Genomic DNA, 56,454 nt, shown 5'->3' with positions numbered 1-56,454 from the left:
CCTCCCGTCTCTCGTAGAATTAGCCGCGGATCCATCGCGGGTTCCTTGCCGGTTCATTGCGGATCTTTTATTGGTTCTAGTTCCATGTTTATGAATTGCTTATTCCTTGTTGATTCATTGCTGGTTCCTTGCATACTCATTGCCGATTCATTGTTTTGTCACCGCGGATTCATGGCTAAATGCTACCTGTTCTCCACGAAATCGCTGCTGATTTTCCTAAATAATCGCTGCCGATTCTCCTAATCATCACAGCCGATCAACCACTGAATCGCACCCGGCCATCCCGCCGTCCGCCCGCTCCGCAAGCATGCAAAAAAACCGGGTTTCCCCGGCTTTTCGGCGTTTCGAACCGAGGCTTACCCCGATTCTACTGGTTTATTCCGCCAATGGCAAATAGATATTGAACTCCGTTCCTTCGCCGGTATTGCTGCTCACGCGGATCTTGCCGCCATGGTTCCTCACGATCCGGTAGCTGACCGACAGCCCGAGTCCGGTGCCCGACGCCTTCGTCGTGTAGAACGGGTCGAACAGCCGCGATTTCGTGACGGGATCCATCCCTTTGCCGTTGTCGCGGATCGTGATTTCGGCGTCGCGCCCTTCCCGCTTGGTGATGATGTCGATGCGGCCGCTGCGCTCTTCCTCCAGGTCGCCGATCGCGTCCATCGCGTTGCGCACGATATTCAGCACGACCTGCTTCACCTGCTTCACGTCGATCGAGACCGCCAGCTCCTCGTCGTACGTCTCGAACTGAATCTGGCAGCCTTTCATCAACGCCTCGCTGTCGGACAGCAGAATGACTTCCTTCAGCAGCGAATTGATGCCGACCTTCTGCTTCATCGGCGCGGACGGCTTGGACGAATTCAGGAATTCGTAAATGATGTCGTTCGCGCGGTCGATCTCCGTCAGGATGATCCGGGAATATTCCTCCTTGCCGAGCTGCGTCAGATGCGGCTTCAGCAGCTGAATGAACCCGCGGATCGACGTCAGCGGATTGCGGATCTCGTGCGCGATCGACGCGGCGATCTTCCCGAGCATCGCCAGCTTGTCGTTCTGGTACGCCGTCTGCTCGATCTGCTTGTATTCCGTGACGTCCTTCACGCTGAAAAGATAATCGCCGTCGAGCTGGTCTCCGTAGGTGACCGTCACGAGGAGCACGCGCCCGTTCGTATCGACGAATTCGAGATAGCGGCTGCGCCGGAGAACCGTCTCCTTGTACAGCCGCAAAATGACCCGCTTCGTGCCCTTGCGCAGACGGCTGTGCGTTAAAATATCGAGCAAATTGCAGCCGATGAGCGTCGTGCGCGGGATGTCGAGCAGCTTGGCCATCTGCAGGTTGATGAACGAGAGCATGCCGTCCGCGTCGAAGATCGCGATGCCGCTGTCCATATGCTGCAGCACGTTCTCGTATTTGTTCTTCACCATGCGGAACGAGCGGTGCGAACGCAGCAGCATGTCCCGCATTTCGCTGAAGCGCTGATCCGACGTCTGCTCCGGCTGGACCCGGAACCGGAACGCCACCATCAGCTCGATCAAAAAAATAAAGGAACGGCTGTACAGCCGCAGCGCTTCTTCCGAGTCCACATTGGCGACAAGCATCTGCATGGATTCCTCATGCACCGCAATGATGTCTTCCGGATGGAGATCTTGAAGCTGCTTGCCGATTTCCGTTGCCTCGAACAGGGAAGCTTCGCTTCCGCTGCGAATATATTCCGCCAAGGCGGGGAAGTAGCGCATACGTATTGCCTGCATTATTTACTCCTCTCCTGCCGCACAAATCGGTGGATCGAGGCGCAGTGGAGCGTGAACCCACTTATGAAACGTGATCATGGTTCCCCGGGTGTGATCGTGGCTAAGTTCCATATTGTCAGTCATCTTCTCCATCCACTGCAAATGAATTCGGCTTGGACCTTTGAAATGATCGAATAATCGGACTTCTATTCCGCTTGCGGGTTCGCCTTTGCTGAGACTGAGGGGACGGATCATCATGTGGCCTTTTTCCGAGTAAGAGAAAAGCTTGAGCGCCAATTCCGAAATGGTATAAGCGATTACCGTCTGATCAACAAGACTGAAGCCGATCTGCTGCGCGATTTCCCTGCCTCTTTGACGTGCCAGGATCGCATCCGCCTTATCACGTATATGGAACATCTCCACGTGCATGCCTCGCCTCCGCCCAAAAAAAGTATCCGTGCAGATTCAGAGTTGAGATCGCTTACAGTAATCATAGAGAGAATTCCTAATTTCTGTCAACGGGAAATACTGTCGAAATCCCGCGAGATTGGACGACTCCGAAAATACGGAAAGGGCGTAACGAATGTTAGCGCCCTTTTCGGTCGTCGGAGCCCGGCTTTGACTTTCCGTCGTTGCCGCGATCGTTCCGGTTCGTATTCTTGTTATCTCCGCTCTTGCTTGCTTCGTCGCGGCTGCCGCCGTCCTGATTTTGGTTCTTGCCCCCGCCGTTCTGGCCCGGTTGGCTTCGGTCGCCGCCGTTCCGGTCGTCGTTTCCTTGACCGCCGGACTTGACGGATCCGCCGTTGCCGCGATTGCCGGGCTTGTCCCGTTCGGCATTCGTCCGATCCGCGCCCGATCCCGGCTTGCCGCCGGCGCTTGCCGTAGTAACGCGGCTAGGGCGGCCGTCGGAAGCGTTTTTCGCCTCGTCCTTGCCGCCTTTGCCTTTAGAATTTCCTTTAGAATCGCCGCCGTCTTTCGGCTTCGAAGCGTTCAACGCCGCTTGTGCCGGCTTGCCGCCTCCGCCGCCGGGATTATTGCCCGGGGAATGCTGCGGCGCGCCGATGTTGACGACGCCGCCCTGCAAGCCGCTCGGCTTGTCGGAATCGGAGTTCTTTTTGCCGCCGTTTCCTTGACCGCCGTGCTTGCCGCCTTTATTCGAATCGCCGTCCTTTTGCCCGTTCCGCTCGCGGCGTTCCTTGCGTTTCTCCTGATCCTTCTCGAGCAGGGCGTGCAGCTGCTCCTTCTGCTTCTGCCGGAGCGCCTCCTTCTCGGCTTCCTTCGAGGGAGCCGGCGCGGACGGCTTCGGCCGTTCCGTCTGCTGCTTGGTCGCGGACGGATCCGGCTTCTTGGCGTCGTCGTTCTTTTTGGCGTCCTTGCCGGCGCCCATGACCGCCGCCACGCCGCCCATCGGCTTCGCCGCCTGATGGAGCGACTCCTGCTTGAGCTCCTTGATGGTCACGCGGTACCCTTGGTTTTTGGCCATCAGGTAGAACGCCATTTTGCCGGAGGAAAGCCCGATCTTCGTCGCTTCGTCCCGCACGTCCTGCGGCGCGGACAGCGTCGTGACCTCGATCTTGAGCTGGCGCCCTTTCTCCGTCTTCGCCAGCGACTTGCGCACGGCTTCATCCATATGGGAGGTCAGGCCGATTTCCTCGGCGGGCTTGACGGCGCCGCCGACCGCGACGCTCGTGATGACGACGTCGCCTTCGCCGCTGTTCAAATACGGTCCGGCGCTGATCCGATCCATGATGGCTTCGGTGACCTCAGGCAGCGGCCGGCCTTTGTAGGCGAGCCCTTTGGTCACGTCCGCGCCGTCGGCGTTGATCGCCCGCAGCGATTCCACCCGTTCGTCTTTATTGATGCCGAGCTCGATGCTCGGGTTGACGTCCATCGTCAAATACGCGACTACGTCCGGCTGCTTCGAGACATGCTGGACGAACAGCGGAATGAACAACATGAGCATGATCGCGGCGGCGCCGACGCTGAAGCTGTATAGCTTGCGCGGCCGCCGCAGCCGCCGCTGCTCGGCGAACGTGATTTCATCGCCGACCTGAGGCTTGAGGGCGGTTCGCACTTTACGGAATTGACCGTCCGGCATTAATACGATGACATGCGTGCTGCCGGTCTCCATGACGATTCCACGGCTCATGCTCTCACTCCTTCCGCTGCGGCCAGTTCCCTTCCTGTCGGTTCCGCGGGCTTGATGTACTGCTGTAAATAAGGAAAATCCCCGTTATGTAAAATCGTCAGCGCGATGATGTACTTCCGGTTGCGCTCGATCGTCTTGCGGGATACGCCCGTCAGCTCGCACAGCTCCTTGATGGGCAGCTTCTGCTTCGTCTCGAGCTGGTCGTAAAGCGCGGGATCGCTCGCCAGTCGCCTGCTGATGGCGATGAGCATCTCGCGGGAATCGGCATGCTTCGGCGAAATATCCGGCAGCTCCGCGAACGAAAGGGCGTATTCCTTGAGCCGTTCGTCGTATTCGCCGATTTCCAGCCTGCGGGCGTCCGCTTCCTGCGTCAGCGCGTAGCGGTTCATCGCTTCGTTCGTCTCGATCGGATTGACCGTCGTCGCATCCTCTTCGTCGTCCTGGTCGAACGCGCTGTAAGGCACCGTGCCGAGATGACGGCTCTCTTTGCGGACATAGTCAATAAGCCTGCGCCGGATCACCGTTTCGGCAAAGCCGAGAAACGATTTTCCTGCTTGGCTCGAAAATTGCCCGATCGCTTCGTCGAACGCGGCCAGCGCGACGCTGAATTCGTCCGAGCGCTCCGGGTCGATGTATCGCTTGCAAAAACGGCTCGTCACCTTGGCGATAAAAGGCTGGTACGCCTCGATGAACGCATCGCGCGACGCTTCTCCGCCGCGGATTCGCTCCACCATCTCTTCCGGCGTTACGCGGATGTCTGGGGTGTCTGCGGACGTATCGTGCTTGCCGCCGAAAATGCGTTTGAACAGTACAAGTAACAACCGCTCCACCTCACATGTACAGTTTTCGTTGAATCGTGTTCGCTTGAGGGGGTCGACATTAAGGATTTCTCATAAAATTTCGCATAGAAAAAGCCTCCTTCGACAGGAGGCTGGAATGCTTAACAATATCCTTCGGAGGTTCTTCGCTGCCTTAGCTTGTTGCGGCGTTGGTTGAGCGCGCCGAGGCGCTTCTTCAGCTCGCCCTGCCAGCCTTCGTCGCCGATTTGCTTGGCGAAGCAGAGCAGGTCCAGCGCCATGTCGATTTGATTGCTGACGACGTCCATGGGGTCCTCGTTCTCGTTGTTGACGCAATTCTCGAAGAGCTCCTCGTCCTCTTGCTCCACGTAGTCGACGAAGTCGACCTCGGAGGCGCCGTCGCCATGCGCGTACTCCGCCAGGATTTCGTATTCGTTCTCGATCAGGTAATGAATCTCGACGCGATGACACACCGGGCAGAACAGAATGGGGACATTGTGAATATGCGTGCGAAAATGCTTCAGCGTACCATTCGTGCCGATCATGCTGGCACCGCAGCAAAAGCTCATGCCGGACTCCCTCCTTAACTGCTTAACCTTGTACCGCGCATCTTGAAACCTGATTTAACTTATTCGTCTCCAAAACGCATAATTCCTGCTTGCGCAGTCCGGTTCGGTCCCTGTCAAGTTCCGCCATCCCGCCTCTTACTTGCCAGTATAGCGAAAAACGTCGCATTCGTACATCCGGGACGATAGGCGCAGGCATTGGGACGGATGCCGAAGCATGCAAAAACCCGGGGTCTCGGAAGACCCCGGGTTCTGCGCGTCGCGAGCGATGCTTATTTGGCAACCAGGTGCTTGTCGCCCGGTTTCCAGTTGATCGGGCACAGACCGCCGGATTGCAGAGCTTGCAATACGCGGAGCGTCTCTTCAACGGAACGGCCAACGTCGTTGTGGTTGACGACTTGATATTTGATTTCGCCTTCCGGATCGATGATGAACAGGCCGCGGAGCGCGATGCCTTCTTCTTCGATCAGGACGCCGTAGTCGCGCGCGACGTTCTTCGTGATGTCGGCCGCGAGCGGGAAGTTCAACTGGCCGAGGCCGTTGTCGTTCACAGGCGTGTTGATCCAAGCGCGGTGGCTGTGCTTGCTGTCCACGCTGACGCCGAGGATTTCGGTGTTGAGTTTCGTGAACTCCTCAGCCGCTTGGCTGAGCGCCGTGATTTCGGTCGGGCAAACAAACGTAAAATCGAGCGGGTAGAAGAACAGGACAAGCCATTTGCCTTTGTAATCGGAAAGAGCTGCCGTGCTGAAATCTTGACCGTTGCCGGTTGCGGTCTCCATCTTGAAGTCAGGAGCCGGACGACCAACCAAACGTTCTGCCATGGATAAAACCCTCCTAAAAGATTGAGATGGTATTGAGAATGATACTCATTTGGTGACTACGTCTAGAATCATACCAACTCTTTGGAACGAAGTCAATATTACATTGATTACTTATTTGTAATCATTCTAAATTATTTCGTCATGGCGGCAACGATCAAATCGCCCATCGCCGTCGTGCCGATCGCCTTGCTCTTGTCGACGGCGATGTCTCCCGTGCGGTGGCCGGCGTCCAGGACGGATTTGACCGCGTCCTCGATGGCCTGCGCCGCTTCCGCATAGCCGAACGTCAGGCGGAACATGAGCGCCACGGACAGGATCGTCGCGATCGGGTTGGAGATGCCTTGGCCGGCAATGTCGGGCGCGGACCCGTGCACCGGCTCGTAGAGGCCGAAGCTGCCTTCGCCGAGGGACGCGGAGGACAGCATGCCGATGGAGCCCGTCAGCATCGCCGCTTCGTCGCTGATGATGTCGCCGAACATGTTCTCGGTCACGATGACGTCGAAGCTTGCCGGGCGGCGCAGCAGCTGCATCGCGCAGTTGTCGACGAGCACGTGCTCGAGCTCGACGTCCGGATACTCGGCCGCGATCCGGTTCACGACTTCGCGCCACAGGCGGGACGTCTCGAGCACGTTCGCCTTGTCGACCGAAGCCAGCTTCTTGCGGCGGGTGCGCGCGATTTCGAAGCCTTGGCGGGCGATGCGCTCGACTTCCTTGACGTTGTATACGCACGTGTCGACGGCTTCCTCGCCGTGTTCGCCTTCGCGGCGGAACTTCTCGCCGAAGTAGATGCCCCCGGTCAGCTCGCGCACGACGATGAGGTCCGTGCCTTCAAGCACTTCCGGCTTCAGCGTGGACGCTTCCTTCAGGCAGTCGAACACGTTGGCCGGGCGGATGTTCGAGAACAGGCCGAGCGCTTTGCGGATGCCGAGCAGGCCCGTCTCCGGACGAAGCTCCTTCGGGTTGTTGTCCCATTTCGGGCCGCCGACGGCGCCGAGGAGGACGGCATCGGCGTTTTTGCAGATATCCAGCGTTTCCTGCGGAAGCGGCGAGCCTTTCTCGTCGATCGCAATGCCGCCGAACAGGCCGTGCTCGATCTCGAATTGGTAGCCGAACAGCTCCTCGGTTTTCTTCAGCACTTTCAGCGCTTCGCCGACGACTTCCGGTCCGATGCCGTCACCGGCGATTACTGCGATTTTTTTCACGTCTGCCATGGGGTACGTCTCCTTTATTCAGGACTTCTCAGGCGTCCTCTTGATTATGATTCTCAGTCTTAAACTTAGTTGTACCATAAGAACGCCATGAAGACAAAGATATGAAAGCTATGACTTTTATAGGCTGCGCATATAAGCAGGCGGTCTCGGCGCTTGGATTCCCACGTCGCCCGGCAACATTCAGCTCGGCGCATGGGATTCGTTCATGGACGACGACGGTACGATATTCATCGTCGACCACATGCCGACCAATTCTTACGTTCTTTCTTGACGCACGACGAACGGCGTCACGGTCAACGTTCGTCCGTAATCCGGCCGGAAGCAGGCAAACAGGCAAGAAACCAGCATTGGGGACCGGGACTTATTACGACTACTCCTTTTATTCGACTACTAACCAAGCAAAAGGCGGCCTGTCGCAGGCCGCCTTTGTTGCGTCTATCGCGCGAAAGCCAGGTTATTGCGCAGACGGCCGCACGGCGTCGTCGGCCCGTTCCGGATCCGGCGTCCCCTCCTGCTCCGAATGCCCGGCATCCTGCACCTGCTCCGGATCCGGCGCTGCCTCCCGCTCCTTCGCCGCTTCGTCCAGCTGCTCGCGGTCCCGCCACCGCTGGTTCACGACGGTGATGCCGAAGCAGATGACGCCGAGTACGGCGAACGTCAAGATTTTGTAGAGCGTATCCTCGCCCTTCAGGTCGAGCAGCACCGCTTTCGCCGCCACGGCGACGAGCACGCCGGAACCGAACCAGCGGAACAGGCGTCCGCGGCTGTAGGCGCCCCACAGGAAGAGCAGCAGGGCATAGACCGCCCAGACGACGGACAGGAGCAAGCCGGTCGCGACATGCCAATCGTATTCGTCGGCCGCGTTCGTGATCTGCACGGTCAGCAGGCCGCCGACGACCAGATGCGACAGCAGCGCGTACGCATGGGCCAAGACGTCATTGTCGCTTTCGCGAAGCAGGTTCGCGTAGCGCACGTTCCTCGCGCAGTAGAACCCGATGGCCGCGAGCAGCATCCAATCCGCCGCTCCGCCGTTCAGGAACGGCACGTAGACGCCGAACCAGTCCAACCTTGGCGCGTCCCACGTGACGACGAACCAGTACAGGCCGATCGAGAGCCAGACGAGCGAACCGATCGCCTTCAGCGCGTCGGAGCGCCGTTTCCGTCCGGTGACGATCGCGATCGCCGCGATGCCCGACCAGACGGCGACGCCGATCAGCGGCCGGTATTCGGAGCCGCCGCCCAGCTCGGCCAGCCCGATCAGGAAAGCAAGACCGCCGAACAGCACGTGAGCGTACAACGCGGCTTTTCCCTGCTTGCCGAACTTGGCGACGAGCACGCTCATGCCCATGTAGAGCAGGCCGATGGCCAGCAGAAGCAGCGTCACCGACGAGCTGCTGCCGAGCAGCGCCGGCGCCCAGAGGCAGAAGACGACCGTATTCGCGAAGCTGGCGTACAGGTTCCAGCCCGCGAAGCCGCATTTTTCCCGCCATGCCGCGACGTAGAATGCGATCGCGTAGAAGACGAAGGCCGCGGAGGCGTAGAGCATCGGCCGGGTAAGCCAGCCGTGATCCGCATACGTAAAGTTCATATAATAGACGGCGTACAGCAGCCACGTCGCCGCGAACGCGCCGATTCTCGCTTCGAGCCACGACTTGGCGACGCTGATGGCGAAGTAGGCGGCATTCACCACGAGCAAGTAGAGGAACAGCGCGAATACGTGATCCGCATCCGGCCGCAGCGCGAGCGGCGCGAGCAGCGCGCCCGCCAGGCCGAGACCGAGCAGCAGGCGGAGTCCGAAACGGTAGGCGTACGCCGTGACGCCGACCGTGACGGCCGTCATCGCGATGAATACGGTCAGCGGCTCCCAGACCGCTTCGTAAACGCCGGCGTACGAGCAGGTCATGTACCAGACCGCCGCTCCCAGGCCGGTCAGAATTTCGCCGAAGCGCCTGCCGTCGCCGCGCTTCGCGAGCGCGATGCCGGCCGCGCCGGCCGCGGCGCCGAGCAGCAGGCCCGCGCCGAGCTTCATGCCGACCGTGATCCAGCCTTGGTCCGCGGAGTACTTGAACAGCGTCGCCAGCGCCGCAAGGAGAAACGCGACGCCGACCAGCGTCGTCCAATGCCTTTTCCACAATTCGTTCATACCGGGCAGCCCCCAATGAAGATGAAGTATTAGGACGTGGTCCTTACTTCACATTGTAGAGGCGCCGCTCCCGGCTCATAAGTACCAACTTTCCCTGGTACCCCCTCGGATGCCCGCCCCGGGGCCGCGACCGTCCGTCAGAACAGCTCGTGGTCCTTCGCCTTTTGGGCCGCGTCCTTGCTGCTTTTGCCGCCGATCTTCCGCAAAATGTTGCCCACGTGGTTCTTCACGGTGCGCAGCGACAGGAACGACTTCTCCGCGATCTGCGTCTGGCTGTAGCCCTCGTGGATCATCGCCAGCAGCTGAACCTCGGAAGGCGTCAGCAGCCGCTTGAACTTATCGGTCTCGTATTCCCGCTCCAGCCGCTTCAGCCGGCGGAATTCCTCCAGCATATGCCTTGCGGCCGCCGCGTCGATGGCGGACCGGTCCGCCGCCGCCTGCCGGATCGCCTCGGGAATGGCGGCGAACTCCGACTTCACGAGATAATTGACCGCGCCCGCCCGGAACGCCTCCGCGACGAACGCCCGATCCTCCATCGAGGTCAGCATGACGATGCGCGCCCGCGACGCCGCGGCCAGCTCGCCCGCCAGCCGCAGGCCGTCCGGACTGTCCGCCAGCATGATGTCGAGCAGGATCACGTCGGGCGCCGTTTCGGCGGCCAACGCGAGCGCGGCGCCCGGTTCGTCCGTCTCGCCGGCGATCTCCATATCCGGCTGCGCGTTCACGTAGGCGGCCAGCCCCCTCCGCCAATCCGGGTCGTCCTCGACGAGCATGACGCGTATCGTTGTCCCGTTCATCGCCGGCCTCCTCTCGTTCGCGCGCGTCTCGACGCGCGGAAATGAAACCGCACGGTCGTTCCCTTGCCGGGCTCGCTGCTGATCCGCAGCTCTCCGCCTTGGCGGCTCATCAGCTGGGCGCAATAGGCCAAGCCGAGCCCGAAATTCATGGCTCCGCCGTTCTTCGTCGTATAGAACGGCTCCGTCACCTTGCGCAGCCGCGCCTTCTCGATGCCCGCGCCCGTATCGCGCACTTCGACCGTGCTCCCGCGCTTGCCGCCGAAGACCGCGACGTGCAGCTCGCCGCCGCGCGGCATGGCGTCGATCGCGTTTTGCAGCACGTTATGGATCGCTTCCTTCGTCTGCTCGGGATCCGCTTCGGCGTAGGCGTCGTCGCCGAGCCGCGCATGGACGGCGATCTCCCGCTCGCGCGCCTGCTCGGCGACCGCCGCCAGCTCGCCCTGCGCCAGCTCCGCGAGCGACACCCGCTGCGCCTGCAGACGCAGCTCCTGCGTCCGTTCGTGAACGCTGCGGATCATCTCCTCGATATGCGCCGCCGCGGCGCTCACGACGCCGAGGTCCGCGCGCAGCTCGCCGCGCTCCCCCGCCTCGCGGGCGATCTTGTCGGCGAACAGCTTGATCTTGCCGATGTCGTTCTTGATCGCGTGGTTCAGCATGGCGGTCCCGCTCGTGATCGCGCGGAGCGAGTAGTCGAGCTGGCGCTTCTCGATCAGCTGCTGGACGCCGAGGAAGCCGAAGTTGAACAGCGAGATCAGGAAAATGACGAACGCGAAGCCGATCGGCCAGACGTTGTAGACCCACAGGCGGTAGAAGCCGAAGAGCGGCAGCACGTAATTCATCGTGAGCGCGATCAGCACCGCCGGCATGACGGCCAGCAGCAGCAGCGCGTGCGCGCGTCTCTCCGCGGGATGCACGTGGCGCTTGGCGAGCAGCAGCGCGGTTCCGAGCGCGGCGTACGGCAGCGACCAGACCGCGAGCAGCCCGTAGCGGACGGGATAATCGGCCGCGGGCGGCACCAGCAGCATCGCGAGCGGCGGCACGGCGGCCGCGGACGGCAGCCAGCGGTAGGCCGCGGCCGGAAGCAGGTCCCGGCTATAGGCGGCGCCGAAGCACAGGTAGCCGAACGGCATGCCGTAGTAGCTGGTCCACGAGCAGCCCCGCTGCAGGGCGCGCAGCGCTTGCTCGCCCGAGACGTCGATGGCTCCGCTCGCGAGCCCCGCCGCGATCCAGCCTTCCAGCTGCGAAGCAAGCGCGCCCATCCCGCCGCAAAACGCGACCACGCTCAGCCAGCGCCCCGCCGCGTTCCTTCTGTTGGCGATCAGCAGCAGCCCCGCCGCAAACCATAACGCGATCAAAACGAACAACATCCCCGAAACTCCCCTGCCGACGTTCTGGTCGGAATTTTCTTCATTATAGCATGCAAAACCGGGACCCGGGCACGAATCGCGAGACGAATCGCCGGACGGCAGGCCTACGCGAGGCCGCCCGCCGGCAAACCGCCCGCCCGTACGAAGCCCGCATACAAACAAAAACGCCCCAGCATGCCCGCCCGGGCCGCTGAAGCGTAATCTTTGGTTCTTTAGGATTTAAAGGTTCTATGAACAAGCGCGCCCGGAGGGCGGTATGGGCTCGGAGAAGCGAAGCGTTCGCCTTTCTAGCCGGATTCCTACCTCTACTGTTTCATTCAATCGAAGAAATCCGAACTACTACGGCGATCGCAGCCCCATACCGCCTGCAGGGCATCCCCTTGTTCCATGCGCCTTTAAATCAGGCTCATTTTGTCGCGCCGTCCCGGCGTCTTGCGCTTCTCGACCAGGCGGTTCAGCGCGTCCACGTAGGCGCGGGCGCTCGCTTCGAGAATGTCCGTGCTGACGCCGCGGCCCTGCGCGGATACCTCGTCCTGCTTCAGGACGACGTGGACTTCGCCGAGCGCGTCCTTGCCGTGCGTGACGGACTTGATGGAGTAGTCCTCCAGCTCGACCGTCTCCGCCGTCAGCGCGTCGATCGCGTTATAGATCGCGTCGACGGAGCCGTTGCCTTCCGCGCGCGTCTCCTTCACGCCTTGATCCGCCACGCGGATGCGCAGCGTCGCGCTCGGCGTCGACTTGTTGCCGTAGCTGACTTCGATCTGCTCGAGCGCGTACACCTCGGGCGTATCGACGAGCTTCTCTTCGAGCAGCGCGCGGATATCCTCGTCGCTGACGTTCTTCTTCCGGTCGGCGAGGTCCTTGAACTTCGCGAACGCCGCGTTCACCGCTTCGTCGTCCAGTTCGTAGCCGAGGTCGATCAGCTTCTCACGGAACGCCGCGCGGCCGGAATGCTTGCCGAGCACGAGCTTGGAGTCGACCAGGCCGATCGTCTCCGGGGAGATGATCTCGTACGTCGTCTTCTCCTTGAGCATGCCGTCCTGGTGAATGCCGGATTCGTGCGCGAACGCGTTCGCGCCGACGATCGCCTTGTTGCCCGGCACGACCATGCCCGTCAGCTTGCTGACGAGGCGGCTCGTCTTGGCGATTTCCTTCAGGTTCAGCCCCGTGGTCGCCCCGAAATAATCCGCGCGCGTCGCGAGCGCCATCGCGACTTCTTCGATCGCGGTGTTGCCCGCGCGCTCGCCGATGCCGTTGATCGTGCCTTCGATTTGATCGGCGCCGTTCAGGATCGCGGCCAGCGCGTTCGCCGTCGCCATGCCGAGATCGTCATGGCAGTGCGCGCTCAGCTGGATCTTCTCGATGCCCGGCACCCGGTTCTTCAGCGTCTTGAAGATATTGCCGAACTCCGACGGGTTCATGTACCCGACCGTATCCGGAATGTTGACGACCGTCGCGCCCGCGCGGATCGCCATCTCCGTGACTTGGCACAGGAAGTCCAGTTCCGTGCGGCCGGCGTCCTCGGGGGAGAACTCGATTTTGCTAAAATACTGCTTCGCATACCGGATCGCGCGCTCCGCCGTCTCCAGCACCTGCTCCTTCTCCATGCGCAGCTTATGCTTGCGGTGGATCGGAGACGTGGCCAGGAACAGATGGAGGCATGGGTCTTGGGCGTCCTTCAACGCTTCGCGCGCCGCGTCGATGTCCTGCTCGCGGGAACGGGACAGGCCGATGACCGTCGCGTTCTTCACGGCGCGGGCGACGGCATTGACGGCCGCGAGGTCGCCCGGAGAGGCCGCGGGAAAGCCCGCTTCGATGCGGTCCACGCCCAGCTTCTCCAACTGGTAGGCGATTTCAAGCTTTTCCTTCGTGTTCAGGTTCACGCCCGGAGATTGCTCGCCGTCACGAAGCGTCGTATCGAAAACATAAATTTTGCGCATGAGTTACACCTCGGGCTTTAAGAATAATCCCGGATAGCGAAACGGCCCTGACGTCCATCGCTTCACGCAAGAGACGCAGGGGCCGGTCCGCATATCCGGGCAACATGCATACTATCAGGTTATGACCGGACCGCCCGGTTTAGGAGTTTTACTTCTTGATCCAGTGCATCAGTTCGCGAAGCTGGCCGCCGACCACTTCGATCGGGTGCTGCGCTTCGTTGCGGCGGGTAGCCGTCATGAACGCGTTGTTGGATTGGTTCTCCAGGATGAAGTCGCGCGCGAACTTGCCTTGTTGGATATCGGAAAGAACGGCTTTCATCGCTTTCTTCGTTTCGTCCGTCACGATGCGAGGGCCCGTTACATAGTCGCCGTACTCCGCCGTATTGGAGATGGAGTCGCGCATCGTGGAGAGGCCGCCTTCGTACATCAGATCGACGATCAGCTTCAGCTCGTGCAAGCACTCGAAGTACGCCATCTCCGGCGCGTAGCCGGCTTCGACCAGCGTTTCGAATCCTGCTTTGACGAGCGCGGTTGCGCCGCCGCAGAGGACCGCTTGCTCGCCGAACAGGTCGGTTTCGGTTTCTTCGCGGAACGACGTTTCGATAACGCCCGCGCGCGTGCAGCCGATGCCTTTGGCATAAGCGAGGCCGATCGCTTGGGCGTTGCCCGTCGCGTCTTGCTCGATCGCGATCAGGCCGGGAACGCCGAAGCCTTCCACGTACGTACGGCGAACCATGTGACCCGGCGATTTAGGCGCTACGAGCAGCACGTCGTTGTCTTTGCGGGCCTTGATTTGGCCGAAGTGCACGTTGAAGCCGTGGGAGAACATCAGGGCCGCGCCTTGCTTCAGGTTCGGCTCGATTTCTTCTTTGTATACGCGCGCTTGCGTTTCGTCCGGCATCAGAATTTGTACGACGTCGGCCAGTTTGACCGCTTCGCCGACGGACAGCACTTCGAAGCCGTCGTTTTTCGCCTTATCGGCGGATTTGCCGGCGCGAAGACCGATGATGACCTTGAAGCCGCTGTCGCGCAGGTTTTGGGCTTGGGCGTGACCTTGGGAACCGTAACCGATGACTGCGATTGTTTTGCTTTGGAGTACGCTTTGGTCTGCATCTTTTTCGTAGTACAATTTGACTGCCATGTAAGAAATGCCTCCTTTTATTTGACCCTTTTGAGCGGGTGTTACAGCCGCGGCGCCCGAACAAGCCTTCCGTGCCCGAATCGTCCGCCGCTCTAACCCCCGCTCAAACGAGCGCTGGTTCCTTGCATGAGTGCGTTGCGCGTTGAATGTCCCGTCCCGGGTTACTTCGCGTTGCCGCGGACCATCGCGGTGACGCCCGTGCGGCTCAGCTCGCGGATGCCGTACGGCTTCATGAGCTCGATCATCGCGTCGATCTTCTCCGTGTCGCCGACGACCTGCACCATCATGGAGCCGGTGCCGATATCGACGACCGCCGCGCGGAACGTCTCGACGACGCCCATGATTTCGGGACGCGCCGACGGCTCGGCGCTGACTTTAATGAGGGCCAGCTCCCGCCCGACCATCGGGTTGGCGCTGAGATCCACGACTTTGATGACATCGATGAGCTTGTACAATTGCTTGATGATTTGTTCCAGCGTGTTGTCGTCGCCGGTGGTGACGACCACCATCCGGGACAAGCCGGCTTCCTCGCTCGTCCCGACGGTGATGCTTTCGATATTGAAGCCGCGGCGTCCGAACAAGCCGGATACGCGCTGGAGGACGCCGGGCTGGTCGTTGACCAGAACGGCTATCGTATGTCGTTTCATTCTTCATCCCCCATTAACATTTGATCGATTGTGGAGCCTTGCGTCACCATCGGATAGACGTTCTCGTGCTTGCGGACGACGAACTCCACGACGGCCGGTCCCGGATGGTTCATCGCTTCGGTCCAAGCGGCGCGCGCCTCTTCCTTATTCGAAGCCCGGAAGCCCCGTACGCCGTACGCTTCCGCCAATTTCACGAAATCCGGGCTGCCGGACAGGTCGATGTGGCTGTAGCGGTTGTCGTAAATGAGCTCCTGCCATTGGCGCACCATGCCGAGCACCTGGTTGTTGATGATGACGACTTTGACCGGAATGTTGTTGATGGCGCAGATCGCGAGCTCCTGCGCGCACATCTGCATGCCGCCGTCGCCGTTGATCGAGATGACCAGCCGGTCCGGGTTCGCCATCTGCGCGCCGATCGCCGACGGGAAACCGAAGCCCATCGTGCCGAGGCCGCCGGAGGTGACCCAGGAGCGCGGCTTGTTGAACTTATAAAACTGCGCCGCCCACATTTGATGCTGTCCGACGTCCGTCGTGACGATCGCGTCGCCGTTCGTTTCCTCGTACAGCATCTCGATGACCCATTGCGGCTTCAGCTCGTCTTCGCTGTCCGTGTAACGGAACGGCTTCTCCAGCTTGGATGCGAGCAGCTGCGCGCGCCACGCGTCCGCTTTGGCCGCGTATTGGACGTCTTTGTTCGCCAGCTGCAGCACCGTCTTCACGTCGCCCACGATCGGAATGTCCGTCGGCACGTTCTTGCCGATCTCCGCCGGATCGATGTCGATGTGGACGATCTTCGCGTGCGGCGCGAAGCCGGACAGCTTGCCGGTGACGCGGTCGTCGAAGCGCGCGCCGATGTTGATGAGCAGGTCCGACGATTGGATCGCCGTGTTCGCCGTGTACGTCCCGTGCATGCCCGGCATGCCGAGCCACAGGTCCTCGCCGCTCGGGAACGCCCCGAGACCGAGCAGCGTCGTCGTGATCGGAATGCCCGATTTCTTGATGAACTCGTGCAGCTCTTCGTGGCCGCCGGAGTAGACGACGCCTCCGCCCGCGAGCACGAGCGGACGCTCCGCTTCCTGGATCGCTTTGAGCATTTTGTCGACCTGCAGCTTGTTCGGATTCACCGTCGGGTTATAGCCGCGGATGTTCACTTCCGTGACCGGCTCGAACATCGTGAGCTCCGCCGAGACGTCCTTCGGAATGTCGATGAGGACGGGACCCTTGCGCCCCGTGCCCGCGATGTGGAACGCCTCGTGGATGATGCGCGGCAGATCGGCCGCCTTGCGCACCAGGTAACTGTGCTTCGTGATCGGCATCGTGATGCCGGTGATGTCCGCTTCCTGGAACGCGTCCGTTCCGATCAGCGACGTCGCCACGTTGCCGGTGATGACGACCAGCGGCACCGAATCCATATACGCGGTCGCGATGCCCGTGACGAGGTTCGTCGCCCCCGGTCCCGATGTCGCGATGCAAACGCCGACCTTCCCGCTTGCCCGCGCATAGCCGTCCGCCGCATGAATGGCCCCTTGCTCGTGACGGGTCAGCAGATGCTGGAAGTCCGAGAACCCGTGCATGGCGTCGTAGATGTACAATACCGCGCCGCCCGGATACCCGAAGACGCAATCGACGTCCTCAAGCACCAAGCTGCGAAGCAAAATTTCTGAGCCCGAGATGACCTCCGGTTTTCTCAGTCTTTCCTTGATTTCCTCTTTTGACCTTAACGTTGCTTGTTGAGCGACCATTAAGTCGTCCTCCCTTCTTTAAAAAACAAAAAACCTTCCGTTCCCGAACGCTTATCGCGTCCAGGGACGAAAGGTTGATCTTCCGTGGTACCACCCAGTTTGCCATGCGCCTCGCGACGCATAACCTCATAAGGTAAGCGCGGATATCCTGTCCGTGCATACCTTGGCATCTTAACGTGTGCCCGACGATTCTCCCTAATGCGCTGCGCCCGGAAGGCGGAACTTTTCAGGAAAACAGCTCCGAGGTGAGCTCGTTGGAAAGGGATTTTGGCGCCGGTTTCAGCAGGTCCGCGCGCTCTCTGGAACAAAAGAGCCCTTAACACTTCGTCCTCTTCATAGCCGATTACTTTATGACGGTAAAGCGTCTTCTTGTTAGCTTAGAGCTTATTATATGCTTTGCCGTTTCAAACGTCAAGCCAAAGGATAAGCATTCCCAGAAAAACTTATGTAAGCTTTGGCCAGGGATGCGCGCGGCCCGGACTCCCGACATAGTATATACCACCTTACGCCAAAGAAAGCGGGATGCCTTATGATTCGCGCACGCCATGCGCGCACGGACGACCAGGAAATCATCCGCCTGATCAAGCAGGAGCTGATCCCTCTCTCCTATACAGCATCGCCCAGGGACGCCCAAACGATTCGCGAGCTGCCGAAACGGATGAACGGCGGCGTCTCGCTCGTCTACTCCCGGACCAGGCGCAGCCAGCCGCTCGGCTACATCCATTATTACATCCGCGACGGGCTGCTCCTCTACGACATGCTGGTCGTCCATCCGCAACACCGGGGCAAAAAAATCGGCACGACGCTGATGACGCAAGCGGAGACGCAGGCAAAGGAGCAAGGCGTCACGGTCGCCCGGCTGTTCGTCGACCACGGCAATCCGAGAGCCCAGCGGCTGTATGCCAAGCTGGGCTTTCAGACCGTCCGCTATTATTCGGACCTGCGCTGCTACGAAATGCTCAAGCCGCTCGCGTGACGGCTCAATAGAACGGCCCGTTGGCGAAACCGGGGCCGACCGGCCCCGGGCCGAAGCCCGGACCGAAGCCGGGGCCGGGACCGCAGCACGGACCGCCGAAGCCGCCGTCGAAGCCGGGGCCGAACCCCGGGCCGAAGCCGGGACCGAAACCGCCGAAACCGCCGAAGCCGAACGGACCGGCGAACAGCCCGATGGCGAGCAGATCGAACAGCACGAGCGGAATGATCGCGCGCGTCTGGACTTCTTTGCCGTTCGCGACCGGAACCAGCTGCAGCTGGTTGTGATGCATGCGAACGAGCTTGCCCGTGACGACCGACCCGTCCTTGCGCACCGCATAGATGGTCTTCCCGACCAGCTTCTGCGCTTGTTCTTTTGAAACGCGTGGCATAGGATTTCCTCCTCATGATTGGTTATTCCCATTGCTTGTGTTGTCCCTAAACGGCAAACGCGCTTGCCTGTCATTTGCCCCAGAAGGTTAAACGGCATTGTCCTATACTCTATTCGCTAGCAAGAGAGTTGGATTGTACCGATGTCCCGGAGACATTCCACCAAATCAAAACGCCCCCTTGTCCGAAGACAAGGGGGCGTTTTGCGATTTTGCGGCGTCCGGGTCACCCGATGACCGTCAACTGCTTCGGGAACGTCGTCAGCACCTCGGCGCCGTCCGCCGTCACGAGGACGTCGTCCTCGATGCGGACGCCGCCGACGCCCGGCACGTACACGCCCGGTTCGACGGTGAACGTCATGCCCTCGCGCAGCCGCTCTTCGTTATTGCCGTGGATGGACGGATATTCGTGAATATCCATTCCGAGCCCGTGGCCGAGCCGGTGATTGAACAGCGGGCCGTAACCGGCCGCGGCGATCGTCTCGCGCGCCGCGCGGTCCAGGCTGCCGAACGTCGCGCCGGGACGGATCGCCGCGATGGCGCGCAGGTTGCCGTCCAGCACGGAGCCGTAGATGCGCTTCATCTCGTCCGTGATGCCGCCGACCGCGAACGTCCGCGTAATGTCGGACGCGTAGCCGTCGGCGAACACGCCGAGGTCGAAGAGCAGAAACTCCCCTTCCCGCACCGCCGTCCGGTCCGGCGCGCCGTGCGGCAGCGCCGATTTGGCGCCGGCCAGCACGAGCGTATCGAACGAAGGTCCCTGCGCGCCCAGCTTCTTCATCCGGAATTCCAGCTCGGCGACGAGCTCGATCTCCGTGACGCCCGGCTTGACCAGGGCGAGCCCTTGGCGCAGCACCTCCTCGACGAGCCGGACGGCGCCGCGCATGCGCTCCGCTTCCTCAGGCGTCTTGACCGCGCGCATCTCGCGCAGCGGCAAGCCCGCGTCCGCGAACTCCGCCGCCTCGCCCGCCGCCTCGCGGAGCCCTTCGAAGCGGTTGACCGTAAGGTGGTCCTTCTCCACGCCGAGGCGCCGGATGCCCGCCGGCATCAGCTTGCTCAGCACGGCGTACGCGTCGTCGGTATCGGCGTGCGTGTGAATCGCCGCGACGGACGACGCCGCCCGGGCCGCCTCGTAGTCGAGCGCGGGCACGAGCAGGAACGGCTCGTCGCCGCGGGGCAGCAGCAGCCCGAGAAACCGTTCGTGCGGGTCGCTCGCGAACCCGGTCAAATAATACACGTGCTTCGGCGACGTGACGAGCATCGCGTCGATGCCGCTGCCGTCCATGTACGCTTGCAGTTGGTTGATCCGATTCGTCATCCTTATCGACCGCCTTTCCAGCTCTTATTGTACGTGGCCTTGCCGGAAGTATCCAGCCTCGTTCGCCCGGCCGGCGATCGATGCGTTCTGCGAAGGAGCCGCGCGCGAAGCGCGAAGCCAGCAAAAAAGCGCCCTCCGCTCGGGAGGACGCTTGTTATGCGCAAAAGCAAACTAGGCGTTTACTTTTTGTTTGGCGAGGTTCGCGAACGCGTTGAACGAGCTGATGTCGTTCACGGCGAGGTCGGCCAGCATTTTGCGGTTGACTTCGACGCCCGCCAGCTTCAGGCCGTACATGAATTTGCTGTAGGACATGCCGTTTTGACGCGCTGCCGCGTTGATCCGGACGATCCACAGTTTGCGAATGTCGCGCTTGTGTTGGCGACGGTCGCGGTATGCGTAAAGCAAGGATTTCATCACTTGCTCTTTTGCCGTTTTAAACAGGCGGTGCTTGGAACCGAAATAGCCTTTTGCCAGCTTCAGAATTCTTTTACGACGACGTGCGCGGACGAATCCGCCTTTAACTCTTGCCATGAGTAGAAACCTCCCGAGTGATTAGTAAGAATGTAAATTAACCTTTGATGTTTGCGAGACCTTGAGCCAAACGCTTCACGTCGCCGGAAGCCATGAGCGGCTGCGTGGCCAGAACGCGTTTTTGACGGGCGGATTTGCCCGACAGCAGGTGGTTTCTGTACGCTTTGTAGCGTTTCACTTTGCCCGTACCCGTGATTTTGAAGCGGTCTTTCAGACTGCTGTGAGTTTTCATTTTAGGCATGTGGTGTTCCTCCTCGAAGAATGGGTTAGTTAATCGGTTTCGGCGCCAGGATCATGATCATGCTGCGGCCTTCGAGCTTCGGCACGCGTTCCATGACGCACAGGTCCGCCACCTCGCCTGCGAGCCGGTCCAGAATCTTCTGGCCGACGGAAGCATGCGTGATTTCGCGTCCGCGGAAACGGACGGAGCATTTTACTTTATCGCCTTCGCCCAGAAACTTCACGACGTTGCGGAACTTGGTCTGGTAGTCGTTCTCGTCGATGTTCGCGCGGAACCAAACTTCCTTCGTGTCGACGATTTTCTGGTTTTTGCGGGCTTCCTTTTCTTTCTTCTGCTGCTCATAACGGAACTTGCCGTAGTCCATGATCCGGCACACCGGCGGCTTCGCTGTCGGCGCAACGTTCACCAGGTCCAAGTTCAAATCGATCGCCAATTGCAGTGCTTCACGGAACGGCTTGATACCGAGCTGCTCGCCCTCCGCGCCTACGACGCGTACTTCCCTAGCCCGAATCTCATCGTTGATTTGATGTTCCCTGCTAATAACCTGCCACCTCCAAAGTTTATGAATCGAGAAGTCGCCTTCTCTCAAAAAGACCGGACGGGCTTGGCCCGTTCCGGGCTTTCCGGCAGAAGCAAAAAATGCGGGTCCGCACGGGACCCGCATTCCAATAACCAAGATGGAAGGCATGCTAATCGGCGCAAGGCCGTCTGCCTGTTCTTAATCATCGATCGCAAACCGTTCAGCCGCAGCCGATAGGTGAGAAGCGGGCGCCTCTGCTTATGCGTTTAAGTGATACATGAGCATTTCCAAACATATTACCGAATTAATATAGCACAGCCGGCATTCGCCTGTCAACGGTTATCCGGTCTTTCCGGGCGAAGCCGCTACACCTGCTTGCTCTGCACTTCCTCGAGGCGAAGCACGCGCGTATGCTGCGTATGGCTCCACTGCTTGTTGTTCTGCGTAAAGAACGCGTAAAACGTGATCGGCAGCCAGGACAGCTGGAAAATCACCATCGAGAACAGGTACGCGTACATTTTACCCGACTTGATGCCTTCGAGCATCATGACGAGCGGGAACATGACGACCGTCGCCGCGATCGCGACGATCGCGACCCAGTTCGGGAGGTAGTAGTAAATGGACGCGAACGCGTTGTCCGCCGGAATCAAATTATCGATGTACAGCAGCGCCGTGACGATGAAGCCGATGAACGTGTTGTACACGGAAATCGAGTACAGCGCGGCGTCGAACTTCACGAAGCTGCGCTCCTTGATGCTCTGCCACAGCAGCGGGAAGAAGTAGCTGCGGGCGACGGTGAAGTGGCCCTGCATCCAGCGCAGGCGCTGGCGGGCGGAAGCCTTGAACGTCAGCGGCTTCTCGTCGTACACTTTCGCGTCGTAGTTCAGCACCGGATGGATGCCGCGCTTCACGCAGCGCATGGAGAATTCCAAGTCCTCGACGAGGCTCGTTGCGCCCCAGCCCATCTCCTTCATGAGGCCGGTTTCGAAGCACATGCCCGTGCCGCCCAGGTAGTTGGCCATGTTGAGGTTGCGGCGGGACAGCTGCCACAGCCGGTTGCAGTACCAGTACGTGATCGCGTAGGACGCGGTGACCCAGGAGTCCGTCGGGTTCTTCGTGTCCAGGTAGCCTTGGATGACTTTGTGCCCTTCGCACAGGTCGTTGTTCATGTGCAGCAGGAAGTCGTTGCCGACGAGGTTGTCGGCGTCGAACATGACGATCGCGTCGTATTGGCGCGGCATCGCCCACAATTCCTTCAGCATCCATTCGATGGCGTGGCCTTTGCCGCGCAGATGCGGGTTCGTGCGCTCGCACGCTTGAACGCCGTAGCCGCGGACGATCTCGGCCGTATTGTCCGTGCAGTTATCGCAAATGACGAAAATATCGTACAGTTCTTTCGGATAATCCAGGTTTTTCAGGTTCTCCACGAGCGCGCCGACGACCTGCGCTTCGTTGTGGGCGGCGACCAGGACGGCGAACGACTTCTGCGGCTTATGCTGCGAGGCTCTGCGCTTCTTTACGATGCCGAACAGGGAAATGCTGAATTGATACACGCCGACGAACGCCAAAAAAATTTGAAACAAAATAATGATGGTGTTAATCATTACTTTTTACTACCCCCTTGAGACCCCTTTTTGGTATCTTCTCTCTAGTTTCGTGCCTGTGGTGCCGGGCCGTATGCGGCATGTATAGTTTTTGTAAACCGCGGCCCTACTGATTTTCCATGCTCCGCATGCTTTTGTCAAAGATGGAAATGCCCGCTCAACCGCCAATAAACCGTAGAAAAACGCTTGCATCGGAGACGTGCGGTACGGAAAGGCCGTTTTCTTCCGTATCGCCCTTATTTTCAACCAATTGCGGGTAAAACATGTTTCAATCTCAATTAACGTTCGGGCCGGCTGGAAAGTTTCGGGTCGGGCTATCCGCGAATGTGACGAATTGTTGAACGGTCGTCCGCGAGCGATACTTCCGCCACGCGGGCGAGCAGCTCGTCGAAGATCGCGTCCCACGATTGCCGCATGCTGTGCGCCAATCCGCGCGCCCGCATCCGGTTGCGAAGGCTTTCGTCGCGGTACAGCCGTTCCAGCGCCGCGGCGAACGAATCGGCGCTGCCCGGCTCGCAGCGAAGCCCGTTCCACTCGTGCCGGACGGTGTCCGTGACGCCGCCGGTGTCGGCGCAGACGACGGGCGCGCCGCAGGCCATCGCCTCCAGCACGACGTTGCCGAACGTCTCCGTCGACGACGGGAACAGGAACACGTCCGCCGCCGCGTACCATTGCTGAAGCTCCGGCATGGCGGTGAAGCCCAGGAAATGCGCGTCCACGCCTTCCTGAAGCGCCTGATGCTTGAGCTGTTCGGACGACGGTCCGTCTCCCGCGATGACGAGCACGGCGTCCTTGCAGACGTCGCGGCGGAATTTCGCGAAGGCCGAAATCGCGACGTCCGCGTTTTTCTCCGGGGCCAGCCTGCCCGCGTAAAACACGATATAGGGGCTGTTCTTCAGCCCGTGCGATGCCAATAATTGCGCTTTGTCCACGTTCGGATGGTAGCTCTTCGTATCGACGCCCCGCGTCCAAACGGCTAACCGCTTCTCATCCCACCCCCGTTCCTTCAGATCGTGAAGGGTCGATTTGGAGGGTACGAATATATACCGGCAATCCTGATGGAACCAGTTGATATACCTCCATAACATCTTAACCATCCATTGGATGTTATAAAACGCCAAATAGCGATCAAAATGCGTATGATAGGACGCCACGAGCGGAATGCGGTGCTTTTTGGCGTAATGGATGCCGAAGAGGCCCATATTGAACGGGGTCGCGACGTGAATCACGGTCGGCCGGAACGCGTCGAGCGCCCGCCGCACGTGAATGGGATTGGGCAGCGCGAGCCGGCATTCCGGATAGAGAAAGAACGGCATGCTCGCGAAGCGCTCCACGAACGGCGACGCCTCGGGAGACTTGGAAGAAGCCGGATCCGGAGCGAATACGAGACAAGGAACGTCCCGCGCCTGCAAATAATTCGTCCATCGCTCGAGCGTCCGGGCAACCCCGTTGATTTCTGGCGCAAACGTATCCGTAAACAAAGCAAGCCGCATCTGAAATCGCCTCCAAGCCCGTGCTGCGCATCCGCGGTCCAAGCCTTCCGCCTCGGCGAGCCGGTATTTTGGAGCAATCGTAAAGGATTTGTATTACCGCCGTATCAAGACTTCATAAAAAGTTGGTGAAGAAATTAATATCGGCTTAGCAGATCGTTGACGCGGCGCAAACAATCGGCGCTTATGCTGGGAAAGGAAGCACAATCGCATATTCGGAGGGAACCGCCATGGTCCAAATGGTTTTCTGGGCATTGACGCAGGAACAGCGACTGTTCTTCTGGGCGAACCGCAGGCCGTCTCACCAAGGCCTCAATCTGTGGCTGAGCCGCTGGCTCGGAACGATCACCCATACCGGAGGCGCGACCTTCACGCTCCTGACCGCGCTCCTCGGCGCGCTCGCCGGGTCCGGCATGTGGGGAACGGCCGGGTGGAAAGCTCTTGCCGCCGTGGCGATCAGCCATATTCCCGTCGCGATCGTCAAACGCAAATTCCGCCGGCTTCGCCCTTACCAGGCGCTGGACGCCGTTCATACATGCAAAAAGCCGCTGCGCGACTCGTCGTTTCCTTCGGGTCACACAACGGCCGTGTTCGCCTGGCTGATGCCGTGGCTGCTTGTCGATTACGCCCTGCTCCCGATCCTGCTTCCGTTCGCCATGCTGCTCGGCTTATCGGTCGCTTGGTCGCGGATGTATCTCGGGCTGCATTACCCTTCCGACGTCACGGTCGGCGCCGTGCTCGGCTCGCTCACGTCCGTGCTCGTCTCCGCCGCCTGGTCCTTCCTCTGAGCGTCGCGCTTCGCGGCCCGGTGGGCAGCGATCGCCTTCTCGCCGACGACGACTTCCACGCGGTGAATATTGTTGCCGCGCTCCACGAACTTGGATTCGTATTCCGTCAGCACGAGGTCGTCGCGGACTTCGTCCCGGTGCAGGTGCAGCGAGACGTTGCGCATCATCAGCTCCATGTCCGCGAAGCTGTTCAGCGAAAATTCGAACAGCGTCTGCGAATCCGTCTTCAGGTGAATCTCGCCGTACTCGTTCAAAATCTCGATGTATTTCGCGACGAACCGCGGGTGGGTGAGCCTGCGGCGCGCGTGCTTCGCCTTCGGCCACGGGTCGCTGAAATTCAAGTGGATCCGCTGCACTTCGCCCGGCGCGAACATGTTCTCGATGCCTTCGATGTTCGCGCGCAGCAGCGCGAGGTTCGCCGGGCGGTCCGTGCCGCGGGCCGCCTCCCAGGCGTTCCGGGCCTTCTCGCTCGCGCGGCGGATCAGCTCGTCGTACATGTCCACGCCGATATAATTGACGCGCGGATTCCGCACGCTCATGTCGCTGATGAATTTGCCCTTGCCCATGCCGAGCTCCACATAGATGGGACGGTCGTTGCCGAAAAACTCGCGCCAGCGTCCCTTGTGCGGCGCCGCGTCCAATACGACCAGTTCCGGCTGGGCTTCCAGGCTTTCCAAAATTCCTTTTCTTCCTCTAAGGCGCATAGGGCACTCATTCCTCCACGTTCGTAAGCTAGTCCCTATTGTGCCCGAATTGAAGGGCCGTTGTAAAGCTTAATCCCCGCCTGCCGCCTCCGGCGAAGACGGCCGCGGGCAAAATAAAAAGCCGAGGGCGCTGTTCGCCGTCGGCTATGCGTTCGGATGGAACCCCTGCTTAGTTGAGCAGCTGGCTCGGAGCGCTTTCCTGCGACTCCAAAATGTCGTGCAGCTTCTTGCGCGCGGACACCTCGACCTTATGGTTGTCGTGGAACTTGATCCCCGCCAGCGACATCAATTCCTTGCGCGTCAGCTCGACCGTTACTTTCTCGTCTCCGTGCGGAATTTTCAGTTGCGTATTCATTCCTCATCACCTCACTGGTTTTTTCAAGGCGTCAGCCGGTTCTTCTTAAGCGAATTTCCAGAAAATCAACTTGCTATGAGAAGAGTGGGAAGATTGAAAAATGAAGTGAATTCGCTGATCTGTCGCACTTTTAATATAACAGGTCATGTTAGGTTTAGCAAGCCCTTTTTCTAAATAAATCGCTTTCATTTTCCAGCCATATTCCTGGCTTGTCCGACAATTTCCAGGACACCGGGCGAACTTCGAACCGGGGAATCATGGCGTTTTGCGGCAAGATTCGTTATGATTATAACTAACCGCGCGGCAGGCGGCCGAAGCAGTCCGGCGGACGAAATTCGCCGGAGAAAGCGAAGTAAGTGGATGAAGAACCGAATGGCAAACTGCCGATCGAACTATAGAAGCAAGAGGAGCTTAACGCGCATGCAAGCAGAACTTACGCCGGAAGCCGCTTCCTTATCCCCTAGGCTATGGAGCGGCAAAAGGTTTCATACATGGAATCACGAGATGCAGCGGCATTTCGGGGGCAAGGTGTTCAAGGTCATGCTCGACGCGGGATTCACCTGTCCCAACCGGGACGGCTCCGTCGCGGCCGGCGGCTGCACGTTCTGCAGCGCCCGGGGCTCCGGCGACTTCGCCGGCAGCCGCAGGGACGACCTGGTCACCCAATTCAACACCATCCGCGACCTGCAGCATCAGAAATGGCCGGAAGCCACGTACATCGGCTACTTCCAAGCCTATACGAACACGTACGCGCCGGTCGAAGAGCTGCGGGAATATTACGAGGCGGTCCTCGCCCAGCCGGGGGTCGTCGGCCTGTCGATCGCGACGCGGCCCGACTGCCTGCCGGACGACGTCGTCGACTATCTGGCGGAGCTGAACGAGCGCACGTACCTCTGGGTCGAGATGGGCCTGCAGACGATTCACGAATCGACGTCGGCGCTCATCAACCGCGCGCACGACACGGCGTGCTACGAGGATGCCGTCAAGCGGCTGCGCGCCCGGGGCATTCGCGTCTGCGCCCATATCATCTACGGCCTGCCGCAGGAGACGCACGAGATGATGATGGCCACGGGCCGGGCCGTCGCCGCGATGGACGTGCAGGGCATCAAGATCCACCTGCTCCACCTGATGCGCAAGACGCCGATGGTGCGGCAGTACGAGGCGGGCCTGCTGCGCTTCCTCGATCTGGACGAGTACGTGAAGCTGATCGTCGACACGCTGGAGCTGCTGCCGCCGGACATGATCGTGCACCGGCTGACCGGCGACGCGCCGCGCGACCTGCTGATCGGGCCGATGTGGAGCCTGAAGAAGTGGGAAGTGCTGAACGCGATCGACCGCGAGCTGGCCGACCGGGGCACCTGGCAGGGCCGGCTGCGGACGGCGGAGGCGCGGTAATGGGCTTCCTGAGCGTGCTCGGCATGGCCCAGCGGCTCGTGAAGGAGCGCGTCTCGGCCGGCGAGGCCGTCATCGACGCCACCTGCGGCAACGGCGTGGACGCGCGCTTCCTGGCGGAGCTCGTCGGCCCGCGCGGCGCGGTGTACGCCTTCGACGTGCAGGAGGAAGCGCTGGCGCGGACGCGGGAGCGCGTGGCCGGCGGCGACGCCGGGCCGCTCCTGCTCGTCCACGCGAGCCACGCGGAGATGGACGAGCACGTCGCCGAGGCGCATCGCGGCCGGATCGCCGCGGCGATGTTCAATCTCGGCTATTTGCCGGGCGCGGACCAAGCCGTCATCACCGAACCCGCCTCCACGCTCGCCGCGCTGGAGGCGGCCGTCGCGCTGCTCCGTGCGGGCGGGGTCGTCACCGCCGTGCTGTATCCCGGCCATCCCGGCGGACGCGAAGAGGCGGACGCGGTCTCGGCCTGGGCGGCGTCGCTTCCGCAAGCGGCCGGCCAGGCCATGCTGTACCGGATGGTCCAGAAGGCGGAAGCGCCCTATCTGATCGCCATCGAGAAAAGAAAAGCCTAATCATTCCAACGGTAGACCACACTAAGGAGGAATCATTCATGGCAGTTCGCAAGCTGGAACACGTCGGCATCATGGTGACCGACATGGACAAATCGATTCGGTTTTACACGGAAGTCGTCGGCCTCAAGTATCTGTATTCCTTGACGCATACGAACGGCGTCATCCTGATGGCCTTCCTCACGGGCAGCGACGGCGAGCAGACGGAAATCGAGCTGATCCAGAACTACCCTGGCCAGCTGGCGCCCGAAGGCCGGACGCATCACGTCGCCTTCACGGTCGACGACGTCGAGGCCGAGTTCGCGCGCTTGAACGCCCTTGAAGGCGTCACCGTCCGCGACGCGGAGATCACGACGCTGCCGAACGGCGCGCGCTACTTCTTCTTCGACGGGCCGGACGGCGAATTTCTGGAGATGTTCCAGCCGGCGAGCCAGGGCTGATTATTTCGCTTCATTATATACAGACAAATAGAGACAATTTACGACAAGGAGAGAAACACATGACTACACCTTATCCGCTGCAATTCAAACCCGAAATGAAAGAACGCATCTGGGGCGGCCGCGCGCTGGAGCGCTTCGGCCTCGAGCTGCCGGAAGGCGCGATCGGCGAAGGCTGGATGATCGGCGACCATCCGAACGGCACGACGAAGGTCATGAACGGCGAGCTGGCCGGCCTCGGCCTCGACGAGATCCGCGAACGGTACGGGCGCGAGTTCTTCGGCACGAAGGGCTACGCCGAGAACGGCCGCTTCCCGCTCCTGATCAAGCTGCTCGATTGCAACGACGACCTCTCCATCCAAGTTCATCCGACGGACTCGTACGAGAAGCTGCCGAAAGGCGAGCTCGGCAAGACGGAAATGTGGTACGTCCTCGACGCCAAGCCGGGCGCCAAGATCATCTACGGCCTGAAGGAAGGCGTGGATCGTCCGGCGCTCGCCGCCGCGATCGAGGAAGGCCGCGTCATGGACTGCCTGCAGGAAGTGCCGGTCGAAGCCGGCGATGCGTTCTACATCCCGGCCGGCACCGTTCACGCGCTGTGCGCGGGCGTCGTCGTGGCCGAAATCCAGCAGAACTCCGATACGACGTACCGGGTGTTCGACTATAACCGTCCGGGCCTGGACGGCAAGCTTCGCGAGCTCCACGTCGAGGATTCCCTTAACGTCACCGCGTACGAAGGCGCGGGGGCGACCCGCATGAAGACGGACGGCATCGGCGCGAACGAATGGCTCGTCATCGCGGAATCGCCGTACTTCGTCGTCGAGAAAGGCCTCGTGCGCGCGCCGTGGAAGCTGTCGACGACGCCGGAATCGTTCGTCATTCTCGTCGTCGCCGAAGGGGCCGGCACGCTGAGCTGGGAAGGCGGCAAGCAGGACGTGAAAGCGGGCGAGTGCTTCCTGCTGCCGGCGAACCTCGGCGGCTACGAGCTGGACGGCGAGCTGACGGTGCTTCGCAGCGTAACGCCTTAAGGCGCACGCAAGCGAGTTCCGAAGCCGTACCGGAACCTGCGCGTCATGACCGTCCGCAACGCAAAAAGCGACATCCCGATCGGCGGGATGTCGCTTTTTGCGTTGCGAGCCGGTTAGCGGCCGTGGCCGAACAAGCGCGCGGTCACCGTTCCGTCGTCAAGATACGGTCACGACGAACGGCGCCGTGATTACCTTGCCTTCGTACTGGAACTGCCCCCACAGCTTATAGACGCCCGCCTTCGGGAAGGTCGCGTGGAACATGACGCTGGAGCCCGTGCTCATCTCGGTCGCGGCGTGCACGTGCAAATACTGCTGCGCGTTCGCGTCGAGAATGACGCAGTGTCCCGGCGTGCCGAGGTACGGCTCGAGCACGATCCGCTTGCCCGTCTCCGCCTTGCGCAGCGAGAAGTCGAGCATGGCCATCTCGCCGGCCTTCAGCTCCCCGGCGGCCGGCATGGACGCCAGCTTCACCTCGATGCCGTCCGCGACGACGCTCGGCGCCGCCGACGGCACCGGCGGGTTGGCCTCCGGCTTTGCGCCCCCCACCTCGATCCACGTCTTGTAGACGGTCAAGCCTTTGCCGTCCGGCATGAACTCGGCGATCAGCAGGAACGGCCCGCCGTGCGGGAACGTCAGCTTCAGGCTGAACGCGCCGCCGCCTTCGTACGTCGGATGCAGATGCTGGAACTCGGCCAGATCCTTGCTGACGACGATGAAGTGCATCAGCTTCGTCATGTCTTCCGCGAGGTCCTCGGCCGGCTGGCCGGACGGATTCAGCACGCGAAGCCGCAATTCGGTCTCGCGGCCGCCCTCCGGCTGGCCTTCCGCCGCCTCGACCTCGACCCGGTAGCCCCGGTCGGAGACGTTGCCCATCTGTCCCGCCTGCTGCAAAACATGCAGCAGGCCCTTCGTCGGCGGATGCGCGTCCACGCCGCTCATCGTGCCGCTCGCGCAGCCGCCAAGGAGCGCGAGCAGCAGCGCCGACGGCGGCAGCGCCGCGAGCATGCGCCAGCGCCGAGGGACAGCCGCTGCCGAATGCGCGGCCGCCGCCGTGCCCGCCTGACGGCGGCGCCACCGTCGCCTCGCCATCCGCGTCAGCTCCGCGCCGCCGCGGGCTTCGGCGCGGCCAGCAGCTGCAGCCCGAGCGACAGCAGCGTCGCTTCCACGATCGAGCCGGCCCACAGCTCCGTCTCCCAGCCGATGCCGTCCGCGATCGCCATCCAGGCGTAATAGAAGCTCCATAGCGCGATCGGCAGCGCGGCGGCGACGATCCGTTCGGCGAATGCGCGCCCGTCCTCGGCCCGCAGCGCCTTGTACAGAATATCGCCGACCAATCCGGCTCCGCACGCGATGAAGATCGACGGGTAGTTTTGGAAGCCGTCCAGCACGTTCATCATGACCGTCACGATCGTGAAGTGGAGCGTGATGGCGCCGATCGGCAGCGCCCAGCGCTTCATGAGCAGGAACACCGGGAACATGTAGACGAGCGTGTCGATGAGGATGTAGGATAGCCCGCGCTCCGCGTTGTTTTCGGCGATGAAGCCGCCTCCGAACTGGCTCGCGTACCAATCCACGGACGACGCGGCCGGCAGATTGTAGCGGAACATCCACGCGTACATGAGGAAGAACGCCACGGCGCCCGTCGTGACGACGAGCGAGATGAACGCGGGCGTGAACGCCGCCCAGTCCGGCTTCGTCATGCTCGCGTCGTGCCAGCTCGCCCGGAACGGGCTCGACAGGATCAAGAGACCGCCGAGCAGCAGCAGCAGATGCGTCGGGCTGAGCAGCGCGGCGATATTTTGCTCGATGCCGAACACGGTATGCCAGTACATGTCGCCGAGACCGCCCAGCAGGAAAATAAAAACCCCGATCAAGCCGAGCCCGTAGCCGATCGGCGCCGCTTCCGCCCACGAAACGCCCGATGCGCGCTTCGTCTGCAGCAGCAGCCAGCTCATCCAAATCGCCGAAGCCAAAAAGCCCGAATACAAAATCGCGTGCCACGGCGTGAAGAACGTCTCCACGACGCCGTGGTTATGCGCGAAGCCGTCCACGAACACGCCTCCGATCAGCCATATGCCGAACAGGATCGTCACATACTCTTTGCCGGTCGCCACGCGCGCCGCCGGCCGTGCCGCCGCCGATACCGTTACCTGCATGCTCCAAGCTCCTCCTTCGGATTGCAATCCTGAATCTGCCAATATTGTAACCGGACCTCGGCCGTCATGGGAAGAGGCCGCCGAATTATTCGGCAGCCTCTTCTTTGCCCCTCAGGACGCCTCGTGCCTCAAGCGCCGACACGATCGCGTACGCCGCGAAGATCGTCAACAACGCCATGAGCGGATAACCGTAGCGTCCAAAGGTAATAAATGGTAGATGAATGAACCAATAGTAAAGGAACGGCAGCAGGATCGGCAGGACCAGCCTGAACCGCCGCCGGACGACGGTCAGCGCGATGCCGGCGAACCCGAGCAGCACGTACAGCCAATGCACGACGTTGATGGCCGGCCGCGGCAGTCCCGGCACCGGCTTGGAGTAGAACGGATTGATGAAGAGCCCGATCGATTTGCCGACCGTGAACCAATACGCGTATTCCAGCGTCTGGTGCTTGAAGCCGTAGGCGATCAGGCGCTGCGCCGTCCGCTTCTGCTCGGCGTCGTAGCCCGCGAACAGGTTGTTGCTGTCGTTCTTGTATTCCGGGTACTGGTCGAAGAAGCCTTGCGGCGGCGCGGCCCGCTTGATCAGCGCGCCCAGCAGCATCGGATTGCCCGTCGACTTGGTGAACGGAATGAACGCGTGGAAATCGTGGTAGTTGCGGACCCACCAGGGCGTGAGCAGCAGCATGCTGCAGACGCCGACGATCGCGGTGTATTTGACGATCTCGGCCCACCTGTACCGGCGGATCAGCCAGAGGATCAGCAGGCAGACGGGAATGAGCGCGCACTGCGGCTTCACGTAGCAGGCGAGGCCCAGCATGGCCCCGGCGAAGACGTACGCGCCCGCCGTCCGCTTCCGCACGGCGTACAAGAAACTGGCGATCAGCAACAAAAAGAGCAGTTTGAACGTCGATTCCGTGAGAATCGCGCCCGAGGCGAACAGGTTCGGGACGTACAGCGCGTCGAGCAGCACGGCGACGACGGCGACGCGCCGGCCCAGCGTTTCGCGCGCCAGCACGAAGATCAGGTACACCGAGGCGGCCTGCATCAGGCATTGGAGCAGCCGGAAGCCCATCACGGCCGCGTCGCGGTCGAACAGCGCCATGAACCCGCTCAGCATCACGGGAATGGCCGGCATGATGAAGTTCGTCGGCAGCAGCCCGCTGTTGTAGACGAGCGTTCCCCGCTCGAGCAGCACCTGCGCGGCGTACACGTATTTGACGTCGTCGTTGTCCCGTTTCTCGTACGAACCCAGCAGATAATGATCCCCCAGCCACAGCGCGCTCACCGCGTGGATCAGAAGCACGGCTCCCATTGCTACCCCTAGAAACGTCCTCATGCGGGAGGTCTCCGATCGCAGTGAAAACAAAGTTTGGCAGCCCCTTTCCAAAAAACTGGTTTTTCGGCGTCGGTTTCTATTATACTATATAGGATTTGGTAGGAAGCAACTCCCGGCCCCGAAAGACAAGAAAGAAGGTTTAATCGCGTGACGCAAGAGCAATCCCGAAGCAGCGATATCCTGGTGATCATTCCCGCTTACAACGAGGAAGCGTCGCTCGCCCGGACGGTGCATGAATTGAAGCGGCATACGCCGTACGACTTCGTCGTCATCGACGACGGCTCGAAGGACCGGACGCCGGACATTATCCGCCAGGAAGGGTTCCCTTCGCTCCGGCACGCCGTCAACCTCGGCATCGGCGGGTCCATGCAAAGCGGGTACAAATACGCCCGGCGCGGCGGCTACGACTACGCCATCCAGCTCGACGCGGACGGCCAGCACCGGCCCGAGGACATCGCGAAGCTGGTGCGCGAAATCACGGAAGGCGGCTGGGACATGGTCATCGGCTCGCGCTTCGTCGAGAAGAGCGGCTACAAGGGCAGCCTCTCCCGCCGCGCCGGCATCTTCTACTTCCATCAGCTGATCCGGCTGCTGACGGGCATTCCCGTGCACGACCCCACGTCGGGCTTCCGCATCGTCGGGCGTGCCGCGATCGAGCAGTTCGCGCGCAGCTATCCGACGGACTATCCCGAGGTCGAGGTGCTCGTCAGCCTCGCCAAGCGCGGCTGCAAGATCAAGGAGATCAGCGTCGAGATGCGCGGCCGCCAGGGCGGCAGATCGTCGATCAACTGGTCCAAGTCGATCTATTACATGCTGAAGGTGACGATGTTCTCGCTTATCCGCAAAAGCTTTTCCTAAGGCAATCCGGCACGTCGTACAATCGGGACGTCGTACAATCGGGACGTCGTACAATCGAAAGCGAATCCGAAAGGGAAATCCGGCTCATGAACCAGCTCGTCGCCCTATTGATCACGGTGTTTTTTCTCGGCTTGATCGTCTATTTCACGGTCACCCAAAAGCTGAAGGACCGCTATGCGTTCCTCTGGCTCGTCACCGCCGCCGCCGGCGTGCTCGCGGCCGTCTGCATCCCGCTGCTCAACCGGTTCGCGGTGTGGATCGGCATTGCCTACATGCCGACGTTCGTCTTTCTCGTGACGATCATCTTCATCCTCGCGCTGCTCGTCCGGCAGACGATCAGCCTCTCCAAGCAGGCCGACCGGATGAAGACGCTGACGCAGGAATTCGCCGTCATGGAGAAACGGCTGCTGGAGCTGCAGCAATCCGCGCCGGCAACGGCGGAAAGGCGTGACCCGCTATGAACCTCGTGCAATTTTTGCTTATTCTGGCGAACACGCTCATGCTCGTGACGGGGCAGTTTCTGTGGAAATACGGCCTGATGCAGCGGGAGAAGGCGTTCGAGTCGCTGCGGTCGATCCTCGAGCTGTTGTTCTCGCCGTACATCCTCGGCGGCCTGTTCGTCTACGGCTGCGCGACCGTCCTCTGGCTCTTCATCGTGTCCAAGGTCGACCTCGGCCTGGCGTATCCCATCCAGAGCCTGGCTTACATCCTCTCCATCGTCGGCGCGTATTACGTGTTCGGCGAATCGCTGTCCGGCCTCAAGATCGCCGGCTGCCTGCTCATTCTCGCCGGCGTCGCCTGCATCGGCTTGTCCGCCAGGTACGCCTGAACCCGGCCTAGCGCCGCTGCGCCTGAACCCGCTTGAATGCCAAAAGCACGAACCGCCGCGATCCGCTGCCGCTGCAGTCGAGGATCCGCGTGGTTCGTGCTTTTTTGGGATTGAATGCAACGAGGCGACCGCGAGGCGTCGCGGAATGCCGGCTTTACCGGTCCCCTTCGCCGATGCCGCAGCCGTCGTCCGTGCACACCTGGCCGGTCTCGCTGTCCGTCGAGGACGGGTCGATGAAGATAAGCGGCTTCTCTTCCGCCCACGTCCGGTTCAGCACCTCGAGGAACACGTCGCTCGACTGCGCGCCCGCCACGGCGTATTTGCGGTTGATCACGTAGAACGGCACGCCGTTCGCGCCGAGCTGCGACGCTTCGCGGCATTCCGCCTCGACCTCCGCCCGCAGCTCGTCGCTCGTCAGGAGCGCCTCCGCCTCGTTCGGATCGAGGCCGATGTCCGCCGCGATGCCGGTCAGCGTCTCCAGCTCGCCGATATGCTTGGAATCGGTGAAATACGCCTTGAACAGCTGCTCCGCCGCCTCCGTCCGCTTGCCGTAGCGGCCGGCGAAATGAATGAGCCGGTGCGCGTCCAGCGAGTTCGCCGGGATGGCGCGCTCGAAATTATACGTCAGCCCGACCTCGGCCGCCTGCTTCACGAGATTCTCGTGCATGGCGACCGATTGCTCGCGGCTGATGCCGTACTTCTCCGCTACCAGGCCGTACGCGTCCTGCTCCGGATATTTCTCCGCGGCCGGGTTCAGCTGGAAGCTCTTGTACTCGACCTCGATTTCGTCTTTATGCGCGAACTGCTCGAGCCCCGCTTCGAACCGGCGCTTCCCGATGTAGCAGAACGGGCAAGCGATGTCGGACCACACTTCTACTTTCATATCGCACGCTCCATCGTCAATAATTATCGTCGCCTGCCTGTATTATACCCCCATCTTCCCGCAAGGTCGAATGTTTCGGCGCGAACCGGGCGAGGCGGCAGGAACGGCGCGCGGCGAAGCGAACTGTATACCCGATGCCCGGCATCGCAATCGAAGACGGAAAAGGGGAATGAACATGACGCTGCAGCTGTTCGGCAAGGCCGAAAGGCACCGGCTCGCCTGGACCAACGAACCGCCGCGCTGGCAATTCGCGGAGGGCGGGGGACTCCTCGTCGTAGCGCCGCCGAAAGCCGATTACTATCAGGACCCGGCCGGCATCCATATCGTCAGCTCCGCGCCGTTCCTGCACGCGGCCGCGGGATCCGACTTCGCGCTGACGACGCGGCTCGGCGCCGAGATGAAGCACCGCTACGATTCGGGCTGCCTCATGCTGCTGGCGGACGACCGGAACTGGGCGAAGCTGTGCTTCGAATACGACGGGCGCCGTCCGATCATCGTGTCCGTCGTGACGAAGGACGGCTCGTCCGATGACTGCAATTCCGAACCCGTCGGCGTCGAGCGCCCTTACCTGCGCATGACGCGCGCGGGCGATTGCGTTTCCTTCCATTGGTCGGCGGACGGCGAAGCCTGGACGCTCGTCCGCTACTTCGGCATGCGGCTGCCCGATGCGTGCCGTGCCGGCGTCGTCGCCCAGTCGCCGCAAGGGACGGGCTGCGCGGCGGCCTTCGACTTCTTGGCGCTGACCGAGCCCGGCGGCGGCAGCTAGAAGCGGCCGCCTGCCTTCGCGCCGGGCCTCTCCGTCGCGCGGCGCACGCCCGCTGCCGACGGCCGCCGCGCGTCGCGGATCTAGGCGCGCCATCAGGCGTCCACCGCCGCCGAGCGCCGACGCGGCCATGCCAAAAAAGAGCCGCCTCCGACGCTATACGTCGGAAGCGGCTCTTCGCCTTGCTTGTCCTCGCTTATCCGCGCAGGATCGACTCGATCGCGACGAGCTCCTCGTCCGCGAACGCCAGGTTGCCGAGCGCCGCGACGTTGTCCTCGATCTGCCCGACGCGGCTCGCGCCGATCAGCGCCGACGTCACGCGTCCGCCGCGGAGCACCCACGCGAGCGCCAGCTGCGCCAGCGATTGGCCGCGCTCCTGCGCGATTGCGTTCAGCTTCTGCAGCTTCGCCACGGCTTCCGGCGTGACCGCGGATTCCCGCAGCGCGCCCGTCTTGCTCGCCGCCCGGGAGTCGCCCGGAATGTCGCCGCCCAGGTACTTGTTCGTCAGCAGCCCTTGCGCCAGCGGGCAGAACGCGATGCTGCCGACGCCGTGCTCGTCCAGCACGTCCTGCAGGCCGTTCTCGATCCAGCGGTCGAACATATTATAGCTCGGCTGGTGGATAAGCAGCGGCGTGCCGAGGCGTTTCATGATGGCAATCGCTTCCGCCGTTTGTTCCGCGCTGTAGCTCGAGATGCCGACGTAGAGCGCCTTGCCGGAGCGGACGATCTGATCGAGCGCGCCCATCGTTTCTTCGAGCGGCGTCTCCGGATCGAAGCGGTGCGAATAGAAAATATCGACGTAATCCACGTTCATCCGCTTCAGGCTTTGATCCAGGCTCGCCGTCAAATATTTGCGCGAGCCCCATTCGCCGTACGGGCCAGGCCACATGTAATAGCCGGCCTTGGACGAAATGATCATTTCGTCGCGGTACGGTTTGAAGTCGGACGTCATCATGCGGCCGAACATTTCTTCCGCCGAACCGGCAGGCGGGCCGTAGTTGTTCGCCAGGTCGAAATGGGTGATGCCGAGGTCGAACGCCCGGCGAAGCATGGCCCGGCCGTTCTCGTACGTGTCCACGCCGCCGAAATTGTGCCAGAGTCCGAGCGAAATCGCCGGAAGCTTCAGGCCCGACCGGCCGACGCGGTTGTAGGTCATGGATGCGTAACGTTCCGGATGTGCTGCGTATACCACAACAATCTCTCCTTCGTTGATTCGATTTTAGAAAGCCTCTCTCATCTTACCGCAGCGCGCGGGCCGGCTCAAGCCTGCGCCGCCGCGAACACCGGCAGGGTGAAATAAGCGGCGTTCCGGTGCTCCCCCTTGCCGCCGGCGCCGTAGACCACGATAAGCAGCGTCTCCGCGTCGTTCGACGCCGTCCCCTCGGCGAGGTACCGGCGCAGATCGAACGGCAGCCGTTCGATCACGGCGTGCTTGTGCAGCTCTTTCTCGTTCAGGCCGAGCGCGGCGAAGGCGTCCGACACGTCCCCGGGACGATCGGCGAGCCGTTTCATCCAGCCGCTCCAGTCGTCCTTCGCCATGGCGAAGTCCCACCACACCTTGCGCGGCTTGTAGTTGTGGCCGAGGAAGTAATCCAGCTTCATGAGGCCGAGCGCGACGTCGAGCGACCACTCCCGCCCCTGCGCTTCCGCGCTTCGCGCGTACGCCTCCGAGAGAAACGCCCACAGCCGCGCGAACAGGTCCTCCAGCTGATGGCCGATCTTCTGCCAGCCCCGCGCCTCCCAGAAGTCGCCGAACAACTGGAAGAAGTCGAACGCCGACGGAAACGCCCGCTCGATCAGATACAGCAGCGCGTGATCCATCCGGTGCGCGTTCCAGTATTTCTCGAGCACGTCCTCGACCCGCTTGATGCGCACGATGTCCGCGAACGGCAGAATGTCGTTGCCGAGAATTTCGTACGGCGCGCGGTCCATGTAGACGTAGCCGTGCTTCTCCGCGTCGATGCGCATGCCGGTGCCGCGGAGCATCTTGAGGAAGCCGAGCTGCAGCTCCTCCGGGCGCAGCGCGAACACGTCGTTGAACGTGTTCCGGAACGAATCGTAATTCTCGTGCGGCAAGCCCGCGATCAAATCGAGATGCTGGTCGATCTTGCCGCTTTCCTTCACCTTCGTGACCGTGCGGGACAGCTTCGCGAAGTTCTGGCGGCGCTGCACCGCTTCGTTCGTCAGGTCGTTCGTCGACTGGACGCCGATTTCGAAGCGGAAGATGCCCGGCGGCGCGTGCTCCGCCAAATAATCCAGCACCTCCGGCCGCATGATGTCCGCCGTGATCTCGAACTGGAACACGCAGCCGCGGTGGTTCTCGATCAGGAACTTGAAGATTTCGAGCGCGTAATCGCGCTTGATGTTGAACGTCCGGTCGACGAATTTGATCAGCTTCGCGCCGGCGTCGATCAGGTACAGGATGTCGGACTTGGTCCGTTCCATGTCGAAGTAGCGGACGCCCACTTCGATGCTGGACAGGCAGAACTGGCAGCTGAACGGACAACCCCGGCTCGTCTCGAAATAGACGACGCGGCTGCCGAGGCTCGCGGCGTCCTCCGGAAACCGGTGCGGCGACGGCAAGGTGGCGAGATCCAGCTTCGGACGCGGCGGATTGACGATGATCTCGATTCTTCCGTCCGCGTGCTCCTTCCGGTAGGCGAGCCCGAAGACGAGATGGAATTTCCGGTCGCCGGACAGCTCCGTGAGCAGATGGTGGAACGTCTCCTCGCCTTCGCCGACGACGATATGGTCGACCTGGCGCAGCCGTTCCAGCCAGTGCGCCGTGTCGTAGCTCACCTCCGGGCCGCCGAGCACGATCCGCAGCTCCGGCTTGATTTTGCGCAGCATGTCGATGACGGTGATCGTCTCTTCGATGTTCCAAATATAGCAGGAGAAGCCCACGACGTCGGGCTCGCGCGCGAACAGATCCGCGACGATGTTCATGGCGGGATCCTTGATCGTGTATTCGGCGATGTCGATGTCGAAGTCTTTCTCGCTGTACGCTTTCAGGCAGCGAAGCGCCAGCGAGGTGTGTATGAATTTGGCGTTCAGCGTCGCCAGCACGACTTTCATGGGGGTCATTCCTATCTATTCGCGATTTCGATTCGTTCCTATTGTACCGAAATCGCCGCCAAAAAAGAAGAGCGGTCCGTTCGGACCGCCGCTTGCCGCAGCCGGTATCCGAACGGAACCGCTTCTTTCGCACGCGCGATTTACGCGTTCACGCGCACGATCGCCTTGTCTTTGCCTTGGTAGTCGATAACCGGGAAACGGACGCGCCACGTGCCGTCGCCGTTCGCCGTGACTTCGCCCGCGTCGAACCCGCGCGGCTCGAAGCTGAACGTCTGGTCGTAGTAGACCGTCAGCTGAATGTTCTCGTCCGGCAGCAGCTCGCGCAGTTTATAGCCGGTATCGATCGCCCAGTAACGCAGATCTTCGCTCGACGCGTGGCCGTACAGCATGTAGTACGCCGGATCGATGAGCGCCGTGATGACGAGCCAGCCGTCCGCGTCGCGCTTCGCTTCGAACTGCTTCAGCTCCGTCCCGCCCTGCGAGCTCGAGATGACCGCGAATTGATCTTCCATCAGCTCGCGGATCTCGTCCGTCGTCGCGCCTTTGAGGGAGTCCGGCAGCTTGCTCGGGAGGAACGCGATCTTGGCCGGCGGATTCTCCTCGATATCGTACAGCAGCGCCATGATGTTATAGGACGGCACCGCGAAATTCAAATCCGCCTGCGTATCGTCGATGCCGGCCGCCGTCAGGCCGACGAGCTGGCCGTACTCGTTGAACAGGCCGCCGCCGGAGCTGCCATGGTCGATCGGCACGCTGATCTGGTATTGATACGGGTCGCCGGCGGCGCCCGACAGGTTGCTGATCAAACCGTCCGACACCGTGTTCTGGATGCCCTGCGGGCTTCCGATCGCGACGACGTGGTCGCCCTTCTGCACGCCGAGGCCGATGTCGACCGGCGCGATGCCGAGCGGCGTCTTCGTCTTCAGAATCGCCAGATCGTCCTCCTCGCTGTAGCCGACGAGGCCCTGCAGCTCGATTTGGCGGCCGTTCAGCAGCGTCGCGGACGCTTTCGTAGCGTCGGCGACGACGTGGTAGTTGGTCAGGATTTCGTCCTCGGCGATGACGACGCCGCTGCCGAGTCCCTGGTCCGTCGTGATCATGACGACCTTGCCGTCGTTCTTCGCGACGATCTGCTTCGTCGTCAGCGCCTTCGGCTGGTTGGTTGCCTGCTCTTTCTCCCATTCGGCTTCCTTCTGCTGCTGAATCGCTTCGGCGGAGTTAATGCGCACGACATGCTTCGCCGCGTCGTACTTCACGTCCGCGCCGAGCGCTTCGGCGATGAACCGGAGCGGCACCATCGTCGCGCCCTTCACTTGCATCGGCGCTTCCGTCAGCGCGATCGTCTTGCCGTTCTTGACGGCCTTCTTCGCGCCGATCTGCAGGGAGATCGTCGTCGCCCCTTTGACGGCCAAAATCGTTTTGGTGCTTTCTTCCCATGTCACGTTGGCATGAAGCGCCTTGAATATCGCGCGCATCGGCACGAAGGTCGTGCCTTTGGACGCGACGGGAGACGGGCTCGGCGCCAGCTTCGCGCCGTCGACGTAGACCGAAGCCGCGGCGGTTTGCGCGGACGCCGCGGCGGCATGGCCGGGCGCTCCCAGCGCGACGGCCGGCGTCAGAACGAGCCCGGCGGCGAGTACGGACGAGAGCATGCGTTGCTTGAGGTTGACGTTCGAATTCACAGGGCGGTTCCTCCATAATCTCCTAATCTTGCGTTATTTTATGGTAGCACCGCAGCCCTACTTTGTCTATGAAATTAGGATGAATCTATTTAGAAGAATCCGCAAATAATAGCAGGCTTTTCCCGGCTGCGCAAACAGTCGCTTAGCCGGCTACTGCTGCTTGAATTCCGTGGGCGTCAGGCCGGTCTCCTCCTTGAAATTGCGGGAGAAATAATGGACGCTGGCATAGCCGAGGCGCTCGGCGATCGCTTCCATTTTCTCGCCGCTCAGCAAGTGGAATTTGGCTTTCCGGATGCGCTGCGAGATCAGGTACTGCTTCGGATTCTCGCCCGTGCATTTCCGGAACAGCGACGAGAAATAGATCGCGTGGTACCCGCACAGCGCCGCGAGCTCGGCCACGGTCCACTGCTTCTCCGGTTCCCGGTGGATCGCCTGCAGCGCGGGCTCGATTTTGCCGCGCTCCGCCGACTGCGGACGATCGGCCAGGCGGTGCCGCACGACGAGCAGCAGCAGCTCCGTCATGAGCGCGCGCAGCAGCATCGCAAAACCGGGCTGTTCGTTCATGTATTCTTTCACGATTCGCATCAAGGTCGGTTCGAGTCCCGGCACCGTCTGGAACGGCGGCAGCTCCAGCTCCTCCCCGCCGTCCAGCGCCAGCAGGTAGCGGCCGCGCGCGCTCGCCCCCAGCTCCGCCTCGTCCGTCATGACGATCGAGAACGCGGGATGCACCGGCACGGGCGACGCATGGCGCACATGAAAATGGATGCCGATGAAGACGGTGTCCTCCAGGATGGAGATGGCGTGCGGACAATCCGGCCCGTAGAGCGCGAATTCGCCAGGCCGAAGCGTGCGGACCTCGCCGCCGACGACGAGCTTGGCCCGACCGGACACGAGATAGAAGAGCTGATAGTCCGGAATGATCCGCGGACCGAACGTCGTCCCGGCCTCGGTGAAGGCATGGCTCGCGAAATTGACCGTCGGCTGCAGTTCTTCGAGCGCCCCGAGACGAATCTCCCCTTCGCGCTGCGTCATGGCGCCGCGCCTCCTTTCGGTTGATGCGCGGCTGGCGGGCCGGCGCTTCGTGGATGCGATGAGGATCTTAGAAAAGTGCAAAGCCCTGTTTCGTCCGTGCAAATACACCGCTTTCACGATGGCGTATGCTTAGCTCATCGGAAGGCAACGCCATCGAAAACGACGACTCAGGGAGGAAATACGCTATGTTAAGTCAAGCACAATTGAACGAATTTGAAAACAACGGATTTTTGAAAGGCGACGTCGTCTTGAGCGACGCGGAGGTCGAAGCGCTGCGCGAGGAGCTCGACAAGGTGATGGGCGGCGAGACGGTCAGGAAGCCGGTGCTGAACCGCAACATGCTGGAATCGGATTCCCCGTACGACAACATGAAGATGATCGCGAGCGAGAAGGTCGTGCAAATCGTCAACATTTGGATGGCGAGCGACCTGTTCCTGCAGCATGCCGGAAACGCTCGGATTTGCGAAGAGGTCGCCCAGCTCTGCCATACGGACTCGCTGCGCATCTGGCACGACCAAATCCAATACAAGCCGCCGGTGACGGGCGGACCGACGGCCTGGCACCAGGATCACCCGCTGTGGCCGATCATCCAGCCCGCCGACCTCGTCAGCGCCTGGGTCGCGCTGGACGACGCGGTCATCGAGAACGGCTGCATGTGGATGGTGCCGGGCAGCCACAAGTGGGGCAACCACCAGCGCTACCTGTCCAGCACGCCGGATTTCAAGCCGTATCACAAGCGTCCGGAGATGCTGCCGAACAACGCGGTCGTCGAAGCCGTGCCGTTCGAAATCAAGAAGGGCCAGGTCGGCTACCACCACTGCCTCACGTGGCACGGCAGCCCGCATAACCGCTCCGATCTGAAGCGCCGCGCGATCGCCGTTCACTACATGCCGGGCCATACGCGCTACGAGCCGGTCGGCGAGCACGCCATGCTGTCGTACGTCAACGTCCAGCCGGGCGAGCTGCTCGTCGGCGACCACTTCCCGGAAGTGTACAACAAACAGCGCGTCAGCATTTAAGCTTCTTGGAAGCATAAGCCTCCGTTCCCGCCATTAGGCGAGCCGGAGGCTATTTTTGTGCGCGGCGGAGCCGGCGGGGGTTCGGCGCGGGCTTAGAGCGGCGGAGGCGGGGGTCGAAGAAGCGCGGTCATGACGTAAGCGCGGTCCGTTTCGGGCGTAAAGCGGCAAGGGCGGCGCAAGGGGGGAGCCTGAGGCAGGCCGAGGATAGGGCGAAGGCAGGAAACGGAGGTAGGCCGAAGGTAGGCCCAAGATAGGATGTAGGTAGCCCTGATAATCGCGCTTGTACCTCCGTTTCCGCTCAACCTATCGTCCGCCTGCTCTTTCCGGACTCGGAACATCCCGAATCCCTCGAGCCGGCCGGAGTGCAACGCCCCCCGGGCTCGGCCGCAATCCGGCGCCTCGATGACTCTTCTCCCCTAAAATCATCCGCCGTCCCGCCGCATTCGCGTTTGTAAGCCCCCGCCGCTTTCGGTATAGTAGAAATCAGATTGCACGTATAGGAGCGCATGAACCCCATGGATAAGAACGTATCGCATACCCCCGGCGCCAAAAAAAACGGCGGCCCGGCGGCCCGCGGCAAGTCCGCGCCGCGCGGCGCCTCGGCCCGGGCGCACGGCAAGCCCGCGGGCCGGCCGCAGCCGGCCGGCAAACCGCCCGCGGCGCGGCAGCGCGGCCCGGCCAAACCCGCGGCGCAGCTCCGCGGTCCGGTCAAGCCCCCGGTCCGCGCCTACGAAGTGAACGAGCCGTCGGAGCTGCTCGCTTTCCTGCTGCAGCACGTCGCCGGCGAAGGCCGCAACGCCCTCAAATCGATGCTGAGCCGCGGCCAGGTCGCCGTCGACGGCACGCCGGTCAAGCTGTACAACCATGCCCTGCGGCCCGGCCAAACGGTCACCGTGTCCAAGGAACGCATCGCCGAGAAGCCGCCGCTGATCGGCCTGGCGATTTTGCACGAGGACGACGACGTCGTCGTCGTCGCGAAGGACGCGGGCCTGCTCTCCGTCTCGACCGGGCAGGAGAACGAGCTGACGGCGTACCGGCAGCTGACCGCGCATGTGCGCGCGGCCGATCCGAACAGCCGGATTTTCGTGCTGCACCGGCTCGACCGCGATACGTCCGGCGTCATGATGTTCGCGAAGAGCGAGCAGGTGCAGCAGAAGCTGCAGAACGCTTGGCAGGACGACGTGGAGGAGCGCACGTACGTCGCCCTCGTCGAAGGCAAGGTCAAAAAGCCGGAGGGCACGATTTCGTCGTACCTGAAGGAGACCAAGACGCTCAAGATGTATTCGACGAACAATCCGGAAGGCGCGCAGCACGCCGTCACGCACTACAAGCTGCTGCAAAGCGGCGCCCAGTTCTCCCTGCTCGAATTGTCGCTCGAAACCGGACGCAAAAACCAGATCCGCGTCCACATGGAGGACATCGGCCATCCGATCGTCGGCGACAAGAAGTACGGCGCCCGGTCGAAGGCGATCGGCCGGCTCGGCCTGCACGCCCGGGTTCTGGCGTTCAAGCATCCCCGGACGGGCGAGACGATGCGGTTCGAAACGCCGATTCCGAAAGCGTTCCTGCAGCCGTTCAAGGAGAGCGCCGGCCCGCGTTGAGCGGCCGGCCCGGTCCGGACGCGACGCGGCTGAGCCCGAATTCGGGAAGGCCGCGGCCCGGACGATTCCCATCCACCGCAAGGAGGTGCCCCCGTGTCCAAAGCCGACAACATGCTCGCCATCCTCTGGCTGCTCAAAGCAAACAAGCGCATGACGGCCAAGCAGTTGGCCGATGCGCTGGAAATGCATATTCGCACGGTTTACCGCTACATCGACGCGCTGTGCGCGAGCGGCGTGCCGATCGTGGCGGACTCCGGCCATAACGGGGGCTACAGCCTCCTGCCGCAGTTCAAGGAATCGCCGCTCTTCTTCGACCTCGAGGAGCAAAAGGCGCTCCTGCAGGCGGCCGTCTTCGCCCAGGAAGCCGGCTACCCGTACGGCGACGTGCTCCGGCAGGCGCTGACGAAGCTGAAGCGGTATACGAGCGAGGAGCAGCGGACCGCGATCGACCGCCATCTCGTCGGCTTCGACGTCATCAGCTCCGGTCCGGACGAAGGCATGGCGCCGCTGCTGCGGCAGCTCGAGGCGGCCGTCGCCGGGAACGGCACGATGCTGATCGAGCACCATAAAGGCGTCGGGCTCGAGCCGCAGCGGCGGCGCATCGACCCGTACGGCCTCGTGCATTGGAAGGGCAAATGGTACGTCGTCGCCCACTGCCATCTGCGGGAGGAAATCCGCAGCTTCCGCGTCGACCGCATCGTCTCGGCCGAGCCGACCGACGCGGCCTTCGAGCGGCCCGCGGACTTCTCCGCCCGCGGCTATCTGCTGCAATTCCTGAAGCCGTGGATCAGCGCCGACGGCGAGAAGCTGATCGCGGTCGGCGTGGAGGGCAAGCCGGAAACGTTGAACGCGCTCTGCGAAACGGGGCCGTTCGGCGATTCGCTCGTCGAGCGCGCGAAGGACCGGGCGCAGTTCATGTTCGAGGAGAACGCGATGCTCACCTACGTCCCCTACTACCTGCTCGGCTACGGCGCCAAGCTGACCGTTCTCGGCCCGCCCGAATTGAAGGCGCGCATGGCGAGCCTGGCCTTAGAGCTCCACGAGCATTACAACTCAGCGCTGTAACGAAACGCCTCCGCCCCCGCCGGCAAAGCCTTGGCTTCGCTGATACGCATCCAGTTGATCCGCCGGATTCAGGACGGCGCCGCCGTGGCACACTTCGAGCCGCGAAGGGCGAAGCTTGCGCACGATCTCGCTGCTGCGGACCGCTTCCGCCATGTCCGCCGTAAACATCGGCATCGGCTTGCGGAGGCGTCCGCCCTTGGACGTGAACAGATCGCCCGCCAGCATAACGCCGTCCGCCTCGTGGAAGTACACGACGTGGCCCGGCGAATGGCCCGGCGTCAAATGCGCGGACAGCCCGCCCACTCGGGCAAGCGTGCCGTCCGCGACCGCGGGCAGCGGATTCGCCAGCCCCGGCGCGACGGATTGCTGCGGCTTTTTGCGTCCCGGGTAGGCTAGCTTTCCTTCCATATACGGAATTTCGATCTCATGCGCATAGACGGTCACGTCCGGATAGCGTTCGGCCAACTTCTTGACCGCCCCCGTATGATCCCCGTGGCCGTGCGTCAGCACGATGCGCCGCAGCGGGAGGCCGAGCCGCTTCTCCGCGAATTCCGCGATTCCCTTCGTCATCATCGATATTCCCGCGTCCACCAGCGTAATGCCGTCCTTCTCCACGACCGCCCACACATGAATCGGAATAATGACCCACGTGCTCAAGCTCCACACATGCTCCGAAATCCGTTCGATTTTCATCCGTATCTCCGCCCTCTCTTCTTATTGCTTCATTTGTAACCACTGGTTACTAACCGTTGGTTATAATATAGAACAAATTCTTCCGGCTGTCAATGCTCAATTTCATGCGCCGTTTCATCCTGACCCGCCAGTGGGAATAATGACCGTAGAGGAAAGGAGCGAATCGCCCATGCATCGTTTTCATCGCTTCATTCGCATGCTGAATCCGGTTGCCTTCGCCGTCATGCTGACCTTCAACGCGCTGGCCGTATGGCTGCCGCTCAACGACCGGACGACCGGGGAATTATCGGACCGCCACCCCGTGCTGATCACGCCAGCCGGTTACGCTTTCGCCATCTGGTCGGTCATCTATGCGCTTCTGGCCGGGTTCGTCGTCTATCAGCTCTCGCCCGCCGGCCGTTCGCGGCCTTCCGCCGCGCGCATCGGACCTTGGTTCGCGGTCAGCTGTCTGCTGAACGCGGCCTGGATCGTCGTCTGGCACTACGAATTCGTCGCCGCGAGCGGCGGCGTCATGCTCGCGCTGCTGCTTGCGCTCATCGTCGTCTACCGCCGCGTCCGAAGCCGGCGCGGGACGCCGACCGCCGGCGAACGCTGGCTAGTCCGGCTGCCGTTCAGTCTCTATCTCGGCTGGATCAGCATCGCCGCGATCGTGAACTTCGCGGTCGTGATCGACGACGCCGGCTGGCGCGGCTTCCGGCTCGCGGGCAGCCCGTGGGCCTACATGCTTCTTGCGCTTGCCGCCGCGCTTGCGCTTACGGCCCTGCGGAGCAACGGGGACGGGACGTACGCGCTCGTCTTCGCATGGGCGTTCGCTGCCATCGCCGTCAAGCAAGCCGATCACCCGGCTATCGCAGCCGCATCCGGTACGGCTGCCCTCCTGCTTGCCATCGCGTCGCTCGCCGCGCTTCCCCGTTTGCGACATCGTTCGCCAAATTGAGGAATTGTAAAGATAGGCGAGCATCCCGTGGATTAGGGCCATGATTCGGCGGCAAACGGGATATTTTATAATTTTCTGAATATTTACAAAATTTACGTCAACCTGTACACTGAAGCCAGATCAAGCGGAACGGACGCTTCTCCCGCGGGGACGATGCTTTCGGGCTTGCTGATCTGACATCCACGTTCCGACGGAAGGGGATAGTCCATTGGAGACGGCAAGCGAAGCATGTTCCGATGCGGTCCCGCGAATGGCGCCATGCGGACGCGCGAAGACGAGGAGCATGCGGGGCCCGGCAGCAACGCTCGAACGGCGCCAAAGCAGCACAAAATCTGAAAAATGTGGAAGCGCATTTTAGAAACGGAGCGCGAAAGACAATTGAATAGGCGTAGAACGAAAGCATAGGGATTCCGGTTGTCATCCGACGAGCGGGATCCCTATTTGCGCGTTCTCCGCATGCGCCGGGCAGCCCGCGGATCCGTTTCGCGCGCCTAACCTAAGGACGGGTCTATCGCAACATATAGGCAAACGACGCTTGACTCCGACAATCGGATTAGATTACTATCTAATTAGATAATTATTAAATTTAATCGGCGATAAATTTGATGGCCGTCAAATTTAATGATTACCAAATTGAATGACCCCCGAATTCGATGAAAGCCAAACCACAGAAAGGCGGCGATCGCCATGATGCAGCTCGACAAACTCGTCAATTATCACAAAGCGCTGGCCGATCCGACCCGCGTCCGCATGCTGATCCTGCTGGCGGAAGGCGAGCTGACCGGCCAGGAGCTGGCGGAGAAGCTGTTCCTCTCCCCCGCCACGATCACGCATCACGCCGGGAAGCTTCGGGGCGTAAGCCTGATCCGCGAGCGGCGCGACAAGAACGCGATCTATTTCTCGCTGGACCGGTATTTCGTGAAGCAGTACGAAGGGGCGCTGCAGGCCATGCTGGCCAAACCGGCGGAAGCCGAGCCCGCGAAGGAGGCGGAACCGATGGACGAGAAGAACGAGAAGAACGAGAAGCTGAAGCAGTCCGTGCTGCGCAATTTCTTTACCGCGGACGGCAAGCTGAAGCATATTCCCGCCCAGCTGAAGAAGAAGCGGATCGTGCTGGAGCATCTGGCGGAGCGGCTGCAGGAGGGCCGCAGCTACACGGAGAAGGAATTGAACGCCTTCATCCAAGCGTATCATCCCGACTTCGCCACGATCCGGCGCGAATTCATCATGCACGCGTACCTGTACCGGGAGCGTGAAGTGTACGAACGCAACCCGCGCGAGATGTGGGAGCGCTGGGAGACGCTGGCGTAAGCGCGCGGGCGAAGAACGGGCAATCGGCCTACTGGAAGACGCGCAAAAAAAACACCCGGCAAGGCAATCGCCAAGGCAAAGGCCGGCGTCCGAAGCCTATTCGCCCCAGAGCCGCGATTTCGCAACCCAGACGCAATCGGCACGCAAAGAAGGCTGCATGAACCTCGTCGGTTCCATGCAGCCTTCTTGCGCCGTCCCGGCTTATTCGCCGGCGATGTTGTTTTCCTTCAGGATGACGTCGTGCGCGCCGCCCTCGACGATGCTGGTCGCGGAGACGAGCGTGATCCGCGCGTTGCGCTGGAGCTCCGGAATGGAGATGGAGCCGCAGTTGCACATCGTCGATTTGATCTTGTGCAGCGTCTTGCTCATGTTCTCCTGCAAGCCGCCCGCGTAAGGCACGTAGGAATCGACGCCCTCCTCGAACATGAGCCCCGCCTTGCCGCCGGTGTCGTACCGCTCCCAGTTGCGGGCGCGGTTGGAGCCTTCGCCCCAGAATTCCTTCACGAAATTGTTGCCGACCTTGAGCTTGCGCGTCGGGCTCTCGTCGAACCGCGCGAAGTAGCGGCCCATCATGACGAAGTCCGCGCCCATGGCGAGCGCCAGCGTGATGTGGTAATCGTGCACGATGCCGCCGTCGGAGCAGATCGGCACGTACACGCCGGTTTGCTCGTAGTACGCGTCGCGCGCCGCCGAGACTTCGATCAGCGCGGAGGCTTGTCCGCGGCCGATGCCCTTCTGTTCGCGCGTGATGCAGATGGAACCGCCGCCGATGCCGATCTTCACGAAGTCCGCGCCGGCGTCGACCAGGTATTGGAAGCCTTCCTTGTCGACGACGTTGCCGGCGCCGATCTTGACTTGCGGGAAGTTCGACTTGACGAATTCGATCGTATCCTTCTGCCATTCGGAATAGCCGTCCGAGGAGTCGATGACCAGCACGTCCACGCCCGCCGCCACGAGCGCCGGCACGCGGTCCCGGTAATCCTTCGTGTTGATGCCCGCGCCGACGATGTAGCTCTTGTTGGCGTCGAGCAGCTCCATCGGGTTCACTTTGTGCTCGTCGTAATCTTTGCGGAAGACCAGGTATTCCAGATTGCCTTCGTCGCCGACGACCGGCAGGCAGTTCAGCTTATGATCCCAGATCAGGTCGTTCGCTTCCGACAGCGTGATGCCGGATTTGCCGTATACCAGCTTCTCGAACGGCGTCATGAAATCGGCGACGGACTTGGACTGCGAATCCCGGCTGACCCGGTAGTCGCGGCCCGTCACGATGCCGAGCAGCTTGCCGTTCGGGGAACCGTCGTGCGTGATCGCCACGGTGGAATGGCCCGTCCGCTCTTTCAGCTCCAGCACGTCCTTCAGCGTATGGTCCGGCGTCAGGTTCGAACGGCTGACGACGAAGCCGGCTTTGTAGCTCTTCGCCTTGCGGACCATCTCCGCTTGGCTCTCGACGGATTGCGAGCCGAAGATGAACGAGATGCCGCCGCTGCGCGCCAGCGCCACGGCCATGCGATCGTCCGACACGGCCTGCATGACCGCCGACGAGAACGGAATGTTGAGCGAATACGCCGGCTGCTCGCCCTTCTTGAATTTCACGAGCGGGGTCTTGAGCGAAACGTTGGCCGGGTTGCACGCCTTCGTCGTCAGATTCGGCACCAGCAGAAATTCGCTGAAGGTGCGGGACGGTTCCATGTAATAATAAGCCAAAACAAAGTCGCCTCCTGGGATGATGGATTCCGGATAAATTTTTACAAGCATATCACAGCGCCCACGAACAAGCAATGGAAGTTATGTTAAACCTATTTGCCGGACGACGCGGCCGCTTCCGCCGCCTTCAGCAGCTCGATCGCCTTGTTCCGCTGCGGATCCTCGGTCTGGAATTTGGCCGTCAGCCGATCCAAAATCCGGTAGGCGGTCCGGTCGTTCGTCTCGCCGGTCGCCGGCAGCGACTCCTTCTGCTGGAAGGCGCGCACGGCAGCCTCCGTCGCCTCGTCGTAGATGCCCGACCCCGTCCCGGTGTCGTAGCCGATCGCCTGCAGCATTTTCTGCACGGTGACGACCTTGTCGCCGTAATCCCCGGCCTTCAGCTTAAGGCCGGCGTCGAGGCGCGGCAGCAGCGCGTAAGCCGGCGGCGCGACCGCCACGTTGGGCTCGATGCCCTTCTTGTGGATCCACTGCCCGTTCGGCGTCCGCCACTGCGCCTCCGTCAGCTTCAGCACGGAACCGTCCTTCAGCTGGTTGAAGTTTTGCACGATGCCCTTGCCGAACGTCTTCTCGCCGACGACCTGCGCGCCGGCCATATCCTTGAGCGCCGCGGTCAGCACCTCGGCGGAGCTGGCCGTGTGCCCGTCCACGAGAATCGCGATCGGCAGCGTCCACGGCTCCTTCTGGCTCGACGTATGCGTGAGCACCCGCTTCTCGTCCTTGTAGACGACCTGCACGATCGTCTTCCCTTTCGGCACGAACCGGTTCGCGATCTCGATCGTCGGGTTGAGCAGCCCGCCCGGATTGCCGCGCAGATCCAGCAGCAGCGCCTTCATGCCCTGCTTCTGCAGGCTTTGGACCGCCGCGTCGAATTCCTGCGCCGTCTTCTCCGCGAACCGGCTGATCGTGATCTCGCCCACGCCGTCCGCCTTCATCTCCGAGGAAACCGTCAGCACCGGCACGTCGCCGCGCTTGACGGAGACCGTCACCATGCCGCTGCGGCCGGGCCGCTGCACCTCGAGCTTGACCGTGGAGCCCGACTTGCCCTGCAGCTTGCTCTTCAGGTCGTCGAAGGTCAGGCCCTTGACGCTCTTGCCGTCGACCGTCTCGATGGCGTCCTCCTTCTCCAGCCCCGATTTCTCGGAAGGCGCTCCTTTAATGATATCGTCGATGATGAACGCGCCGTCCTCCTGCCGGATCTCCACGCCGATTCCTACGAAATGGTCCTCGTACGACTGCATGTAGGCCTCGCCCTTGTCCTCCGACAAATACACGGAATACGGATCCTGCAGCGAGCCGACCATCCCTTCCGCCGCTCCGTCGACGAGCGCCTTGGACTTCGCGCCGTCCAAATAATCGTTCATGATTTCCTTGTACGCGTACGATAAATTCCCGAACGCCTGATCCTTGATGATCGGATATTGCGCCAGCATGCTCAGCCGGCCGACGAAGAAGCCGCCCAAGAGCAAAATCGCCATGATCACGACGAGCGTCACTCGCCGCTGCTTCGCGGCGTTCTCACCGAACCTAATCATTCCCACACCTCTTCCGCAAATGAACCTGTTTCCTCACTCTATCGCATTCGGAGAGCCGCCGCAAGTTCGCGCCAACCCAGCCGAAAAAGACCCCTTCCGAGGCTTGCGGAGGGACGGCGCTGCCGTCGTTCCCGCGTGCTCGATAGGGGTCTTCGCTGCGTGTCATGCCGCTTCGCGGCGGCGCTGCAGCCCGGAGGACCGGATCTGCCGCCGATGCCGGCTTTACAGAGACGCCGTCTCCGTCGCGAGCTTGAGCCAGGCGCGTTCTTCGGCGCTCAGCGCGACCGGCAGCGCGTCGACGCTGTCCTTCAGCTCCGCCGGCGACTGCGGCCCGATGATCGCCGCGACCGGGAACGGCTGGTTCAGCACGTACGCCAGCGCGATTTGGTTTGCGGTGACGCCGTATTTCTCGGCGAGGACGCCGGCCCGGCGCTTGCGCTCCCAGTTCTCGTCGCTGTAGTAGACGCGGACCATGTCGGCGTCGCCGCGCTTGTCCGGGGCGCACCGGTCCGTGAAGAAGCCGCCGGATTGCGACGACCAGGACAGGATCGGCAGGCGGGACTGCTCGTGCCACGCCTCGTCCTCGGCCGTCGTCGACACGCAGCCCGCCCAGCGGGGTTCGATCGGACGGGCGAGTCCGAGGTTCGGGCTGCTGCAGCTGAACCCCGTCAAGCCGTGCTTCTCCGCGTAGGCGTTGGCCTCGCGGATGCGCGCGACGCTCCAGTTGGACGCGCCGATCGCCCGGCAGCGGCCGGCCGCCAGCTGGTCGTTCAAGCCTTCGAGGATGTAGCCCACGTGAACGTTGGGATCGTCGCGGTGCAGCAGGTAGACGTCCATATAGTCCGTAGCCAAGCGTTCCAGCGACTCGATGAGATCGTTCTGGATGCACGTCTTCGTCATGCGCGACTGCTCGTACGGATGCGCGCCTTTGCCGATCACGACGACGTCGGCGCGGTTGCCCCGCGCTTCCATCCATTTGCCGATGGCTTGCGCCGAGCTGACGCCGTAGATGTGGCCGGTGTCGATCGCGTTGCCGCCGGCGGCGGCGTAGGCGTCGAGCAGCCCGCCCGAGTAGTCCATGTCTTCGGCTTTCAGCATCATGGAGCCCTGGATCAGCTGCGTAATGCCTTGCGGGATGCCCGCGACTTCGATTCGTTTCATGGCGATTCGTTCTCCTTTGCGCCTGGAATTGATCTATATTGCTTATTATAGTAAAGGATTCCGCCGTGCCATATCGAAATATATTGCATGCGTTACCACGATATTGACGCTAACAACAACGCGTACGGGAGGCGATGCCGTGTTCCGCAACCATCTTACCCTGCCGCTGCAATCCCCCGGCCGCTTCTACTGCTTCCCGGAGTCGGCCGGCCATTACCTGCCCGACCCCGAGCACGAGGTCCGCCGCGACGCCGGCACGATGCAGGCGTTCAACCTGCATCTCGTGACCGCCGGCAGCGGCTTCGTCGAGCTGGACGGCCGGCGGCGGGAGCTGCGGGCGGGCGACTGCTTTCTGTATTTCCCCGGCGACCGGCAGGTCTATTACGCCCATCCCGATCATCCGTGGGCGATCAAGTGGATTCATTTCTACGGCAGCGGGATCGCGGCGGACTTGAAGGCGCGCGGCTTCCGCCGCGCCGTGCCGTGGCGGCCGCGCACGGCGGCGGAGCTGGAGGCCCGGTTCGACGAGCTGCTCGCCGAAATCGAGCGGCACAAGCTGCTTCATCCGAGCCGGGTCGCCATGCTGCTGTACGGCGTGCTCGCGGAATTCATCGAGCAGGCCGAGCCGTTGTCCGCGCCGGCCGCCGGTCCGCCGGCCGCCGCCGCGCGGCGCATCCTCGCCCTGCTGCCGGAGCTGCAGGCCGCCGCGGCCGAGCCGTTCGACCTCGACGCCTGGGCCGAGCGGGCGGGGACGAACCGCTATGCGTTTTGCCGCTGGTTCCGCCGCGCCGTCGGCCGGACGCCGCTGCAATTCGTCACGCTTTGCCGCATCCAGCGGGCCAAGGCGCTGCTCGTGGAACGGCCGGAGCTGAGCATCGGCGAGGTCGCCCGCCAGTCCGGCTACGAGACGGCCGGCTACTTCAACAAGCGGTTCCAGGAGAGCGAAAACATGACGCCGACCGCCTACCGGCAGCAGTTCGCGGGACGCCGCGCTTTACGAAGATAACGCTTGTTCCCGTCCCCGAATTCCGCTACAATCAAGGACAATGCAAGCCATAGAGAGAAGGAGCGGAGAGCATGACCTACAAACTGATTGCCATCGACATCGACGACACGCTGCTGACGGACGACATCGTCGTCACGCCGGGCACCAAGGCGGCGCTGGCGGCCGCGATCGAGCGCGGCGTCTTCGTCACGCTGGCCACGGGCCGGATGTTTCCGTCGGCGAAGAAGATCGCCAAGCAAATCGAGCTGAACGTGCCGATCATCACGTACCAGGGCTCCATGGTGAAGACGCTGCTCGACGAGCAGGTGCTGTACGAACGGTACGTGCCGGAAGACGCGGCCCGGGAGCTGTACGCCTTTTGCAAAGCGAACGGCCTTCATCTGCAGCTGTACATCGACGATATCTTGTACGTGCAGGAGGACAACGATAAAGCCCGCGCCTATTCCGCGCTGTCGAACATTCCGTTCGCGGTGGAGCCCGACTTCGAGTCGCTGCTGGCCAAACCGTCGGCGAAAATGCTCATGATCGACGATCCCGCCCGTCTGGACGAGGTGGCGGAGCAGCTGGCTCCTCTGATCGGCGACCGCGCGCACATCACGAAGTCCAAGCCGCATTACCTGGAAGTGACGAACAAGGAAGGCACGAAGGGCCACGCGATCGCGTTCATGGCCGAGCACATCGGCTGCACGCTGGACGAGGTCATCGCCATCGGGGATTCCTGGAACGACCACGAGATGATCGAAGCCGCCGGCCTCGGCGTCGCGATGGGCAACGCCCTGCCGAAGCTGAAGGAAATCGCGCAGTACGTCACGAAGTCGAACAACGAAGAGGGCGTCAAGCACGTCATCGACAAATTCATCCTGCAAACGGTGTAAACGCGAAGAGCTGCAGCCTCCGGTCCGAACGGACGGGGCTTGCAGCTCTTTTTTGCGCTGCGCGCCGCGGACGGCGGCGGCGGCTTATACCGTGAAATAGGTCCACGCCGACAGGAGCAGCGACGCGGCGACCATGGCCGCGAGCGCCTTCAGCACCCCGCCGCCGAGCTTGCGCAGGTCGACGTTCAAGCCAAGCCCGACCATCGCCATCGTGAGCAGGAACGTCGTCGCGACGGTCAAAGCGTTCACCGCGCCCGGCGCCGCTTGCAGCACCTGATGGCCGAACGCGCTGCTGCCGAGCAGGCTCATGGCCGCGAAGCCGAGCAGGAACCACGGGAACGGCAGCGGCGTCTTCGCTTCGCCGCCGCGCGCCGCGGCGCCGCCGCGGCGCAGTCGCCGCTGCACGTACACGATCGCGAGGCAGACCGGCACGAGCAGGAACACGCGCCCGAGCTTGGCGAGCAGCGCCAGCGCCAGCGCGTCCTGGCCCGCCGGCGACGCGGCGAGCGCGGCGTGCGCGATCTCGTGCAGGCTCGAGCCGGACCAGACGCCGTACTGCGCGTCGGTCAGGCCGAGCAGCGGGCGAAGCAGCGTATACGCGACGGCGAACGCCGTGCCGACCAGCGCGATCAGGCCGGCGCCGACCGCGGTGTCCTCCTCCTTCGCGCGCAGAATCGGCGAGACGGCCGCGATCGCCGCCGCGCCGCAAATGCCCGTGCCGATGCCGAGCAGCAGCGACAGCCGCAGGTCCGCGCGCAGCCATCTCGCGAACAGCATCGTGCAGCCGACGGCGAACAGCACGACGGCCGCGTCCCGGGCCAGCAGTCCGAGGCCTTCCTCGTAGATCGCGACGACGTTCAGCTTGAGGCCGTAGAGGATGATGGCCAGCCGCAGCAGATGCTTGCTCGCGAACTGGATGCCGGCCTTCTGCCGCATGGGGTAGCCCCGCGCCTGCCGGTAGACGACCGCGAGCAGGATGGCGCAGGCCATTTGGCCGGCGTAGCGAAAGCCCGGCAGAAGCGCCAAGCCGCAGCCGGCCGCCGCGATCAGCAGCGTGAACGCGAGGCCGCCGAGCCGCAGCCGGCAGGCGCGAAGCAGCGCGAGGGAAAAACCGGGCGGCCGTTTCAGGGAGTAAGGAATCGACATGTCTGTACCGCCTCCGTACGTTTGGGATGGTTCCCATTATACCGACCGCTCTTCGATAAGAGAAATCAATCCTTATGATGAATCGAATCAAGATTCGTTATGCGATGCGCCCTAACGGACTCGTTACCGTTTTGTTACGATCATCCGGCGGGCAAGCGTTTATAGTAGAAGTAGACTCATTCAGGAGGGATCCCATGAAGAACCATACTCATAACCGCCCCGTCAAAACGATGACCGCCGCCGTCCTCGGCTCCGCGCTCCTTCTCTCGGCTTCCGCGCCGTTCGCGTTCGCCGCGGAAGCGGGCCAATCGCCGGCAGCCGCTCCGGTCGCCGTCGTCGCGCAGGCGAACGGCGCCGTGCAGATGACGACGACCGTCATCAAAAAATCGACGGACCAGCT

54 protein-coding genes (1 of these 54 cut by a window edge) are annotated in these 56,454 nt (G+C 62.0%); 18 read left to right on the top strand and 36 right to left on the bottom strand.

The genetic code is table 11. The features are described 5' to 3' along the window. Positions 1-375: 375 nt before the first annotated feature. From BMZ79_RS14740 to ilvB, 14 genes are all read right to left on the bottom strand, one after another. Positions 376-1,749, bottom strand: a complete 1,374-nt coding sequence (locus tag BMZ79_RS14740; protein WP_090641284.1) for an ATP-binding protein — start codon at positions 1,747-1,749, stop codon at positions 376-378. Positions 1,750-1,752: 3 nt separating this feature from the next. After that, complete coding sequence (locus BMZ79_RS14735; protein ID WP_090641283.1) at positions 1,753-2,157, bottom strand: ATP-binding protein; 405 nt, start codon at positions 2,155-2,157, stop codon at positions 1,753-1,755. Positions 2,158-2,314: 157 nt separating this feature from the next. After that, complete coding sequence (locus BMZ79_RS14730; RefSeq protein WP_090641282.1) at positions 2,315-3,877, bottom strand: anti-sigma-I factor RsgI family protein; 1,563 nt, start codon at positions 3,875-3,877, stop codon at positions 2,315-2,317. Further along, complete coding sequence (gene sigI, locus BMZ79_RS14725; protein WP_090641574.1) at positions 3,874-4,698, bottom strand: RNA polymerase sigma factor SigI; 825 nt, start codon at positions 4,696-4,698, stop codon at positions 3,874-3,876. The genes BMZ79_RS14730 and sigI overlap by 4 nt, the downstream gene beginning before the upstream one ends. A gap of 119 nt (positions 4,699-4,817) precedes the next feature. Then, positions 4,818-5,243, bottom strand: a complete 426-nt coding sequence (locus BMZ79_RS14720) for a hypothetical protein (RefSeq protein WP_090641280.1) — start codon at positions 5,241-5,243, stop codon at positions 4,818-4,820. Positions 5,244-5,512: 269 nt separating this feature from the next. Continuing rightward, complete coding sequence (locus tag BMZ79_RS14715; protein ID WP_090641279.1) at positions 5,513-6,061, bottom strand: peroxiredoxin; 549 nt, start codon at positions 6,059-6,061, stop codon at positions 5,513-5,515. Positions 6,062-6,192: 131 nt separating this feature from the next. Beyond that, a complete protein-coding gene (leuB, locus tag BMZ79_RS14710; RefSeq protein WP_090641278.1) occupies positions 6,193-7,272 on the bottom strand; it encodes a 3-isopropylmalate dehydrogenase in 1,080 nt (359 codons plus the stop codon). 454 nt (positions 7,273-7,726) lie between these two features. Then, positions 7,727-9,415, bottom strand: coding sequence for a DUF2339 domain-containing protein (locus BMZ79_RS14705; RefSeq protein ID WP_090641277.1), 1,689 nt, complete (start codon positions 9,413-9,415; stop codon positions 7,727-7,729). 137 nt (positions 9,416-9,552) lie between these two features. Then, positions 9,553-10,212 carry a response regulator gene (locus BMZ79_RS14700; protein ID WP_090641276.1) on the bottom strand — a complete coding sequence of 220 codons (660 nt, stop codon included), beginning with the start codon at positions 10,210-10,212 and terminating at the stop codon, positions 9,553-9,555. Next, on the bottom strand, positions 10,209-11,579 hold the full coding sequence (locus BMZ79_RS14695) for a sensor histidine kinase (protein ID WP_090641274.1): 1,371 nt from the start codon (positions 11,577-11,579) through the stop codon (positions 10,209-10,211). Before BMZ79_RS14695 ends, BMZ79_RS14700 begins: the two co-directional genes overlap by 4 nt. A 395-nt stretch (positions 11,580-11,974) precedes the next feature. Continuing rightward, positions 11,975-13,519 carry a 2-isopropylmalate synthase gene (locus BMZ79_RS14690; protein ID WP_090641273.1) on the bottom strand — a complete coding sequence of 515 codons (1,545 nt, stop codon included), beginning with the start codon at positions 13,517-13,519 and terminating at the stop codon, positions 11,975-11,977. Positions 13,520-13,667: 148 nt separating this feature from the next. Next, complete coding sequence (ilvC, locus tag BMZ79_RS14685) at positions 13,668-14,660, bottom strand: ketol-acid reductoisomerase (RefSeq protein ID WP_090641272.1); 993 nt, start codon at positions 14,658-14,660, stop codon at positions 13,668-13,670. Positions 14,661-14,821: 161 nt separating this feature from the next. Then, positions 14,822-15,307 (bottom strand): acetolactate synthase small subunit, encoded by a 486-nt coding sequence (ilvN, locus tag BMZ79_RS14680; RefSeq protein ID WP_090641271.1) that lies wholly within the window; start codon positions 15,305-15,307, stop codon positions 14,822-14,824. Further along, on the bottom strand, positions 15,304-17,049 hold the full coding sequence (gene ilvB / locus BMZ79_RS14675) for a biosynthetic-type acetolactate synthase large subunit (protein WP_090641270.1): 1,746 nt from the start codon (positions 17,047-17,049) through the stop codon (positions 15,304-15,306). The genes ilvN and ilvB overlap by 4 nt, the downstream gene beginning before the upstream one ends. A gap of 529 nt (positions 17,050-17,578) precedes the next feature. Between ilvB and BMZ79_RS14670 the strand changes: the two genes are divergently transcribed. Then, positions 17,579-18,025, top strand: coding sequence for a GNAT family N-acetyltransferase (locus BMZ79_RS14670; protein ID WP_090641269.1), 447 nt, complete (start codon positions 17,579-17,581; stop codon positions 18,023-18,025). A 4-nt stretch (positions 18,026-18,029) separates the two neighbouring features. On the opposite strand, the gene BMZ79_RS14665 is transcribed toward BMZ79_RS14670, so the two are convergent. From BMZ79_RS14665 to BMZ79_RS14635, 7 genes are all read right to left on the bottom strand, one after another. Further along, complete coding sequence (locus tag BMZ79_RS14665; protein WP_090641267.1) at positions 18,030-18,413, bottom strand: hypothetical protein; 384 nt, start codon at positions 18,411-18,413, stop codon at positions 18,030-18,032. A 223-nt stretch (positions 18,414-18,636) separates the two neighbouring features. Continuing rightward, on the bottom strand, positions 18,637-19,728 hold the full coding sequence (locus BMZ79_RS14660; protein WP_090641266.1) for a M24 family metallopeptidase: 1,092 nt from the start codon (positions 19,726-19,728) through the stop codon (positions 18,637-18,639). Between the two features lie 171 nt (positions 19,729-19,899). Continuing rightward, positions 19,900-20,259 carry a 50S ribosomal protein L20 gene (gene rplT / locus BMZ79_RS14655; RefSeq protein WP_090641265.1) on the bottom strand — a complete coding sequence of 120 codons (360 nt, stop codon included), beginning with the start codon at positions 20,257-20,259 and terminating at the stop codon, positions 19,900-19,902. Positions 20,260-20,296: 37 nt separating this feature from the next. Then, a complete protein-coding gene (gene rpmI / locus BMZ79_RS14650) occupies positions 20,297-20,500 on the bottom strand; it encodes a 50S ribosomal protein L35 (protein WP_090641264.1) in 204 nt (67 codons plus the stop codon). Positions 20,501-20,525: 25 nt separating this feature from the next. Beyond that, the gene (infC, locus tag BMZ79_RS14645) at positions 20,526-21,023 is read right to left on the bottom strand and encodes a translation initiation factor IF-3 (RefSeq protein WP_256252768.1); all 498 of its coding nucleotides are present in this window, start codon (positions 21,021-21,023) and stop codon (positions 20,526-20,528) included. A gap of 362 nt (positions 21,024-21,385) precedes the next feature. Beyond that, complete coding sequence (locus tag BMZ79_RS14640; RefSeq protein WP_090641261.1) at positions 21,386-22,624, bottom strand: glycosyltransferase family 2 protein; 1,239 nt, start codon at positions 22,622-22,624, stop codon at positions 21,386-21,388. A 314-nt stretch (positions 22,625-22,938) separates the two neighbouring features. Next, the gene (locus BMZ79_RS14635; protein WP_090641260.1) at positions 22,939-24,117 is read right to left on the bottom strand and encodes a glycosyltransferase family 4 protein; all 1,179 of its coding nucleotides are present in this window, start codon (positions 24,115-24,117) and stop codon (positions 22,939-22,941) included. Between the two features lie 227 nt (positions 24,118-24,344). Here BMZ79_RS14635 and BMZ79_RS14630 point away from each other — a divergent pair, with 227 nt between their 5' ends. After that, positions 24,345-24,902, top strand: coding sequence for a phosphatase PAP2 family protein (locus BMZ79_RS14630; RefSeq protein ID WP_090641259.1), 558 nt, complete (start codon positions 24,345-24,347; stop codon positions 24,900-24,902). On the opposite strand, the gene trmB is transcribed toward BMZ79_RS14630, so the two are convergent. Together trmB and BMZ79_RS14620 are read right to left on the bottom strand one after the other, a co-directional pair. Further along, positions 24,821-25,606, bottom strand: coding sequence for a tRNA (guanosine(46)-N7)-methyltransferase TrmB (gene trmB, locus BMZ79_RS14625; protein WP_090641257.1), 786 nt, complete (start codon positions 25,604-25,606; stop codon positions 24,821-24,823). The genes BMZ79_RS14630 and trmB overlap by 82 nt on opposite strands. Positions 25,607-25,775: 169 nt before the next feature. Further along, a complete protein-coding gene (locus tag BMZ79_RS14620) occupies positions 25,776-25,961 on the bottom strand; it encodes a hypothetical protein (protein WP_090641256.1) in 186 nt (61 codons plus the stop codon). 420 nt (positions 25,962-26,381) lie between these two features. Between BMZ79_RS14620 and BMZ79_RS14615 the strand changes: the two genes are divergently transcribed. From BMZ79_RS14615 to BMZ79_RS14600, 4 genes are read left to right on the top strand one after another with little or no spacing between them, the layout of a single operon-like run. Further along, the gene (locus BMZ79_RS14615) at positions 26,382-27,356 is read left to right on the top strand and encodes a tRNA modification radical SAM protein MnmL/YtqA (protein ID WP_090641255.1); all 975 of its coding nucleotides are present in this window, start codon (positions 26,382-26,384) and stop codon (positions 27,354-27,356) included. Then, complete coding sequence (locus BMZ79_RS14610; RefSeq protein WP_090641253.1) at positions 27,356-27,928, top strand: tRNA 5-(aminomethyl)-2-thiouridylate-methyltransferase MnmM; 573 nt, start codon at positions 27,356-27,358, stop codon at positions 27,926-27,928. Before BMZ79_RS14615 ends, BMZ79_RS14610 begins: the two co-directional genes overlap by 1 nt. Positions 27,929-27,966: 38 nt before the next feature. After that, positions 27,967-28,365: a VOC family protein gene (locus BMZ79_RS14605; protein ID WP_090641252.1), complete on the top strand. Its 399-nt coding sequence runs from the start codon at positions 27,967-27,969 to the stop codon at positions 28,363-28,365. 59 nt (positions 28,366-28,424) lie between these two features. Further along, complete coding sequence (locus tag BMZ79_RS14600) at positions 28,425-29,390, top strand: type I phosphomannose isomerase catalytic subunit (RefSeq protein ID WP_090641251.1); 966 nt, start codon at positions 28,425-28,427, stop codon at positions 29,388-29,390. A gap of 156 nt (positions 29,391-29,546) precedes the next feature. Here BMZ79_RS14600 and BMZ79_RS14595 read toward each other — a convergent pair whose 3' ends face one another. The 3 genes from BMZ79_RS14595 to BMZ79_RS14585 form a co-directional block, all read right to left on the bottom strand. After that, entirely contained in the window at positions 29,547-30,479 is a 933-nt protein-coding gene (locus BMZ79_RS14595) for a hypothetical protein (protein ID WP_090641250.1), read from the bottom strand. Between the two features lie 5 nt (positions 30,480-30,484). Next, entirely contained in the window at positions 30,485-31,546 is a 1,062-nt protein-coding gene (locus BMZ79_RS14590) for a hypothetical protein (RefSeq protein WP_090641248.1), read from the bottom strand. Between the two features lie 85 nt (positions 31,547-31,631). Beyond that, complete coding sequence (locus BMZ79_RS14585) at positions 31,632-32,858, bottom strand: glycosyltransferase family 39 protein (protein WP_256252745.1); 1,227 nt, start codon at positions 32,856-32,858, stop codon at positions 31,632-31,634. Positions 32,859-33,029: 171 nt separating this feature from the next. Between BMZ79_RS14585 and BMZ79_RS14580 the strand changes: the two genes are divergently transcribed. The 3 genes from BMZ79_RS14580 to BMZ79_RS14570 all read left to right on the top strand — a co-directional run bounded on the left by BMZ79_RS14580 (position 33,030) and on the right by BMZ79_RS14570 (position 34,569). Next, on the top strand, positions 33,030-33,740 hold the full coding sequence (locus BMZ79_RS14580) for a glycosyltransferase family 2 protein (RefSeq protein WP_256252744.1): 711 nt from the start codon (positions 33,030-33,032) through the stop codon (positions 33,738-33,740). Between the two features lie 86 nt (positions 33,741-33,826). Beyond that, on the top strand, positions 33,827-34,201 hold the full coding sequence (locus BMZ79_RS14575; RefSeq protein WP_090641245.1) for a DUF2304 domain-containing protein: 375 nt from the start codon (positions 33,827-33,829) through the stop codon (positions 34,199-34,201). Next, positions 34,198-34,569 carry an EamA family transporter gene (locus BMZ79_RS14570; RefSeq protein WP_090641243.1) on the top strand — a complete coding sequence of 124 codons (372 nt, stop codon included), beginning with the start codon at positions 34,198-34,200 and terminating at the stop codon, positions 34,567-34,569. The genes BMZ79_RS14575 and BMZ79_RS14570 overlap by 4 nt, the downstream gene beginning before the upstream one ends. Positions 34,570-34,723: 154 nt before the next feature. Here the strand turns inward: BMZ79_RS14570 and BMZ79_RS14565 are convergent, their stop codons facing one another. Beyond that, positions 34,724-35,452 (bottom strand): DsbA family oxidoreductase, encoded by a 729-nt coding sequence (locus BMZ79_RS14565; RefSeq protein WP_090641241.1) that lies wholly within the window; start codon positions 35,450-35,452, stop codon positions 34,724-34,726. Positions 35,453-35,627: 175 nt separating this feature from the next. Between BMZ79_RS14565 and BMZ79_RS14560 the strand changes: the two genes are divergently transcribed. After that, positions 35,628-36,218, top strand: coding sequence for a DUF1349 domain-containing protein (locus tag BMZ79_RS14560; RefSeq protein WP_090641571.1), 591 nt, complete (start codon positions 35,628-35,630; stop codon positions 36,216-36,218). Between the two features lie 193 nt (positions 36,219-36,411). Here BMZ79_RS14560 and mgrA read toward each other — a convergent pair whose 3' ends face one another. From mgrA to BMZ79_RS14540, 4 genes are all read right to left on the bottom strand, one after another. Beyond that, entirely contained in the window at positions 36,412-37,407 is a 996-nt protein-coding gene (gene mgrA, locus BMZ79_RS14555) for an L-glyceraldehyde 3-phosphate reductase (RefSeq protein ID WP_090641240.1), read from the bottom strand. Positions 37,408-37,475: 68 nt separating this feature from the next. Further along, positions 37,476-39,290 (bottom strand): B12-binding domain-containing radical SAM protein, encoded by a 1,815-nt coding sequence (locus BMZ79_RS14550; RefSeq protein WP_090641239.1) that lies wholly within the window; start codon positions 39,288-39,290, stop codon positions 37,476-37,478. A 140-nt stretch (positions 39,291-39,430) separates the two neighbouring features. Next, a complete protein-coding gene (locus BMZ79_RS14545; RefSeq protein WP_090641238.1) occupies positions 39,431-40,972 on the bottom strand; it encodes a stalk domain-containing protein in 1,542 nt (513 codons plus the stop codon). 150 nt (positions 40,973-41,122) lie between these two features. Further along, positions 41,123-42,004, bottom strand: coding sequence for an AraC family transcriptional regulator (locus BMZ79_RS14540; protein WP_090641237.1), 882 nt, complete (start codon positions 42,002-42,004; stop codon positions 41,123-41,125). 185 nt (positions 42,005-42,189) lie between these two features. Here BMZ79_RS14540 and BMZ79_RS14535 point away from each other — a divergent pair, with 185 nt between their 5' ends. From BMZ79_RS14535 to BMZ79_RS14525, 3 genes are all read left to right on the top strand, one after another. Continuing rightward, positions 42,190-43,023, top strand: a complete 834-nt coding sequence (locus BMZ79_RS14535; RefSeq protein ID WP_090641236.1) for a phytanoyl-CoA dioxygenase family protein — start codon at positions 42,190-42,192, stop codon at positions 43,021-43,023. Between the two features lie 515 nt (positions 43,024-43,538). Next, complete coding sequence (locus BMZ79_RS14530) at positions 43,539-44,624, top strand: RluA family pseudouridine synthase (protein ID WP_090641235.1); 1,086 nt, start codon at positions 43,539-43,541, stop codon at positions 44,622-44,624. A gap of 93 nt (positions 44,625-44,717) precedes the next feature. Beyond that, a complete protein-coding gene (locus tag BMZ79_RS14525) occupies positions 44,718-45,689 on the top strand; it encodes a helix-turn-helix transcriptional regulator (protein WP_090641233.1) in 972 nt (323 codons plus the stop codon). Here the strand turns inward: BMZ79_RS14525 and BMZ79_RS14520 are convergent. Then, a complete protein-coding gene (locus BMZ79_RS14520) occupies positions 45,678-46,382 on the bottom strand; it encodes an MBL fold metallo-hydrolase (protein ID WP_090641232.1) in 705 nt (234 codons plus the stop codon). The genes BMZ79_RS14525 and BMZ79_RS14520 overlap by 12 nt on opposite strands. 169 nt (positions 46,383-46,551) lie before the next feature. On the opposite strand from BMZ79_RS14520, the gene BMZ79_RS14515 reads away from it, so the two are divergent. Continuing rightward, positions 46,552-47,319 (top strand): tryptophan-rich sensory protein, encoded by a 768-nt coding sequence (locus BMZ79_RS14515; protein ID WP_256252743.1) that lies wholly within the window; start codon positions 46,552-46,554, stop codon positions 47,317-47,319. Between the two features lie 690 nt (positions 47,320-48,009). Next, positions 48,010-48,630, top strand: coding sequence for a DUF2087 domain-containing protein (locus BMZ79_RS14510; protein WP_090641568.1), 621 nt, complete (start codon positions 48,010-48,012; stop codon positions 48,628-48,630). A 201-nt stretch (positions 48,631-48,831) separates the two neighbouring features. Here the strand turns inward: BMZ79_RS14510 and BMZ79_RS14505 are convergent, their stop codons facing one another. From BMZ79_RS14505 to BMZ79_RS14495, 3 genes are all read right to left on the bottom strand, one after another. Further along, on the bottom strand, positions 48,832-50,334 hold the full coding sequence (locus BMZ79_RS14505) for an IMP dehydrogenase (protein WP_090641231.1): 1,503 nt from the start codon (positions 50,332-50,334) through the stop codon (positions 48,832-48,834). Between the two features lie 92 nt (positions 50,335-50,426). Further along, positions 50,427-51,866 carry a S41 family peptidase gene (locus BMZ79_RS14500; RefSeq protein WP_090641230.1) on the bottom strand — a complete coding sequence of 480 codons (1,440 nt, stop codon included), beginning with the start codon at positions 51,864-51,866 and terminating at the stop codon, positions 50,427-50,429. Positions 51,867-52,088: 222 nt separating this feature from the next. Continuing rightward, positions 52,089-53,027 carry an aldo/keto reductase gene (locus BMZ79_RS14495; protein ID WP_090641229.1) on the bottom strand — a complete coding sequence of 313 codons (939 nt, stop codon included), beginning with the start codon at positions 53,025-53,027 and terminating at the stop codon, positions 52,089-52,091. A 139-nt stretch (positions 53,028-53,166) separates the two neighbouring features. Here BMZ79_RS14495 and BMZ79_RS33610 point away from each other — a divergent pair, with 139 nt between their 5' ends. Both BMZ79_RS33610 and BMZ79_RS14480 read left to right on the top strand, forming a co-directional pair. Beyond that, positions 53,167-54,033: an AraC family transcriptional regulator gene (locus tag BMZ79_RS33610; RefSeq protein ID WP_177222147.1), complete on the top strand. Its 867-nt coding sequence runs from the start codon at positions 53,167-53,169 to the stop codon at positions 54,031-54,033. Positions 54,034-54,104: 71 nt separating this feature from the next. Beyond that, on the top strand, positions 54,105-54,908 hold the full coding sequence (locus BMZ79_RS14480) for a Cof-type HAD-IIB family hydrolase (protein WP_090641227.1): 804 nt from the start codon (positions 54,105-54,107) through the stop codon (positions 54,906-54,908). An 84-nt stretch (positions 54,909-54,992) separates the two neighbouring features. Here the strand turns inward: BMZ79_RS14480 and BMZ79_RS14475 are convergent, their stop codons facing one another. Continuing rightward, entirely contained in the window at positions 54,993-56,054 is a 1,062-nt protein-coding gene (locus BMZ79_RS14475) for a YeiH family protein (protein WP_090641226.1), read from the bottom strand. Between the two features lie 194 nt (positions 56,055-56,248). On the opposite strand from BMZ79_RS14475, the gene BMZ79_RS14470 reads away from it, so the two are divergent. Beyond that, positions 56,249-56,454: the 5' end (the start) of a PdaC/SigV domain-containing protein gene (locus BMZ79_RS14470; RefSeq protein WP_177222146.1), read on the top strand. 934 nt of this gene lie beyond the right edge of the window; 206 of the gene's 1,140 nt are visible here — the first part of the coding sequence; its start codon is at positions 56,249-56,251; its stop codon lies off the right edge, out of view.

This window comes from Paenibacillus sp. UNC496MF, from assembly GCF_900113915.1.
Classification (GTDB): domain Bacteria; phylum Bacillota; class Bacilli; order Paenibacillales; family Paenibacillaceae; genus Paenibacillus_Z; species Paenibacillus_Z artemisiicola.
The sequence above is the reverse complement of the archived record's forward strand: the minus strand, read 5'-3'. Positions and strand labels throughout refer to the sequence as shown.

Coding starts and splice junctions, on each gene's coding strand:
- BMZ79_RS14740 (WP_090641284.1), bottom strand. CDS start 1,749: ATGCAGGCAATACGTATGCGCTACTTCCCCGCCTTGGCGGAATATATT.
- BMZ79_RS14735 (WP_090641283.1), bottom strand. CDS start 2,157: ATGCACGTGGAGATGTTCCATATACGTGATAAGGCGGATGCGATCCTG.
- BMZ79_RS14730 (WP_090641282.1), bottom strand. CDS start 3,877: ATGAGCCGTGGAATCGTCATGGAGACCGGCAGCACGCATGTCATCGTA.
- BMZ79_RS14720 (WP_090641280.1), bottom strand. CDS start 5,243: ATGAGCTTTTGCTGCGGTGCCAGCATGATCGGCACGAATGGTACGCTG.
- BMZ79_RS14715 (WP_090641279.1), bottom strand. CDS start 6,061: ATGGCAGAACGTTTGGTTGGTCGTCCGGCTCCTGACTTCAAGATGGAG.
- leuB (WP_090641278.1), bottom strand. CDS start 7,272: ATGGCAGACGTGAAAAAAATCGCAGTAATCGCCGGTGACGGCATCGGA.
- BMZ79_RS14705 (WP_090641277.1), bottom strand. CDS start 9,415: ATGAACGAATTGTGGAAAAGGCATTGGACGACGCTGGTCGGCGTCGCG.
- BMZ79_RS14700 (WP_090641276.1), bottom strand. CDS start 10,212: ATGAACGGGACAACGATACGCGTCATGCTCGTCGAGGACGACCCGGAT.
- BMZ79_RS14695 (WP_090641274.1), bottom strand. CDS start 11,579: ATGTTGTTCGTTTTGATCGCGTTATGGTTTGCGGCGGGGCTGCTGCTG.
- BMZ79_RS14690 (WP_090641273.1), bottom strand. CDS start 13,519: ATGCGCAAAATTTATGTTTTCGATACGACGCTTCGTGACGGCGAGCAA.
- ilvC (WP_090641272.1), bottom strand. CDS start 14,660: ATGGCAGTCAAATTGTACTACGAAAAAGATGCAGACCAAAGCGTACTC.
- ilvN (WP_090641271.1), bottom strand. CDS start 15,307: ATGAAACGACATACGATAGCCGTTCTGGTCAACGACCAGCCCGGCGTC.
- ilvB (WP_090641270.1), bottom strand. CDS start 17,049: ATGGTCGCTCAACAAGCAACGTTAAGGTCAAAAGAGGAAATCAAGGAA.
- BMZ79_RS14670 (WP_090641269.1), top strand. CDS start 17,579: ATGATTCGCGCACGCCATGCGCGCACGGACGACCAGGAAATCATCCGC.
- BMZ79_RS14665 (WP_090641267.1), bottom strand. CDS start 18,413: ATGCCACGCGTTTCAAAAGAACAAGCGCAGAAGCTGGTCGGGAAGACC.
- BMZ79_RS14660 (WP_090641266.1), bottom strand. CDS start 19,728: ATGACGAATCGGATCAACCAACTGCAAGCGTACATGGACGGCAGCGGC.
- rplT (WP_090641265.1), bottom strand. CDS start 20,259: ATGGCAAGAGTTAAAGGCGGATTCGTCCGCGCACGTCGTCGTAAAAGA.
- rpmI (WP_090641264.1), bottom strand. CDS start 20,500: ATGCCTAAAATGAAAACTCACAGCAGTCTGAAAGACCGCTTCAAAATC.
- BMZ79_RS14640 (WP_090641261.1), bottom strand. CDS start 22,624: ATGATTAACACCATCATTATTTTGTTTCAAATTTTTTTGGCGTTCGTC.
- BMZ79_RS14635 (WP_090641260.1), bottom strand. CDS start 24,117: ATGCGGCTTGCTTTGTTTACGGATACGTTTGCGCCAGAAATCAACGGG.
- BMZ79_RS14630 (WP_090641259.1), top strand. CDS start 24,345: ATGGTCCAAATGGTTTTCTGGGCATTGACGCAGGAACAGCGACTGTTC.
- trmB (WP_090641257.1), bottom strand. CDS start 25,606: ATGCGCCTTAGAGGAAGAAAAGGAATTTTGGAAAGCCTGGAAGCCCAG.
- BMZ79_RS14620 (WP_090641256.1), bottom strand. CDS start 25,961: ATGAATACGCAACTGAAAATTCCGCACGGAGACGAGAAAGTAACGGTC.
- BMZ79_RS14615 (WP_090641255.1), top strand. CDS start 26,382: ATGCAAGCAGAACTTACGCCGGAAGCCGCTTCCTTATCCCCTAGGCTA.
- BMZ79_RS14610 (WP_090641253.1), top strand. CDS start 27,356: ATGGGCTTCCTGAGCGTGCTCGGCATGGCCCAGCGGCTCGTGAAGGAG.
- BMZ79_RS14605 (WP_090641252.1), top strand. CDS start 27,967: ATGGCAGTTCGCAAGCTGGAACACGTCGGCATCATGGTGACCGACATG.
- BMZ79_RS14600 (WP_090641251.1), top strand. CDS start 28,425: ATGACTACACCTTATCCGCTGCAATTCAAACCCGAAATGAAAGAACGC.
- BMZ79_RS14595 (WP_090641250.1), bottom strand. CDS start 30,479: ATGGCGAGGCGACGGTGGCGCCGCCGTCAGGCGGGCACGGCGGCGGCC.
- BMZ79_RS14590 (WP_090641248.1), bottom strand. CDS start 31,546: ATGCAGGTAACGGTATCGGCGGCGGCACGGCCGGCGGCGCGCGTGGCG.
- BMZ79_RS14585 (WP_256252745.1), bottom strand. CDS start 32,858: ATGGGAGCCGTGCTTCTGATCCACGCGGTGAGCGCGCTGTGGCTGGGG.
- BMZ79_RS14575 (WP_090641245.1), top strand. CDS start 33,827: ATGAACCAGCTCGTCGCCCTATTGATCACGGTGTTTTTTCTCGGCTTG.
- BMZ79_RS14570 (WP_090641243.1), top strand. CDS start 34,198: ATGAACCTCGTGCAATTTTTGCTTATTCTGGCGAACACGCTCATGCTC.
- BMZ79_RS14565 (WP_090641241.1), bottom strand. CDS start 35,452: ATGAAAGTAGAAGTGTGGTCCGACATCGCTTGCCCGTTCTGCTACATC.
- BMZ79_RS14560 (WP_090641571.1), top strand. CDS start 35,628: ATGACGCTGCAGCTGTTCGGCAAGGCCGAAAGGCACCGGCTCGCCTGG.
- BMZ79_RS14550 (WP_090641239.1), bottom strand. CDS start 39,290: ATGAAAGTCGTGCTGGCGACGCTGAACGCCAAATTCATACACACCTCG.
- BMZ79_RS14540 (WP_090641237.1), bottom strand. CDS start 42,004: ATGACGCAGCGCGAAGGGGAGATTCGTCTCGGGGCGCTCGAAGAACTG.
- BMZ79_RS14535 (WP_090641236.1), top strand. CDS start 42,190: ATGTTAAGTCAAGCACAATTGAACGAATTTGAAAACAACGGATTTTTG.
- BMZ79_RS14530 (WP_090641235.1), top strand. CDS start 43,539: ATGGATAAGAACGTATCGCATACCCCCGGCGCCAAAAAAAACGGCGGC.
- BMZ79_RS14520 (WP_090641232.1), bottom strand. CDS start 46,382: ATGAAAATCGAACGGATTTCGGAGCATGTGTGGAGCTTGAGCACGTGG.
- BMZ79_RS14515 (WP_256252743.1), top strand. CDS start 46,552: ATGCATCGTTTTCATCGCTTCATTCGCATGCTGAATCCGGTTGCCTTC.
- BMZ79_RS14510 (WP_090641568.1), top strand. CDS start 48,010: ATGCAGCTCGACAAACTCGTCAATTATCACAAAGCGCTGGCCGATCCG.
- BMZ79_RS14500 (WP_090641230.1), bottom strand. CDS start 51,866: ATGATTAGGTTCGGTGAGAACGCCGCGAAGCAGCGGCGAGTGACGCTC.
- BMZ79_RS14495 (WP_090641229.1), bottom strand. CDS start 53,027: ATGAAACGAATCGAAGTCGCGGGCATCCCGCAAGGCATTACGCAGCTG.
- BMZ79_RS14480 (WP_090641227.1), top strand. CDS start 54,105: ATGACCTACAAACTGATTGCCATCGACATCGACGACACGCTGCTGACG.
- BMZ79_RS14475 (WP_090641226.1), bottom strand. CDS start 56,054: ATGTCGATTCCTTACTCCCTGAAACGGCCGCCCGGTTTTTCCCTCGCG.